The 54,509-nt window shown below is 63.1% G+C and carries 57 protein-coding genes and 2 pseudogenes (2 of these 59 cut by a window edge); 39 read left to right on the forward strand and 20 right to left on the reverse strand.

Annotated elements, in window-relative coordinates; translation table 11 throughout:
* A protein-coding gene (locus tag FJ979_RS11050; RefSeq protein WP_140559459.1) for a GNAT family N-acetyltransferase crosses the window boundary here: on the reverse strand, positions 1–83 show its start. Its footprint begins 439 nt before the window's first position; only the first 83 of its 522 coding nucleotides appear in the window; it begins with the start codon at positions 81–83; its stop codon lies off the left edge, out of view.
* Between the two features lie 216 nt (positions 84–299).
* On the opposite strand from FJ979_RS11050, the gene FJ979_RS11055 reads away from it, so the two are divergent.
* The 9 genes and pseudogenes from FJ979_RS11055 (at position 300) to FJ979_RS33435 (ending at position 7,828) form a co-directional block, all read left to right on the forward strand.
* Entirely contained in the window at positions 300–899 is a 600-nt protein-coding gene (locus FJ979_RS11055; protein WP_140494599.1) for a DUF2062 domain-containing protein, read from the forward strand.
* Positions 896–1,309, forward strand: coding sequence for a holo-ACP synthase (gene acpS, locus FJ979_RS11060; RefSeq protein WP_140494597.1), 414 nt, complete (start codon positions 896–898; stop codon positions 1,307–1,309). The genes FJ979_RS11055 and acpS overlap by 4 nt, the downstream gene beginning before the upstream one ends.
* A 77-nt stretch (positions 1,310–1,386) precedes the next feature.
* The gene (gene lepB / locus FJ979_RS11065; protein WP_140494595.1) at positions 1,387–2,136 is read left to right on the forward strand and encodes a signal peptidase I; all 750 of its coding nucleotides are present in this window, start codon (positions 1,387–1,389) and stop codon (positions 2,134–2,136) included.
* A gap of 4 nt (positions 2,137–2,140) precedes the next feature.
* A complete protein-coding gene (gene rnc, locus FJ979_RS11070; protein ID WP_140494593.1) occupies positions 2,141–2,866 on the forward strand; it encodes a ribonuclease III in 726 nt (241 codons plus the stop codon).
* The gene (era, locus tag FJ979_RS11075) at positions 2,863–3,795 is read left to right on the forward strand and encodes a GTPase Era (RefSeq protein ID WP_140494591.1); all 933 of its coding nucleotides are present in this window, start codon (positions 2,863–2,865) and stop codon (positions 3,793–3,795) included. Before rnc ends, era begins: the two co-directional genes overlap by 4 nt.
* 5 nt (positions 3,796–3,800) lie before the next feature.
* Positions 3,801–4,670 (forward strand): annotated as a pseudogene (locus FJ979_RS11080) (aminoglycoside phosphotransferase family protein); the annotation flags it as partial.
* A 603-nt stretch (positions 4,671–5,273) separates the two neighbouring features.
* Positions 5,274–6,410: a porin gene (locus FJ979_RS11085; RefSeq protein ID WP_140580884.1), complete on the forward strand. Its 1,137-nt coding sequence runs from the start codon at positions 5,274–5,276 to the stop codon at positions 6,408–6,410.
* Between the two features lie 132 nt (positions 6,411–6,542).
* Complete coding sequence (recO, locus tag FJ979_RS11090; protein ID WP_140494585.1) at positions 6,543–7,313, forward strand: DNA repair protein RecO; 771 nt, start codon at positions 6,543–6,545, stop codon at positions 7,311–7,313.
* Positions 7,310–7,828, forward strand: a pseudogene (locus tag FJ979_RS33435) (PaaI family thioesterase). Before recO ends, FJ979_RS33435 begins: the two are co-directional and overlap by 4 nt.
* Positions 7,829–7,873: 45 nt before the next feature.
* Here FJ979_RS33435 and FJ979_RS11100 read toward each other — a convergent pair.
* A complete protein-coding gene (locus tag FJ979_RS11100) occupies positions 7,874–8,338 on the reverse strand; it encodes an NUDIX domain-containing protein (protein ID WP_140580886.1) in 465 nt (154 codons plus the stop codon).
* A gap of 250 nt (positions 8,339–8,588) precedes the next feature.
* Between FJ979_RS11100 and FJ979_RS11105 the strand changes: the two genes are divergently transcribed.
* From FJ979_RS11105 to FJ979_RS11140, 8 genes are all read left to right on the forward strand, one after another.
* Positions 8,589–11,333, forward strand: coding sequence for a DUF2339 domain-containing protein (locus FJ979_RS11105; RefSeq protein WP_140580888.1), 2,745 nt, complete (start codon positions 8,589–8,591; stop codon positions 11,331–11,333).
* Between the two features lie 52 nt (positions 11,334–11,385).
* Complete coding sequence (locus FJ979_RS11110; RefSeq protein ID WP_140580985.1) at positions 11,386–11,628, forward strand: type II toxin-antitoxin system VapB family antitoxin; 243 nt, start codon at positions 11,386–11,388, stop codon at positions 11,626–11,628.
* On the forward strand, positions 11,628–12,044 hold the full coding sequence (locus tag FJ979_RS11115) for a type II toxin-antitoxin system VapC family toxin (protein WP_140520684.1): 417 nt from the start codon (positions 11,628–11,630) through the stop codon (positions 12,042–12,044). The genes FJ979_RS11110 and FJ979_RS11115 overlap by 1 nt, the downstream gene beginning before the upstream one ends.
* Before the next feature lie 158 nt (positions 12,045–12,202).
* Positions 12,203–12,715, forward strand: coding sequence for an RNA polymerase sigma factor (locus FJ979_RS11120; RefSeq protein ID WP_140494575.1), 513 nt, complete (start codon positions 12,203–12,205; stop codon positions 12,713–12,715).
* A 2-nt stretch (positions 12,716–12,717) separates the two neighbouring features.
* Complete coding sequence (locus tag FJ979_RS11125) at positions 12,718–13,509, forward strand: anti-sigma factor (RefSeq protein WP_140580890.1); 792 nt, start codon at positions 12,718–12,720, stop codon at positions 13,507–13,509.
* Between the two features lie 207 nt (positions 13,510–13,716).
* A complete protein-coding gene (locus tag FJ979_RS11130) occupies positions 13,717–14,814 on the forward strand; it encodes a GNAT family N-acetyltransferase/peptidase C39 family protein (protein WP_140580891.1) in 1,098 nt (365 codons plus the stop codon).
* Between the two features lie 5 nt (positions 14,815–14,819).
* Entirely contained in the window at positions 14,820–16,283 is a 1,464-nt protein-coding gene (locus FJ979_RS11135; RefSeq protein WP_140494569.1) for a RimK family protein, read from the forward strand.
* 20 nt (positions 16,284–16,303) lie between these two features.
* Positions 16,304–16,576, forward strand: a complete 273-nt coding sequence (locus tag FJ979_RS11140) for a DUF3303 family protein (RefSeq protein ID WP_140580893.1) — start codon at positions 16,304–16,306, stop codon at positions 16,574–16,576.
* Positions 16,577–16,594: 18 nt separating this feature from the next.
* On the opposite strand, the gene FJ979_RS11145 is transcribed toward FJ979_RS11140, so the two are convergent.
* Complete coding sequence (locus tag FJ979_RS11145) at positions 16,595–17,512, reverse strand: LysR substrate-binding domain-containing protein (protein ID WP_140580894.1); 918 nt, start codon at positions 17,510–17,512, stop codon at positions 16,595–16,597.
* 115 nt (positions 17,513–17,627) lie between these two features.
* Here FJ979_RS11145 and FJ979_RS11150 point away from each other — a divergent pair, with 115 nt between their 5' ends.
* On the forward strand, positions 17,628–18,518 hold the full coding sequence (locus tag FJ979_RS11150; RefSeq protein WP_140580896.1) for a fatty acid desaturase family protein: 891 nt from the start codon (positions 17,628–17,630) through the stop codon (positions 18,516–18,518).
* A gap of 9 nt (positions 18,519–18,527) precedes the next feature.
* Here FJ979_RS11150 and FJ979_RS11155 read toward each other — a convergent pair whose 3' ends face one another.
* The 3 genes from FJ979_RS11155 to FJ979_RS11165 all read right to left on the reverse strand — a co-directional run bounded on the left by FJ979_RS11155 (position 18,528) and on the right by FJ979_RS11165 (position 22,225).
* Entirely contained in the window at positions 18,528–20,669 is a 2,142-nt protein-coding gene (locus FJ979_RS11155) for an EAL domain-containing protein (protein ID WP_140580898.1), read from the reverse strand.
* Between the two features lie 63 nt (positions 20,670–20,732).
* Positions 20,733–21,365, reverse strand: coding sequence for an HD family hydrolase (locus FJ979_RS11160; RefSeq protein ID WP_140580901.1), 633 nt, complete (start codon positions 21,363–21,365; stop codon positions 20,733–20,735).
* Positions 21,365–22,225, reverse strand: a complete 861-nt coding sequence (locus FJ979_RS11165; RefSeq protein ID WP_140580904.1) for a folate-binding protein YgfZ — start codon at positions 22,223–22,225, stop codon at positions 21,365–21,367. The genes FJ979_RS11160 and FJ979_RS11165 overlap by 1 nt, the downstream gene beginning before the upstream one ends.
* Before the next feature lie 82 nt (positions 22,226–22,307).
* Between FJ979_RS11165 and FJ979_RS11170 the strand changes: the two genes are divergently transcribed.
* Both FJ979_RS11170 and FJ979_RS11175 read left to right on the forward strand, forming a co-directional pair.
* On the forward strand, positions 22,308–23,639 hold the full coding sequence (locus FJ979_RS11170) for a dihydroorotase (RefSeq protein WP_140580906.1): 1,332 nt from the start codon (positions 22,308–22,310) through the stop codon (positions 23,637–23,639).
* Between the two features lie 51 nt (positions 23,640–23,690).
* Positions 23,691–23,918, forward strand: coding sequence for a hypothetical protein (locus tag FJ979_RS11175; protein ID WP_140580909.1), 228 nt, complete (start codon positions 23,691–23,693; stop codon positions 23,916–23,918).
* A gap of 104 nt (positions 23,919–24,022) precedes the next feature.
* Here FJ979_RS11175 and FJ979_RS11180 read toward each other — a convergent pair whose 3' ends face one another.
* The 4 genes from FJ979_RS11180 to FJ979_RS11195 form a co-directional block, all read right to left on the reverse strand.
* Positions 24,023–24,817 (reverse strand): hypothetical protein, encoded by a 795-nt coding sequence (locus tag FJ979_RS11180; protein ID WP_181168498.1) that lies wholly within the window; start codon positions 24,815–24,817, stop codon positions 24,023–24,025.
* Between the two features lie 69 nt (positions 24,818–24,886).
* The gene (locus FJ979_RS11185) at positions 24,887–25,144 is read right to left on the reverse strand and encodes a hypothetical protein (RefSeq protein ID WP_008874920.1); all 258 of its coding nucleotides are present in this window, start codon (positions 25,142–25,144) and stop codon (positions 24,887–24,889) included.
* A gap of 387 nt (positions 25,145–25,531) precedes the next feature.
* Entirely contained in the window at positions 25,532–25,906 is a 375-nt protein-coding gene (locus tag FJ979_RS11190) for a TIGR02301 family protein (protein WP_140494550.1), read from the reverse strand.
* A gap of 62 nt (positions 25,907–25,968) precedes the next feature.
* Positions 25,969–26,403 carry an NUDIX domain-containing protein gene (locus FJ979_RS11195; RefSeq protein ID WP_140494548.1) on the reverse strand — a complete coding sequence of 145 codons (435 nt, stop codon included), beginning with the start codon at positions 26,401–26,403 and terminating at the stop codon, positions 25,969–25,971.
* 123 nt (positions 26,404–26,526) lie between these two features.
* Between FJ979_RS11195 and FJ979_RS11200 the strand changes: the two genes are divergently transcribed.
* Positions 26,527–27,303, forward strand: coding sequence for an SOS response-associated peptidase (locus tag FJ979_RS11200; protein ID WP_140494546.1), 777 nt, complete (start codon positions 26,527–26,529; stop codon positions 27,301–27,303).
* Positions 27,304–27,368: 65 nt separating this feature from the next.
* On the opposite strand, the gene FJ979_RS11205 is transcribed toward FJ979_RS11200, so the two are convergent.
* Positions 27,369–27,524 carry a hypothetical protein gene (locus tag FJ979_RS11205; protein ID WP_140494544.1) on the reverse strand — a complete coding sequence of 52 codons (156 nt, stop codon included), beginning with the start codon at positions 27,522–27,524 and terminating at the stop codon, positions 27,369–27,371.
* A gap of 416 nt (positions 27,525–27,940) precedes the next feature.
* Between FJ979_RS11205 and cysS the strand changes: the two genes are divergently transcribed.
* From cysS to rarD, 9 genes are all read left to right on the forward strand, one after another.
* A complete protein-coding gene (gene cysS / locus FJ979_RS11210; RefSeq protein WP_140580911.1) occupies positions 27,941–29,389 on the forward strand; it encodes a cysteine--tRNA ligase in 1,449 nt (482 codons plus the stop codon).
* A 256-nt stretch (positions 29,390–29,645) separates the two neighbouring features.
* On the forward strand, positions 29,646–29,966 hold the full coding sequence (locus tag FJ979_RS11220) for an endonuclease domain-containing protein (RefSeq protein WP_140580988.1): 321 nt from the start codon (positions 29,646–29,648) through the stop codon (positions 29,964–29,966).
* Between the two features lie 32 nt (positions 29,967–29,998).
* Entirely contained in the window at positions 29,999–30,385 is a 387-nt protein-coding gene (locus FJ979_RS11225) for a VOC family protein (protein ID WP_140580914.1), read from the forward strand.
* Positions 30,386–30,391: 6 nt separating this feature from the next.
* Positions 30,392–30,883: a GFA family protein gene (locus FJ979_RS11230; RefSeq protein ID WP_140520674.1), complete on the forward strand. Its 492-nt coding sequence runs from the start codon at positions 30,392–30,394 to the stop codon at positions 30,881–30,883.
* Entirely contained in the window at positions 30,880–31,356 is a 477-nt protein-coding gene (locus tag FJ979_RS11235) for a GFA family protein (protein WP_140520673.1), read from the forward strand. Before FJ979_RS11230 ends, FJ979_RS11235 begins: the two co-directional genes overlap by 4 nt.
* Entirely contained in the window at positions 31,353–32,312 is a 960-nt protein-coding gene (gene pip, locus FJ979_RS11240) for a prolyl aminopeptidase (RefSeq protein ID WP_140520672.1), read from the forward strand. Before FJ979_RS11235 ends, pip begins: the two co-directional genes overlap by 4 nt.
* A gap of 187 nt (positions 32,313–32,499) precedes the next feature.
* Complete coding sequence (gene cimA / locus FJ979_RS11245; RefSeq protein WP_140494530.1) at positions 32,500–34,116, forward strand: citramalate synthase; 1,617 nt, start codon at positions 32,500–32,502, stop codon at positions 34,114–34,116.
* Between the two features lie 3 nt (positions 34,117–34,119).
* Positions 34,120–34,632, forward strand: coding sequence for a hypothetical protein (locus tag FJ979_RS11250; RefSeq protein WP_140494528.1), 513 nt, complete (start codon positions 34,120–34,122; stop codon positions 34,630–34,632).
* Between the two features lie 265 nt (positions 34,633–34,897).
* Positions 34,898–35,824 (forward strand): EamA family transporter RarD, encoded by a 927-nt coding sequence (rarD, locus tag FJ979_RS11255; RefSeq protein WP_140494526.1) that lies wholly within the window; start codon positions 34,898–34,900, stop codon positions 35,822–35,824.
* Here the strand turns inward: rarD and FJ979_RS11260 are convergent.
* Both FJ979_RS11260 and FJ979_RS11265 read right to left on the reverse strand, forming a co-directional pair.
* Positions 35,802–36,800 carry a transporter gene (locus FJ979_RS11260; protein ID WP_140520671.1) on the reverse strand — a complete coding sequence of 333 codons (999 nt, stop codon included), beginning with the start codon at positions 36,798–36,800 and terminating at the stop codon, positions 35,802–35,804. The two genes, rarD and FJ979_RS11260, sit on opposite strands and share 23 nt — an antisense overlap.
* Before the next feature lie 177 nt (positions 36,801–36,977).
* Positions 36,978–37,268, reverse strand: a complete 291-nt coding sequence (locus FJ979_RS11265; RefSeq protein WP_140494522.1) for a muconolactone Delta-isomerase family protein — start codon at positions 37,266–37,268, stop codon at positions 36,978–36,980.
* Between the two features lie 121 nt (positions 37,269–37,389).
* Here FJ979_RS11265 and FJ979_RS11270 point away from each other — a divergent pair, with 121 nt between their 5' ends.
* Positions 37,390–38,286, forward strand: coding sequence for a LysR substrate-binding domain-containing protein (locus tag FJ979_RS11270; protein WP_140520670.1), 897 nt, complete (start codon positions 37,390–37,392; stop codon positions 38,284–38,286).
* Between the two features lie 21 nt (positions 38,287–38,307).
* Here FJ979_RS11270 and FJ979_RS11275 read toward each other — a convergent pair whose 3' ends face one another.
* A complete protein-coding gene (locus FJ979_RS11275; protein ID WP_140517827.1) occupies positions 38,308–38,919 on the reverse strand; it encodes a TIGR00730 family Rossman fold protein in 612 nt (203 codons plus the stop codon).
* Between the two features lie 128 nt (positions 38,920–39,047).
* Here FJ979_RS11275 and FJ979_RS11280 point away from each other — a divergent pair, with 128 nt between their 5' ends.
* The 3 genes from FJ979_RS11280 (at position 39,048) to FJ979_RS11290 (ending at position 42,793) form a co-directional block, all read left to right on the forward strand.
* Positions 39,048–40,415 (forward strand): LysM peptidoglycan-binding domain-containing protein, encoded by a 1,368-nt coding sequence (locus FJ979_RS11280; RefSeq protein ID WP_140517828.1) that lies wholly within the window; start codon positions 39,048–39,050, stop codon positions 40,413–40,415.
* A gap of 121 nt (positions 40,416–40,536) precedes the next feature.
* A complete protein-coding gene (locus FJ979_RS11285; protein WP_140520669.1) occupies positions 40,537–40,884 on the forward strand; it encodes a metalloregulator ArsR/SmtB family transcription factor in 348 nt (115 codons plus the stop codon).
* A 25-nt stretch (positions 40,885–40,909) separates the two neighbouring features.
* Positions 40,910–42,793: an ABC transporter ATP-binding protein/permease gene (locus FJ979_RS11290; RefSeq protein WP_140517829.1), complete on the forward strand. Its 1,884-nt coding sequence runs from the start codon at positions 40,910–40,912 to the stop codon at positions 42,791–42,793.
* Between the two features lie 31 nt (positions 42,794–42,824).
* Here FJ979_RS11290 and FJ979_RS11295 read toward each other — a convergent pair whose 3' ends face one another.
* The gene (locus FJ979_RS11295; protein WP_140520668.1) at positions 42,825–43,706 is read right to left on the reverse strand and encodes an SMP-30/gluconolactonase/LRE family protein; all 882 of its coding nucleotides are present in this window, start codon (positions 43,704–43,706) and stop codon (positions 42,825–42,827) included.
* Positions 43,707–43,918: 212 nt separating this feature from the next.
* Between FJ979_RS11295 and FJ979_RS11300 the strand changes: the two genes are divergently transcribed.
* Both FJ979_RS11300 and FJ979_RS11305 read left to right on the forward strand, forming a co-directional pair.
* A complete protein-coding gene (locus FJ979_RS11300) occupies positions 43,919–44,617 on the forward strand; it encodes a phosphatidylserine decarboxylase (protein ID WP_140520667.1) in 699 nt (232 codons plus the stop codon).
* A 3-nt stretch (positions 44,618–44,620) separates the two neighbouring features.
* A complete protein-coding gene (locus FJ979_RS11305) occupies positions 44,621–45,439 on the forward strand; it encodes a phosphatidylcholine/phosphatidylserine synthase (RefSeq protein WP_140494505.1) in 819 nt (272 codons plus the stop codon).
* Between the two features lie 118 nt (positions 45,440–45,557).
* Here FJ979_RS11305 and FJ979_RS11310 read toward each other — a convergent pair whose 3' ends face one another.
* Positions 45,558–47,780 (reverse strand): AMP-binding protein, encoded by a 2,223-nt coding sequence (locus FJ979_RS11310; protein WP_140580917.1) that lies wholly within the window; start codon positions 47,778–47,780, stop codon positions 45,558–45,560.
* Positions 47,781–47,916: 136 nt separating this feature from the next.
* Positions 47,917–48,324: a 4-oxalocrotonate tautomerase family protein gene (locus FJ979_RS11315; protein WP_140520665.1), complete on the reverse strand. Its 408-nt coding sequence runs from the start codon at positions 48,322–48,324 to the stop codon at positions 47,917–47,919.
* A gap of 113 nt (positions 48,325–48,437) precedes the next feature.
* On the opposite strand from FJ979_RS11315, the gene FJ979_RS11320 reads away from it, so the two are divergent.
* The gene (locus FJ979_RS11320) at positions 48,438–49,301 is read left to right on the forward strand and encodes a LysR substrate-binding domain-containing protein (protein ID WP_140520664.1); all 864 of its coding nucleotides are present in this window, start codon (positions 48,438–48,440) and stop codon (positions 49,299–49,301) included.
* A gap of 169 nt (positions 49,302–49,470) precedes the next feature.
* Here FJ979_RS11320 and FJ979_RS11325 read toward each other — a convergent pair whose 3' ends face one another.
* Complete coding sequence (locus FJ979_RS11325) at positions 49,471–50,373, reverse strand: DMT family transporter (protein WP_140517836.1); 903 nt, start codon at positions 50,371–50,373, stop codon at positions 49,471–49,473.
* A 55-nt stretch (positions 50,374–50,428) separates the two neighbouring features.
* Positions 50,429–51,316, reverse strand: coding sequence for a DMT family transporter (locus tag FJ979_RS11330; RefSeq protein ID WP_140580920.1), 888 nt, complete (start codon positions 51,314–51,316; stop codon positions 50,429–50,431).
* Positions 51,317–51,635: 319 nt separating this feature from the next.
* Between FJ979_RS11330 and FJ979_RS11335 the strand changes: the two genes are divergently transcribed.
* Entirely contained in the window at positions 51,636–52,217 is a 582-nt protein-coding gene (locus tag FJ979_RS11335) for a VOC family protein (RefSeq protein ID WP_140580922.1), read from the forward strand.
* 27 nt (positions 52,218–52,244) lie between these two features.
* Positions 52,245–53,132: a glutathione S-transferase family protein gene (locus FJ979_RS11340; RefSeq protein WP_140562450.1), complete on the forward strand. Its 888-nt coding sequence runs from the start codon at positions 52,245–52,247 to the stop codon at positions 53,130–53,132.
* A 153-nt stretch (positions 53,133–53,285) separates the two neighbouring features.
* Here the strand turns inward: FJ979_RS11340 and FJ979_RS11345 are convergent, their stop codons facing one another.
* Positions 53,286–54,509, reverse strand: partial view of a peptidase S10 gene (locus tag FJ979_RS11345; RefSeq protein ID WP_140580925.1) — the 3' portion only. 288 nt of this gene lie beyond the right edge of the window; 1,224 of the gene's 1,512 nt are visible here — the last part of the coding sequence; its start codon lies off the right edge, out of view; it ends in the stop codon at positions 53,286–53,288.

Consider the following 54,509-nt stretch of genomic DNA (forward strand, 5'->3'; position numbering starts at 1 on the left):
GAACGAAACGCCAGCCCGGCGGATTGCTCGATATCGGGCAACTCTTTCGCCTCGTCGTCGCGCGCTGGTCGAATGGTGGCCATGCCGGCCGTCCTTCTTTTCCTCAGTTTCGCCTCAATGGCGATCTTGTTACCCCCTGCGGCAGACCATCGCGGCAGCGTTTCGTTGTTCCGAAGGCAGCCTGTCGCTATATCAAAGTCGTTGTTGCCTTTCTGCGCCCCGGAAGCGCAAGATAAGTTGCTGTGACCTGGCTTGGGTGGCAGGACGGCGGGTATTGGTAGATCAGGAATTGGAATAGAGTGCTTTTTCGACGCCGCGAGCCTGATGGCCTCTTGGAGCGGGTGCGTACCTATCTATGGCCGCGCCGGTCGTTTTCGCGCTCGCTGCAGTACTTCTCCAAGCGCATCCTGCGGCTGAAGGCCACGCCGCATGCGGTGGCGGCCGGCGTCGCCGCTGGCGTCTTTGCTTCGTTCTTTCCGGTGGGTTTCCATTTCGCCATTGCCGCGGTGCTGTGCTGGCTCATAGCCGGCAATCTGGTGGCGGCCGCACTTGGCGCCGTATTCTTCGGCAATCCACTGACGTTCCCGCTGCTGTGGGGCGCCTCCTGGGAGACCGGCAAGCTGATCCTGCACAGCCGCCTGCCGGCGCACGGCCCGCCAGCACATCTGGGCGAGATGCTGCACAACCTTTCCTTCGCGCAATTGTGGGCCCCGGTGCTGAAGCCGATGCTGATCGGTGCGATACCGCTTGGACTGGCCTTTGGGGTTCTGTTCTACGCCATCACGCGCTGGGGCATGAACGCCTTTCGCGAGCAGCGGCGCAAACGGCTGGCAGAGCGCGCGGCCCGCCATGAGCAATCGTCTCACCCAAACGCAAGCATCGGTTCCACCGCGCGATGATCATCGGCATCGGCAGCGATCTGATCGATATCAGACGCATTGAAAAGTCCTTGGAGCGCCATGGCCAGCGCTTTATCCAGAGAATCTACACCGAAGTCGAGCAAGCCCGCTCCGAAAACCGTCGGGCGCGGGCGGCCTCCTACGCCAAGCGCTTCGCAGCCAAGGAGGCCTGCGCCAAGGCACTGGGCACCGGCCTGGCGCAGGGCGTGTTCTGGCGCGACATGGGTGTCGTCAATCTTCCGAGCGGCGCGCCCACCATGGCACTGACCGGTGGCGCCGAGGCGCGGCTGAACGCGATTCTGCCAAAGGGCCATCGGGCGATGATCCATCTCACCATCACGGATGATTTTCCGCTTGCTCAAGCCTTTGTGATCATCGAAGCGTTGCCCGTCGAACAAGCGCCACATTGATTGCATCTGACCACCGGCATGACGTTGCCCAGCGCGCGCCGAGACTCTATACCATCCAACGCACAATCGAGGACGACATGAGCGTGGCTGAAAAACCCCAGAAGAAATCCGGCGGGCTTGGCGAAACCGTCAGCGTCATCGTCCAGGCGCTCTTGCTTGCCTTGGTCATTCGCACGCTCTTGTTCCAACCCTTTTCCATCCCGTCGGGTTCGATGCGGCCGACGCTGCTCGAGGGCGACTATCTCTTCGTCACCAAATGGTCCTACGGCTATTCCCGTTATTCGCTGCCCTTCGGCCCGGACATCTTCTCGGGCCGCATCTGGGGCTCCGAGCCGAAGCGCGGCGATGTGGCTGTGTTCAAGTTCCCGCCAGACCCGTCCGTCGACTATATCAAACGTGTGGTGGGCCTGCCTGGCGACAAGATCCAGGTGAAGGACGGCCAGCTGTTCATCAACGGCGTCGGCGTGCCGCGCGTGAAGACCGGACAGATCGACAATCCCGACATCACCGAAAAGGATTATCCGATCGACGTCTATCGTGAGACGCTGCCCAACGGCGTCAGCTACGATACGCTGGATCTGTCGCCGAACTCGATCGGCGACAACACGCGCGAGTTCGATGTTCCGCCCGGTCACTATTTCATGATGGGCGACAACAGGGACAACTCCGCCGACAGCCGATTCTCCGTCGGCTACGTTCCGGCCGAAAACCTGGTTGGCCGGGCCAACCTTGTTTTCTTCTCGATCGCCGGCAAGGCGAGCCCGCTCGAAATCTGGAAGTGGCCGTCGCTTATGCGTGCTTCGCGCCTCTTCCACTTCGTTAATTAGGGTCATGGCGGCGACAAGACGGCTGACCGCCGACGCGCTCGCCGAAGCGCTGGTGGAGCGCACGGGCCATGCCTTTGCCGACCGCCGGCGCCTGCAGCGTGCCTTGACCCATGCCAGCGCCCGCGGCGCCAATGCCGGCACCGACTATGAGCGCTTTGAGTTCCTGGGCGACCGGGTTCTCGGCCTCGTGGTGGCCGATATGCTGCTGGCCGCGTTTCCCGATGCGGCGGAAGGCGAATTGTCGCTGCGGTTCAACGCGCTGGTCAATGCCGAGGCGCTGTCGGAGATCGCCGAACATATTGGTCTGCCGGAGCTGATCCGCGCCGGATCCGACGTTCAAGGGCTCGAGGGACGCAAGCGCGTCAATCTGCGCGCCGACGCGCTGGAATCACTGATCGCCGTGCTCTACCTCGACGGAGGGCTGGAAGCGGCGCGCGCTTTCATCCACAAATATTGGCAGCCGCGCTCGCAGGCGTCGGGTGCCGGCCGACGCGACGCCAAGACCGAGTTGCAGGAATGGGCGCATCAGGCGGCAAGCGCCGTGCCCGTCTACCGCATCGATAGCCGCGAGGGGCCGGATCACGATCCGCTGTTCACCGTCAGTGTCATGGTTGGTGGGTTTCAGCCGGCTGTCGGCAGCGGCCGCTCCAAACGCGAGGCCGAGCAGGCCGCCGCCGCCGCCCTTCTCATTCGTGAAGGTGTCTGGATCGATCAGGGAGACGCGGCATGACAGCCACGGAAGACACGGTTCCGGCCGCGCCTGCGGCCGTTACGCATTCCGGCTTCGTAGCGCTGATCGGTGCGCCCAATGCCGGCAAGTCGACGCTGGTCAACCAGCTTGTCGGCGCCAAGGTGTCAATCGTCACCCACAAGGTGCAGACGACGCGTGCCATCGTCAGAGGCATCGCCACGCACGACAACGCGCAGATCGTCTTCGTCGATACGCCGGGCATCTTCAAGCCGAAGCGGCGTCTCGACACGGCAATGGTGACGACAGCCTGGGGCGGCGCCAAGGATGCCGATATCGTGCTGCTCCTGATCGATGCCGAGCGTGGCATTAGAGGTGATGCCGATGCCATTCTCGAACGCCTGAAGGATGTGCGCCAGCCGATGGCGCTGATCCTCAACAAGGTCGACCGCGTCAAGCCGGAGGCGTTGTTGGCGCTGGCGGCAGCAGCGAACGAAAGAGTGCCGTTCAAGCGCACCTTCATGGTTTCGGCGCTGACCGGCTCCGGCTGCAAGGACCTTCTCGATTACCTTGCCGAGGCGCTCCCGGTGGGGCCCTGGTATTATCCGGAAGACCAGATCTCCGATCTGCCGATGCGCCAGCTCGCCGCCGAGATCACTCGCGAGAAGCTCTATCTCAGGCTGCATCAGGAACTGCCCTATTCCTCGCACATCGAAACCGAGAAATGGGAAGAGAAGAAGGACGGCTCGGTGCGCATCGAGCAGGTCATCTATGTCGAACGCGACAGCCAGAAGAAGATCGTGCTCGGCCACAAGGGCGAGACCATCCGCGCCATCGGCCAAGCGGCGCGTATGGAAATCGCCGGCATCCTCGAGCAAAAGGTGCATCTGTTCCTGTTCGTCAAAGTGCGCGAGAACTGGGGCGACGATCCCGAACGCTACCGTGAGATGGGGCTCGAGTTTCCGCACTAGGATGGATGGATAGCAAGTCGAATATCGACGCAGCTTTAGTCAGCCGGTTGATCGCGGCGCAGTTTCCTCGCTGGAGGGATCTTGCGGTTCGGCCGATTGAACCTGGCGGATGGGACAACAGAAGCTTTCGTCTCGGCGACGAGATGACCGTTCGGTTGCCCAGTGCCGCCGCCTATTCCCTGCAAGTGGAGAAGGAACATCGCTGGCTGCCGAGGCTGGCGCCGCTGTTGCCGCTGCCCATCCCTATACCGCTGGCGATGGGAGCCCCGGCCGAAGGCTATCCGTGGCATTGGTCCGTCTACAGGTGGATCGAAGGTGAGACTGCAAAGCGCGAGCGTATCGCCAACCTGTCGGAATTCGCGGCGGACCTGGCCGGCTTTCTGGTTGCGCTGAAGCGGATCGACCCGGCTGGCGGACCGGGGCCGGGCCAACACAATTTCTTTCGCGGCGGGCCGCTGAACGTCTATGACGGGGAGACGAGACAAGCGATCGCGGCGCTCGACACCCGTATCGACGCCGGCGCGGCAAGCGCTGTCTGGGAAACGGCTCTTGCCGCCCCTTGGCAAGGCCCGCCCGTCTGGTTCCACGGCGATGTCAGCTGGGGCAATCTTCTGGTTGAACACGGCAGGCTAAGCGCGGTGATCGACTTCGGCACCTCCGGCATCGGCGAGCCCTCATGCGATCTGGCGATTGCCTGGACATTGTTCGAGGGAAAGAGCAGGGGGGCCTTCCGCGCTGGCCTCGGCGTCGACGACGCGACCTGGGCGCGCGGCCGCGGCTGGGCACTGTGGAAGGCGCTGATCACCGCCGCCGGCGAGATAGACGTCAACTCGGCCGAGATCGAACAATCCTGGCGCGTGATCGACGCGGTGCTGGGCCGACCACAAGCGCCGGTAATAATGACCCAAACCGTTGGCTGGTGGCTATCGACCAGGGACGCCGAGGTTCCGTTGGGTCGACTTCTCAGTTGGCCAGCGCGGATTCTTGCAGACGAGTCCGCCGACGTCGGATTGATCTTCCCATCATGGCCTGTGGTCCGTTCCGGCGTGCCCGTGACCCGCTGAAAAGACTCCTTCGAGGGGATCGGCTTCGGTTTCACGTGGCTGGGGAATGGCTAGGTAGAAACGACCATGGAAGTGGGTTTATTTACGCGAAGTTTCTCAAACAATTGGTGTTCGTAGAATATCATCATAAAATTGGAACATACAGGGAATTATTACGGAAATATGACAATGTTCCACTTGTGCGGTGCCGTAGTCTGAAGTGAATTCTCCAGTGCTATTTCTGCAACACGGATTTAATCTATGTCATCAATCCCGAATGTTTGTGGAATTGTCATTGAAGGCGGAAGATTGATGGGTATGTTCGCCGCGAAAAGGGGACGCGGTGCGGGCCTTTTTCGTTGTGGTGAGGCGGGAAAATATATCCGCCAACCAAAATCCGAAGCCATTTTTAACTTTGACTGGAGAGGTCAGAAAATGAACATCAAGAGCCTTCTTCTCGGCTCAGCCGCGGCACTGATCGCGGTCTCCGGCGCTCGCGCCGCCGACGCTGTCGTCGTCGCCGAGCCGGAACCCGCTGAATACGTCAGGATCTGCGACGTCTACGGCGCCGGCTACTTCTATATCCCCGGCACCGAGACCTGCCTGCGCATCGGCGGCTATCTCCGCTATGACATAGGCGTCGGCGACAGCGGCACGCTGGATGGCGTCAACGACGTTGCCGATCACATGGACGGCGATAGCCACGACACCTACTACAAGAACATGCGCTTCGCGCTGAAGACCTGGACCGGCCAGGAAACCGAGCTCGGTACGTTGAAGACCTACACCGAGACTCGCTTTCAATTTGGCAACAGCAGCGGCGACTATGAGACTGGCGGCACTGGCTGGCAGGCCGGCAACAAGGCGACGACCCTCAACTTCGCCTGGATTCAGCTCGGCGGTCTGCGCGTCGGTAAGGATGAAACGGCATACGATTCGTTTATCGGCTATGCCGGCAACGTCATCCAGGACACGATCATCCCGTACGGTATCAAGGATACCAACGTCGTGCAGTACTATTTCGACGCTGGCAGCGGCTTCTCGGCCGTGGTCTCGCTCGAAGAAGGTACCGGCGTCAACACGATCGACAGCTATGTTCCGCATGTCGTCGGCGGCTTGAAGTACAAGGGCGACTGGGGTGCGGTCACCGGCGTCGTCGCCTATGACAGCAATTACGAGGAAGTGGCCGGCAAGGTTCGCTTGGACGTCAATGTCGGCAAGGAACTGACGCTGTTCGTCATGGGCGGCTACGGCACCAACGACAACATCAACGACTTCGGCACGGGCCGCACCCAATACAAGCCGTGGGGTGGAAACTGGGCGATCTGGGGTGGCGGCACCTACAAGTTCAACGACAAGACCTCGTTCAACGCCCAGATCTCCTATGACGACTGGAAGAACCTCGGCGTCGCTGCCAACGTCGCATACACGATTGTGCCCGGTTACACGATCACGGCTGAAGTCGATTACCTCAATGCAGGAAAATTCGACGACGCCGACTTCAACAACTGGACCAAGGCCGACAAGAAGAGCAGCGTCGGCGGCATCCTCCGCTTCCAGCGCTCGTTCTAACGGATCGACTGACCCCACCAGACCCGCCCGCAGCTATGCTGCGGGCGGCTTTTTATGCACCCTTGCGAGAGCCAGCCCAGGCACCAAGCCCGTACCTTGATTTCGCCACCCGATCGGTGAAATGCTCCAGGCATGGAATGGCGCGACGAGGGAATCATTCTCGGCACCCGCAAGCATGGCGAAACCAGCGCCATCCTCGAGGTGATGACGCGTGCGCATGGCCGCCATCTCGGCCTCGTGCGTGGCGGGCGCTCGCGCAAGCAGCAGCCTGTTCTCCAGCCCGGCAACCGTGTCGACCTGCTTTGGCGGGCGCGCCTTGATGAGCACCTCGGCACGTTCCAGGCCGAAGCGATCGAGATGAATGCGGCCAGGTTGATGGAGAGTGCGGTCGCCGTGTATGGCCTGCAGACCATGGCCGCGCATCTGCGCCTGTTGCCCGAGCGCGACGCCCATGGCGGCCTCTACGAGGCGCTGTCGGTGATGATCGTGCATCTCGATGACGTCGATGCGGCCGGCGAACTGGTGGCCCGTTTCGAGCTCCTGATCCTCGACGAACTGGGTTTCGGTCTCGATCTCAGCCAGTGCGCCGCGACCGGCACGCGGCAGGATCTTGCCTATGTCTCGCCGAAATCGGGCCGAGCGGTGTCGCGGGAAGCCGGCGCGCCCTGGCGCGACAAGATGCTGGCGCTGCCGGCCTTCCTGCGTGGCTCCGGCCTGCGCGCCGATCCGGCGGCGATCCAGGATGCCTTCCGGCTCACCGGCTTCTTCTTCACCCGTCACGTCTACGAGCCGCGCGGCATCGAGCAGCCGGACGCGCGCTCCGGCTTCCTCGCCGCGCTGCGCAAGCACCACACGACAAAAGGCCTGTCGGGAGAAACCGCCGCGAGAGAAATCATCACATGAGCGAAGTGGAACTTTATCCAGGCCGGGTCTCGCCGCTCGGCCTCGGCACCATTCCGCATGCCGACATGCTTGCCTACACCGGCCTGGAACTTTTGCAGCGCATCATCGATGGCAAATATCCGGCGCCGCCGATTTCCTCCAGCTCAGCTTCGCGCTGACCGAAGTCTCGGAAGGCCGTGCCGTGTTTCGGGGTGTGCCGAACGAGCGCCACCTGAACCCGTTGGGGGGGCGTGCATGGCGGCTGGGCGGCGACACTGCTCGATTCGGCGCTTGCCTGCGCCGTGCAGACGCTGCTCGCAAAAGGCGAGGCCTATACGACGGCGGAATTCAAGGTGAACCTGACGCGGCCGATCACGCCCAGGACCGGAGAGGTGGTCTGTGAGGGCAAGGTCATTCACAAGGGCCGCACGCTGGCCGTTTCGGAAGCGACGCTGAAGGACGCCGGCGGCAAGCTGCTGGCTTTCGGCACCGAGACATGCTCGATCTTCCCGGCCTCCAATCTGGCGGCACGATAGGAATCGTCCTAAGGCGCACTGGGCGAGCGGTGATAACAGCGGATGTTATCCGGCATTTTGCCGTTCCACGAAATCGTCCAGGATCGCGCGCTGGCCTTTGAGTATCTTGAGACCGGCCTCCAACTCTGAAAACCAACCGGCCCGGTCCACTTCGGGAAATGCCTTCATGGATCCCGACCGTGGTGGCCACTCCATGGTGAACATGTTGCTTTTGATGGCATCGGTGTCGACGTCGGCCTCGACGCTCCACGCACTCACGATCTTGCCGCCAGGCTGCCGATAACTGCCGACAGGCTGGAAGTCGCCGTTGATGGCGACGCCGAGTTCTTCTTCCGCCTCACGTTGGGCGGCTTTCAACTCGTCCTCGCCTTCGTCGACGAGCCCTTTGGGGATAGACCATGCCCCCTCGTCTTTTCTTGCCCAGAACGGTCCACCCGGATGGACGAGCAGGAACTGGAGGGCCCCGGCGTTTCGCCGGTAGATCAGCAGTCCTGCGCTTCGTTGCGGCATACGTATTCCCATGACATCGCTTGGAGAACCCTTTGCGGCCAAGGTATCATAGGCCATCGGCTGCGGGTTTGGCAGGCAATGTTCCGGAAACCGGCCATTCGCAAGCGATGCCGAGGGCCAATGGGCGCAAGCCGCTGGCTTTCGACGCCGAAACATGCTCGATTTTTCCAGCCGCCGATCCGACGCCGTTGGTCGTTTGCAGGCCACATTTGATTGTCAGTAGCAACTGGTCTGGTTTGGGGGAGCCGCCATGTTTGAAAGCCTGATCGGCCTTGTCGCCATCATCGCGCTGTTCGTCATCATTTCGCGCCAGCAGAGCCGCATCGGACTGATCGAGCGTGAGCTAGGCGCACTGCGGAGCCTCGTCCTTTCCGGCGCCGTGCCGCCTCTCGCCAAGCAGTCCGAACCGGCGGCGACCGAGGGCCAGCCGGCCGAAGCCGTTGTTGCTGCGGCCGTGGTCGTTTCGCCAACGGCCAGCGAGGCAGCCACCGGGCAGGCGCTGCCGGCTCTGGAAACCGACGCCGCGACGGACGAGGTCAAGCCGGGACCATGGACACCAGGCGAGGCGGCGCCCAAGGCAGCAGAATCCGAGCCTGTCGCAGCGGTGAAAGCGCCCGGCAAACCCGATATCGAAACGGCGCTCGGCACCCGCTGGGCGGTCTGGGTCGGCGGTTTGGCACTGGCGCTAGGCGGCCTGTTTCTCATCCGCTACACGATCGAAGCCGGAATTTTCGGCCCCGATGTGCGGCTCATCATGGCCGGGCTGCTCGGCCTTGTGCTGATTGCAGCCGGCGAATTCATTCGCCGCACCGGCTTCAGGGTGCCCGTGCAAGGCGCCGCAGGCGCCTACATCCCGGCGATCCTGACTGCGGCGGGCGCCTTCATCCTGTTTGGCGCCGTCTATGCCGCACATGGCATCTACGGATTTATCGGGCCGGCGCTCGCCTTCACGCTGCTCGGCGCCATCGGCATAGCGACGATTGCCGCCGCCCTTGTCCACGGCCAGGCGCTGGCTGGTATCGGCCTCGTCGGCGCCATGGTGACGCCGATGCTGATTGCCTCTCAGGCGCCCAATCCCTGGGCCCTGTTCGGCTATCTGGCGATCGTGCTTGCCGCCAGCGGCGTCATTGCCCGCATGCGCGATTGGAAGTTGCTGATGACGGCGGCCTTTGTCGGTACCGGCATCTGGACGATCCTCTACATGACCGATGCGCCGGGCGCGAATTTATCCGTGATCCTGTTCGTGAACACCGTCACGCTGGCCGTGCTCGCCTTCGTCTGGCTCGCCCGCCGCAGCGACGAAGGCGGATCAGCCACGGCTTTCGACTGGCCGTCCGTCGCGCCGGGCCTGTTTGTTGCCCTCTCGGCGCTGGGCCTTTCGGTCGATCCGGCCTTCGTCGCTGCCGGCGATGCCTTGCCGGGAGCCGTCGTGCTCGCCGCGATGGTGGCCGTCGCGCTCTACCGCCCCCCAGCGCTGCCACTGCTCTATGCGGCGGGACTGGTGACGGTGCTGATCTATCTCGGCATCATCCCGCCGACTTCGATCGCTTCCGATTTTTCCGGCGACGTCTTGGGCATCGATGCCGTGCCCCTGGCGACATCGAACGCACTGACCTTGCGCATCGGTGTTGCGCTTGGCCTTGTCTTCATCGGCGCCGGTTTCTGGGCCGCCCGCAAATTTGCCGCCGCGCCCCACTTCCGCGCTGCGTCATGGGCGGCGTGGGGCGTCATCGTGCCGTTGGTCGTCCTGCTGGCACTCTGGTTCACGTTCGGCAATCTCGACCGCGATCTTGCCTACGCCGCCGTGGCGGCGCTGCTGGTCGTGGTTTTCGCTGCCGTGGGCGAGTGGATCGCGCGCGGCGAGCAACCGCCGTTGCAGGGCAGGGCCGCCGTATCCTTCGCGCTCGGCGGAGCCGCGCTCGCAGGCCTGCTGATGCTGCATATGGCCTTCAGTTCCGGCTGGACAACCATCCTGCTTGGTGCGGCCGCAATCGTGCCGGCGCTGGCCACACGCTGGCGTTCCTATCCGGTGCTCGGCTGGATTTCGGTCGGCGCGGTCGCGGCGGTGCTTGGACGTGTCATCTTCGATCCGACCGTCGTCGGTGCCGGGTTCCTGTCGACGACCCCGGTTTTCAACTGGCTGCTGCCGGGCTATGGCGTGCCGGCGCTCGCCTTCGCTTTCGCCGCCTGGCAACTGGCCCGCACCACCGACGGCCGGCCGCGCCTGGCCATGGAAGCTTCGGCGGCGCTGTTTGCACTGCTGACGCTTGCCATGCTGGTGCGCCACGCCATGCATGGCGGTGTCCTCAACAGCGATGCGCCCACACTTGCCGAACAGGCCATCTACACGCTGATCGCGATCGGCGCCGGCGCCATACTCGTGGCCATCGACAGGCGCTCGCCAAGTTCCGTGCTACGCTACGGGTCCATGGCGGCGGGCGTGATTTCGGTCGCCTTCATCGTCGTGCAGCATTTCCTGGTGCTGAACCCGCTCTTCACCGACGAGTCGACCGGGCAGATCCCGGCCTTCAACCTGTTGTTCCTCGCTTATCTCCTGCCGGCGGTCGCAGCCGGCGGGCTTGCGCTCTATGCCCGCAACAAGCGGCCGAAATGGTATGCCGCCATGCTGGCGCTGGTGGCGGCCCTGCTTGCCTTCGCCTATGCCACGTTGTCGGTGCGGCGCCTGTTCAAGGGTGAGTTCATCGGCTTGTGGAGCGGCCTTGGCCAGTTGGAAACCTACACCTATTCGGCACTCTGGCTGATCATCGGCGTGGCGCTGCTGACCGCCGGCGTCTGGCTGAAATCGCAGGTGCTGCGCATCGCCTCGGCCGCATTGATCGCGGTCGCCGTACTGAAGGTGTTCCTCTTCGACATGTCGGAGCTGGAGGGTGTGCTTCGCGCGCTGTCCTTCATCGGCCTTGGCGCCGTGCTGATTGGCATCGGCCTGTTTTACCAGCGGCTTTTGACCAGGGTGGCGAAGGGGCGTGAGGGTTAGGATTGTTTGAATATTCAAAATGGAATATATGAATATTCACGGAGATATTCATATGCCGTTCTATATCCGCGACGATGAGGTAGATGCGCTGGCGACGAAATTGCAGCACGAGACGAATGCGCCGAGCAAAACGGAAGCCGTGCGAACCGCGCTTTTGCACGAACTTGAACGAAGCCGCGCCCGCAAACCGCTGCGGGAGAGGATTGCCGTTCTTCAAGCGCAAGCAGCGGCGTTGGGGCCGTCCGACACCACCTTCGATATGAAGGCATTCATGGACGAGATGTGGGAAGACTGATGTTTGTCGACGCATCGGTTGTCGTTGCAATTCTCGCCAAGGAATCGGGTTGGGAGGAATTGCTGAAGCGGATCGCCGACGTCGACGGTCAGCTGTACATTTCAGCGCTTGTTCGGCTCGAAGCTACGCTTGCCCTCGGGCGAGTGAATGCCGGTGCCAAAAAGCCGACTCCCGGAATGCTGTCTGCGGCGCGCAATCTGGTCGATGCGTTCATTGTTGAGATCGACGCTCGCAATGTAACCATCAACGAGGATATCGGTGGGCGCGCCATTGATGCCAGCATCCGGTACAGCAAAGCGGTCGGTCATCCGGCCGACCTTAATTTTGGTGATTGCTTTTCCTACGCCTGCGCCAAGGCTCTTGATGTTCCGTTGCTCTTTAAAGGCAATGACTTTCTCAAGACCGATTTGGCGTAGTTGGCCTCCTGTTGATTGCGGGAATAAACCCGCCGCTCCCATCGTTACATCATTGCTTGGGTGACCGGGGCGGTGGACCGCTTCGCACTGGCTGCTTGCGTCGCGCCGCGAAGGCGCGTTCAATCTGATGAATAGGGCAATTCCGAAAACCAGCGGTCATGGACGAAAAGAAGGCAGCAATCCTCGGCGAAATACCGCGCCTGCGCCGCTACGCACGCTCGTTGTTGCGCGACCGCGATGCCGCCGACGATCTCGTCCAGGACTGTCTCGAACGGGCCCTCATGCGGCTCGACAACTGGCAGACGGGAGAAAGCCCCAGGAGGTGGCTGTTTACGATCATGCATCATTTGTTCATTGACCAGATGCGCAAAGTGAACCGGCGCGGCGAAGCCGCGATGCTGTCGCTGGAAGCGGGCGAGGCGGTTGCACAGCCGGCCGAGCAGGTGGAAAGCATCGCCTCGCGCGAGATCGTTGACGCATTGCAGGCGATCAGCCCCGACCGCCGTGCAGCGCTCGTTATGGTCGCGATCGAAGGCTTTTCCTATGCCGAGGCCGCCAACATCCTGGGCGTGCCGGCCGGAACGCTGATGTCGCGCATCGCGCGCGGGCGCGAGGAGTTGCGCGGGCTGCTGGACGACACGGCACGCCGCCGTTCGATAAGGATCGTCTAGAAATGATCCGCCGCGATTTCTCCGAACGCGACATCCACATGGCACTCGACGGCGAGTTGCCGGCCGATGAGCGCGCCGCCTATGACGCATGGCTCGACGCCACTCCCGAGATGAAGGCGAAAAGCGCCCGTTTCATCGCCGACAGGACGGCATTGCGAGATGCCTTCGCTGGCGTGATCGACGAGCCGGTGCCGGTGCGGTTGCGCAAGGTGGTGCTTGGCGAGACGCCAGCCAGGACGCCAATGCCACGCTCGCGCTGGTGGCTTGCTGCCGCCGCTGCCGGTCTACTGACCGCGGGCGGGTTTGGCGGCTACTTTGCCGGCAGCGACGGTATTGGCCGGGAAGATCAGGCCGAGGATCAGTTGGCCGAGCAGGCGATCGCCGCGCATGTCATCTATGCCGCCGAGAAGCGGCATGCGGTGGAAGTGCCGGCAAGCGACAGGGACCATCTGCTGACCTGGCTGTCCAACCGGGTCGGATTGAAGCTGGTTGCGCCGGACTTGACCGGCAGCGGGTTCCAACTGGTCGGCGGCAGGTTGCTGCCGGCTGGCGAGAACAAGGCGGCAATGCTGCTCTATGAAGACGACAAGGGCGAGCGCATATCGCTCTTTGTAACGGCCGAATCGGTGGAGAACGCCAGGGGGACCTACGCTTCGGCGCAAGCCGGCCCACAGGCGGTCTACTGGCTGGACAAGGGCTATGGCTGCGCTGTCGTCGGCTCAGTGCCGCGCGAGCAATTGGCCATCGTGGCCAAGAGCGCCTACAGCCAGCTTCTGGCCGGCCTGGCGAGTTGAACAGCATCGTTTTTTTGGCGGCGCCGCCTACTCGAAAACGGTGACCTGGTTCAAAGCCTTTGTCCTCCCGGGCTGGCGCCGAATCTGTCACAATTCGGCCCTAATCGAGGTGCGATAGCGCTGGATGGGCGCTGCCGTTCTGGGCTGGTGTCTGGACGTTTCGAATAGGGCCTTCATCACAACCCAATCGAGGTTTTCCAAGCCCGCATGCCTGCCGAGATCCGCACGGCCCGCGCGACTGACGTCGATGATCTCGCCGCCATCGAGAAAGCTGTTTTCTCCAGCGACCGCATTTCCCGTCGCTCCTTCCGACAGTTCATCGAGCGCGAGACCGCCGAGACGCTGGTCGCCGAAAGAGATGGCCGCGTCGCCGGTTATGCGATTGTGCTGTTTCGCAAGGGCAGCGGCGTGGCGCGCCTTTATTCGATCGCCACCAGTCCCTTTTTTGGCGCCCTCGGCATCGGCCGCCGGTTGCTAACGGCGGCGGAGGAGGCGGCCTTCGAACACGACCGCATGATGCTGCGCCTAGAAGTGCGGGAGGATAATGCCCGCGCCATCGGCATCTACGAGGGGGCCGGCTACCGCAAGATCGGCCGCGAACCCGATTACTACGAGGACGGCGCCACGGCGCTGCGCTACGAGAAGACCTTGCGCGGCGAACTTCCGGCCGCCACCAGCGTGCCATTCTACCAGCAGACCTGCGAATTCACTTGCGGTCCCTGCTGCCTGATGATGGCCATGGGCAATTTCGATCACGACTTCGTACCGGACCCGGTCAGGGAAATTCGTCTTTGGCGCGAAGCGACGACCGTCTTCATGATGTCGGGCCCGGGTGGCTGCGAGCCGTTCGGCCTTGCGGTCGCCGGCTATGAGAGCGGCCTTGCGGCCGAGATTTACGTGTCTTTCTACGGCGCGTTGTTCCTCCAGTCGGTGCGTAGCGCGGACAAGCGCCGGGTGATGGAACTGGCCCAGGTCGACTTTCGCCGACGCGCGGAACTTTACGGCATCCCGGTGAATTACCGTTCATTCACCATCGACGACATTCGCGCCGCGATCGCGAAAGGAAAATTGGTGCTGGTGCTGATCAGCGGCTTCCTGATGTTCGGCAAGAAGGTGCCGCACTGGGTGTTGGCCATCGGCGACGACGGCGACCATATCCTGATCCACGATCCCTGGGTTGAGGACGAGAGGCAGGAGACCATCCTTGATGCCGCCAACATTCCCGTGCCTTACGGCATCTTTATGAACATGGCGCAGTTCGGCCGCGACGGACTGCGCGCCGCCATCACTCTGGGGAAGCGCTGATAACAATGACCTGGGTTATCTTAACTGGCCGGCAGAGCGATCTCGACCAGGTGGCGACACCGCACAAGATTATCACGAACCGCGACTATCTCGCGCATCCGGCGCTGTTTCGCGGCCAGCGTCCCAAAGTCATCAACCTGTCGAACAATTACGGCTACCAGAGCCGCGGCTATTATGCCTCGCTGCTGGCGGGTTCGCGCGGCCACAAGGTCATCCCGACCGTCGAAACCATGATCGACCTGTCGGAGCGCAAGCTTTACGAACATGCGCTGCCCGAACTGGAGCTGGCGCTCAACAAGTGCCGCAAGGATCTTGGCGGCGCTTTTCCGGCGAAGGTCTGCATCTTCTTCGGCATTGGCCCGTCCAAGGTGTGGGACCGATTCGCCAAGCTCCTGTTCGACTGGTTCCGCGCGCCGGCGCTCGAGGTCCACATCAAGGATAGTGCCGAATGGGCCTCGATCCGCAAGATCGGCTTTCATCCCCTGGCGCGCATGACCGAGGAGGAGGAGAGCTTCTTCCTGCAATGCCTGGACACCTATACCAATCGCGAATGGCGCGACACCAAGGGCCGCACGCCGGCGCGCTACACTTTCGCCACGCTGGTCGATCCGCATGAGGAATTGCCGCCCTCGGAAATCTCCTCGCTGCGCTACTGGGCCAGGATCGCCGAAAAGATGGGCGTCGAAATCGAGCCGATCACCAAGAGGGACCTCGCCAAGCTCGCCAATTACGACGCGCTGTTCATCCGCGAGACCACCTCGATCTCCAACCATACCTATCGTTTCGCGCGCCGCGCCCAGCAGGAAGGCATGCCGGTCATCGACGACCCGCTGTCGATGATCCGCTGCACCAACAAGGTCTATCTCAACGAGCTGATGGCCTACAACAAGGTGCCGGTTCCGCCGACCGTGATGATAGCCGGCACTTCCGACCTTGAACTCGCGGCGCAGACGCTGGGTTTTCCGCTGGTGCTGAAGATCCCGGATTCCTCCTTCTCGCGCGGCGTCAAGAAATGCGCCAATTTCGAGGAATTGAAGACACTCGCCACCGAATGGCTGGAGGATTCCGATCTTCTGATCGCGCAGAAATTCATCCCGACCGAATATGACTGGCGTGTCGGCGTGCTCGGCGGCCAACCGCTGTTTGCCGTACATTACCTAATGGCCAAGAAGCACTGGCAGATCGTCAACCACAAGGCCAGCGGCAAGCCCGACCAGGGCGGCATCAAGACCTTCACGCTGAAGGAGACGCCGCCCCATGTCGTCGAGACGGCAGTCAAGGCGGCGCGCTGCATCGGCGACGGCCTCTACGGCGTCGACCTCAAGGAGACCAAGGACGGCGTCTTCGTCATCGAGGTCAACGACAATCCCAACCTCGATCATGGCTGGGAGGACTCCGGCGAGAAGGACGAGGTCTGGGTACGGCTGACGCAATGGTTCCTGGAACGTTTGGAGCGGCCGGGCCGATAATCATCCAATCGGGGGCAGAGATGCTGTTTTTGGTGACCGAGGATTTTCGCGGCTGCGACCGCAAGGAGATCTACCGCCGCTTCCGCGATTACGGTCGCCTGAAGCCCAACGAGCTTCTGGTGCACCATAGCTGGATCGCGGCGGACATGAGCCGCTGTTTCCTGCTGGTGGAGACCGACGACGTCACGCTGCTGCAGCGCTGGGTGATCGAGTGGGCGGATCTGGTGGAGTCCGAGATCGTGCCGGTGGCGGCGAACAAGGACATGGTCGAGGCATTGAGCGGGCACCTCTGACCATCGCCGCTTGCTGGCTCAGCGGAGCGCCGGCGAGCCCACCGCGCGCTGGCATTCATCGACCAGCCAGGCGCGGAACGCCGCCACGACCTCTCTTCTTGCGCTCCGCTGCGGAATTGTCAGACAATAGGGCTGACGCAGCGCAATCGCCTTGGCGACAGGCCGGAACAGCCGGCCGTCCTCCACGGCTTCGGCGCAATAGATCCCTTGCGCCAGCGCCACACCCAGTCCCGAAATGGCGAGGTCGAGCGCCGCGCGCGAGGAGTTTGCCGACAGGCCGCGCTGAATGCCGCGCCCAGGCGCGATGCCGGCCGCCTCGAACCAGCTGCGCCATGAGGGAAAGGATGCGCCGGTCGGTCCCCAGTCGGTGTGGATCAGGGGCAGCCCGGCGAGCGGACCGCCATCCGCCTCCAGCACACTGGCGAGCTTTGGCGCGCAGACGGGATAGACCGCGTCCTGGACAATGTCCTCGATCGGGTGCTCACGATAGTGCGGACCGTAGGAGAGCCTGAGGTCGATCAGGTCGCGGTCGAACGACACCGGGTCGTCATCGCCCCTGAGAGATATGTCGACGGCACCGTGGATGGCGATGAAGCCGGCAAGGCGCTCGGAAAGCCAGCCCATGGCCATGGACGGAGGGACCGAGACAACGAGCCGCGGGCGGAACGCATCGCCTGCAAGCTGGCGCGAGACGCTGCCGATTTCCTGGAAGGCCATGGTCAATCGAGGCAGCATCTCGACGCCAGCCTCGCTCAGGACGACACGCCGGTTGGCGCGGTGGAAGAGCTTGCGGCCAACTTGCTCCTCGACGATGCGGATGAGCTGGCTGACTGCGGCGGCCGAGACCGATAGCTCTTCCGCCGCCGCGGCGAAGCTGCCGGTGCGCGCAGCCGCCTCGAAGGCCTGAAGACCTCGCAACGATGGCAGTGCAACCATGGCGGTGACCAAAAAGATAAGCTCAGCTTATCTATATTGCAGAAATCCTCGTTGTTAGAAAGGTTTCTTGCTGGGGTATGCTGACCGAATGAATTCAATCAGCCGGAATGCCCCTATGGATCATCGTGACGTGATCGCCTCGCTGACGAACGAGGAGCGCAGCCGGCTGACCGGCAAGTCGGATGGGCCTGGCCTTGTTCAGCTCGCGTTCCACCTCGGCGCGATCCTGCTCCTCGGATGGTTGATCGCCGCCAAGGTGCCGTTCTGGCCGCTGCTGATGCTGCCGCAAGGCATACTGATCGTGTTCCTGTTCACGCTGCTGCATGAGACGGTGCATCGCACGGCTTTCGAAAGTCAATGGCTGAACGACGCAGTCGCGCGCGTCTGCAGCCTCGCGATCGCGCTGCCGGCCGACTGGTTCCGCTATTTCCATTTCGCCCATCACCGTTTCACCCAGGATCCCGAACGCGATCCGGAGCTGGCTTTCCCGAAGCCGGAAACCTGGCGGCAGTACCTGGTCCACGTTTCCGGACTTCCAGTGTGGTTGGGGCATCTGAAGACGCTCCAGGCCAATGCCATGGGACGTTGCCAGGACAGCTACGTGCCCCCAAAGGGGCGTCCGAAGGTACGCGCCGAGGCACGCGCGATGATTGCCTTCTATGCCGTCGTGCTGGTGCTCGCGCTGTGGTTCAAGGCGACGGTGCTGCTCCATGTCTGGATCTTTCCCGCGCTGCTCGGCCAGCCGTTCCTGCGGCTCTACCTGTTGGCCGAGCATGGCCGCTGCCCCTTCGTCGCCAACATGCTGGAGAACACCAGGACGACGCTGACCAACTGGGCTGTGCGCAAGCTTGCCTGGAACATGCCCTTCCATGCCGAGCATCACGCCTATCCGGGCGTGCCCTTCCACCGGTTGCCGGAGTTTCACGCGCTGATCGAGCGGCATCTGAAGGTTGTCGAGCCGGGTTATATCGGCTTCCATGAAAAATACATCGAGACGCTGCGCTGATTTATGGCGTCAGCCGGTCTGGCTGCGCACCGCGCTCGATTTCAACAGGTGCTGAATCTCCGCCGCCTTTGACGGCACGCCGATCAGATAGCCTTGCGCCTCCACGCAGCCGTTTCGGCGCAGCATGTCGAGCTGTGCTTCGGTTTCCACGCCTTCGGCGGTGACGGTGATGCCCAGTTCGGCGCCCAGCCCGATGATGGTGCGCACGATCGCTGCGGTATCGAGATTGCCGATGTCGGAGATGAAGGAACGATCGATCTTGATCTTGTCGACGGGAAAGCGCCTGAGATAGCCGAGTGAGGAATAGCCGGTGCCAAAGTCGTCGAGCGCGATGCGGATGCCGAGTTCACGCAACTGTCGCAGCGTCTTCAGGACGGCTTTGCTCTCGTCCATCAGCACGGTTTCGGTGATCTCCAGTTCCAGTCGTCTGGCCGGCACGCCCGAAAAGGCCAGGGCGGAGATGACGCTGCGAGCAAAGCCGCCGCTTTTGAGCTGCACGGCGGAGACATTGACCGCAATGCGCAGGCCAGGTGGCCAGGCTGCCGCCGTCGCACAGGCCTTTCGCAGCGCCCATTCGCCAAGCGGCACGATCAGCCCGGTTTCCTCGGCGACCGGAATGAATTCGTCCGGCGCCACAGTGCCGCGCGACGGCGAATGCCAGCGCATCAGGGCCTCGGCGCCGACAATCTCGCCCGAAGCTATGGCCATGATCGGTTGGAAATCGAGATCGAATTCCCGGCTCGGCAGCGCCGTATCGAGATCGGCTTCGAGCGCCCGGCGCGCGCGCACCGTGGCATCCATGCCGGGCTCGAAGAAACGGTACAGGTTGCGCCCTTCGCTTTTTGCCCGGTAGAGCGCCATGTCGGCGTTTGTCAGCAATGTATCGGCGTCCCTGCCATCGCCGGGAGAAAGCGCGATGCCAACGCTGACGCCAACATGCATGTCCCGGCTCTTGTCATGAAATGGTTTGGCGATGGCCTCGACAATGCGTTTCGCCAGTTTTTCCGCGCTCGCCAGGCCCTCGACGTTGAATTGGACGATCACGAACTCGTCGCCGCCAAAACGGGCGACGATATCTGCGTCGTTGTCCACGCAGCGCAGCAGTCTTGCGGCCACGCCTTTCAGCAGCCGGTCGCCAGCCGGATGTCCCAGCGTATCGTTGACGACCTTGAAGCGGTCGAGGTCGAGCGAGAAGATTGCCAGCGGTCCCGCGGCCGCATCCTCCAGTGCCCGGTCGAGCCGGTCGCGAAACACCGAGCGATTGGGCAACCCGGTCAGCACGTCGTGATGCGCAAGATGGGTCATGCGCTCCTCGGCAAGCCTGCTCTCGGTCACGTCATCGAAAGTGGCGACCCAGCCGCCGCCGCTCATCGGCCGGCGGGCAACCATCAGCGTTCGTCCGTCGGCGAGCCGGCGGGGGGTCGACCGCGTCTGGCCGGCCAGCACGCGAGCCTCGGTCCTCGAAACCTCGTCCTCGACATCTATGGGCGCATAGACGCCAAGGCGCACCAGCCGTTCAAGGAGTTCGCGGTGAGTCGTGCCGAGCGGCAGATCCGCCTCGGTCACACCATAAAGCTCCAGGATGCGCTGATTGCGCACGATCAGCCTGCCGCCGGCGTCATACATCAGCAGGCCCTGCGACATGTTCGCGAGCGCCGCGTCGAAGCGGCGATGCTGTTCCTTGAGATCCTGTTCGGCGCGCCGTTGTTCGGTGATGTCTTCGTAGATCGAAACCCAGCCGCCCGATGCCAATGGCCGGTGCGAGATGCTGATGATGCGTCCATCAGAGAGCGCCTCCTCATAGGTCGAGGGTTTCGCTCCATCGATATAGGGCTTGCGGATGGCGTAAAGTTCTTCGGCGCTTTGCGAGGCGATGCCGACATCGACGCTGTGCCGCAGGATGTCGATGAAACGGATCCCCGGCTGCGCCACGTTGGCGTCGAGGCAGAAGATGTTGATATAGTTGCCGTTGCAGATGATCATGCGCTCGTCGGCGTCGAACATGCAAAGACCATGCGACATGTTCTCGACGGCAGCTGAAAAGCGTTCGTTCTGCGCACGCAGCTCGTCTTCCATGCGGCGCGAGCGGTCCATGCCTCCGGCCTCCCGTTTCGGGACGGCCGGACCATCCTTGATGTCACCGACGGGCATGGGCGCGCCTGCGGACGTGATCGAACACCGCAGTGTCAGCCGTTCCGGTTAATTTAGCGTTTTCTATCCTACCGCCGTAGCTACCTTGCGCCGCGACTTCTCGATCGCGGAAAAACGCTTCAGGAAGGCGTTCTGTGCCCAGGTTACCGAGCGCGGCGTGAAATCGAAGCGCTCGGCACTGAAGCCGCGTGGACGACCGAAGAACTCGGTCGCCTCCGCGGTCGAAAAGCCGGCGAGCAGCGTGGCCTCGAAATAGGCGGCGATCTGGTCCGCGCGCTTGATCTCCTTGCGCAGGCCGGCGCCTGGTTCCGGCGGTAGCGAGAAGCGCAGATGGATGGCGCGCTGCAAGCGCAGTTCACAGTCCTTATAACTGCCGCCCATCACCGATTTGAACGGCGAGATCATGTCGCCGATGACATATTCGGGCGCATCGTGCAGCAATGCCATAAGCCGGGCGTCCGCCGGCGCATCGGGCATCAGGTCGCAAAACAGCGCTTCCACCAGCAACGAATGCTGGGCGACCGAGAAGGCGTGCTCGCCGCGGGTTTGGCCGTTCCAGCGCGCGACGCGGGCGAGCCCGTGGGCGATGTCCGAAATCTGGATATCGAGGGGTGAGGGGTCGAGCAAGTCGAGCCGGCGGCCGGACAGCATGCGCTGCCAGGCGCGTGGCGGCGCACCGATGCGGTCGGCCGCCATCAGGCCTCCTCCGTGCCGGCGGCTTCCTGGGGAAAGCTGAATTTGGCGAAAGGTGGAATGGCAACCGTAACCGGCACGTCTCCGGCCAGGATCGGCTGGCCGGCGTCGAGCGCTGTCTTGACCCTGTCGATACGGGCGATGCCGAGGCCGATCGTGCCGGCATTCGAGCCGAGAGTGCCCACCGATCGCCCGTCGACGGTCAATTCGGCGCCGGCCTCAGGCAAGGCCCGTTCGGCCCTGACGATCAGCACCCGCCGCCTTGCCGTGCCACGATGCTGCATGCGCGAGACGACCTCCTGGCCGACATAGCAGCCTTTCCTGAAGCCGACGCCACCGGTCTCGTCGAGCAGCACGTCATGCGGGAAGGCGTCGCCGAGCTGGTAGTCGGTGCCGCTCTCGGCAATGCCATGCGCGATGCGCAAGGCCTGCCATGCGGCACCGTCGTCAGTCTCTTGAGCGCTGCCATAGGAGCGGGTGACGCTTTCATCGCGAAAGCGCCGGTCGGCCAGCACGGTTGAATCCTTTTGTGAGGGAGCTGACTCATTTCCCCAGGCAATGGAGACAAGCGTCTGTTCGGATTTGGCAATCTCGACCTTGGCGCGCAACTTGTACAGCATCAGCCGGCGTACGAAATCGTCAGCGATGTCGGCGCGGCATTCGAGGCGGAACGCGTTTTCGCCGGCCCGTGAGATCAGGAAGTCAAACAGGATCTTGCCTTGCGGTGTCAAAAGCGCGCCCGGTTTTGCCTCGCCGGCGCCGAGCGCGTCGAGGTCGGTGGTCAGGATGTTCTGCAGGAAGTGTTCGGCATCAGGGCCGGAGACGGAGATGAGCGCGCGGTCTTTCAGCAGGGCAAAGGGCATGGGGCGAATAAAAGCCTGATCTTGCAAAACGGTTGGCCATTACGTAAGCCGCTGACACTCCCCCCGCAAGAGATCGATCAGCATGGCCAACACCTACGACCTCATCCTGACAGGCGGCATGATGGTCAACCATGACGGCGAGGGGCAACGCGATGTCGGCGTGAAGAATGGGCGCATCGCCGCCATCGGCGATCTGCGCCAGGCCTCGGCCGGCGAGACGATCGACTGCCGGGGCCTGCATATCCTTCCGGGCGTCGTCGACAGCCAGGTGCATTTCCGCGAGCCGGGACTGGAGCACAAGGAGGATCTGGAGACTGGATCTCGGGCGGCGGTGCTCGGTGGCGTCACCGCCGTGTTCGAAATGCCCAACACCAGTCCATTGACCACCAGCGAAGAAACGCTTGCCGACAAGGTCCGACGCGGCACCGGCCGTATGCACTGCGACTTCGCCTTCTGGGTCGGCGGCACCCGCGACAACGCCAACGATGTCGCCGAGCTCGAGCGCCTGCCGGGCGCGGCCGGGATAAAGGTTTTCATGGGCTCGTCCACCGGCGACCTGCTGGTCGAGGACGATGAAGGCGTCGCCTCGATCCTCAGGAACACCCGCCGCCGCGCCGCTTTCCATTCGGAAGACGAGTTCCGGCTGCGCGAACGCCTTGGCGAGCGCATCGGGGGCGATCCTTCATCGCATCCGGTCTGGCGCGACGAGATCGCCGCCTTGCGCTGCACCGAGCGGCTGGTGCGCGTCGCGCGGGCCGCCCGTGCCCGCATCCACGTCCTGCACATCTCCACGGCCGAGGAGATATTGTTCCTCGAACAGCACAAGGATGTCGCCACCTGCGAGGCGACACCGCACCATTTGACACTGTCGGCGGACGACTACAAACGGCTCGGCACGCTGATCCAGATGAACCCGCCCGTCCGTGCCCCGCGCCATCGCGACGGCGTCTGGCACGGAATCGCGCAAGGCATTGTCGACGTACTCGGTTCCGACCATGCCCCGCACACATTGGCCGAAAAAGCAAAACCATATCCGGCATCGCCCTCGGGCATGACCGGGGTGCAGACGCTGGTGCCGATCATGCTTGACCACGTCAACGCCGGCAGGCTGACCTTGCAGCGCTTCGTCGATCTTTCAAGCCACGGCCCGCAGCGCATCTTCGGCATGGCCAGGAAAGGCCGTATCGCCGCCGGCTATGACGCCGATTTTACAATTGTCGACATGAAGCGGCGCGAGACCATCACCAATGCACAAGCCGGCTCGAAGGCCGGCTGGACGCCTTATGACGGCAAGGAAGTCACCGGCTGGCCGGTCGGCACTGTCATTCGAGGCCAGCGCATCATGTGGGAGGGCGAGATCGTGACGCCGGGCCAGGGCAGGGCAGTGGAGTTCTCCGAAGCGCCCTCCGCGTAGCTATTTCACATCATTGGATTTCTTAGGCACGATCTACTAAATTGAGTGGTTATGCGCACAGATATCACGCCAATGATTGTCCCCGCTGAGTTTCCGGAGCTACACGCACTCGTCTGGAGCCGCGATGCAACGCGCCCGATTCCTGCCGAGGAAGCTTTCGCCATCTACGAGCGCAACTGGCGGTTTGTCGATCAAGAGCGCCTTACAACATCTGAAAGGCTGCTTATCCAGAACCTGGCGGAAAAATTCGGCCAGGGCATTCTTTTGACCACTGGCTGAAGTTTCGTTTCCTTCCTGATTTCTCCGCAACTGGAATATTAACGGGCCCGATGCAGCCATTCGACGAGGCGATCCGCACGAATAGGCACTCGCGTGTCCGAGTTTCAGTCGCCGGCGACGAAAAACGTCCATTGCCCAGCGGGCGTGATGCCGACGCGGTAGAAGATGTAGGCGCCGAACTGCTTCATGTCGTCGAAGTCACTCGCGGTGACGATCTTGAACAGCTCGACCCGTTGCCTGGCGTCGAGCTTGTCCAGGGGTAGAGCGAAGAAATACGGCCAGACATAGAGCTCTTGTGGCGTGCCGGCATCGACATGGACATAGCCGGCATTGAGCACCTCCTCCAGTATGGCAAGAATCTCCTGGCCATCCTGGTCGCCGGAGAGCCCCTTGAGGAAGGTAATGGCGTCGCCATCTATGTCGGTCAGTGACAATTGGGTCATGCCGTCGCCCTTGCCGATCAAAGGCCTCAGTCTTTCGACGTCGCCGCTCTCGCAGGCTTCGATGATCAGGTCATGCATGCGCCGCACCGGTTCAGGCAGCTTGCCGAGGTCGTAGACGACCTCCGGCGTGGGCGCGTCGGGATCGACGCGCGGCCTGTTGGTGGCACCGTCGCCGTTCGGCGGGGTGACCGGCTCGGCCTTGTCCGGGGCGGTTGGCTGGCTGGTCGAAGATGGCGTTCCGACCGGATCGGGTATCGGCACGGTGCTTCCCGGCGACGACACGTCGTCGTCTACCATCGGTTGGACCGGCGAAGGGAGTTCTTCGCGCTTGATCTCGCTCAGCGCATAAGCGGGACTGCTTGTCAGACACGCAACCAAGGGAATCGCGGCACTGCACGCGGCGAAACAGATGCAAAGGACCAAGCCGCGCGGCTCGCCTGACATCGAAAAATTCACTGCCCGTTTCTCCCTGCTTCCGGGCATGATGCCCGAGCGGCATTTGCCGTCAAAGAACCGGACGTCGGTTCAGTGCCGCAGCCGTTCGGGTTCGAAGGCGCCAGCAATCACCTTTTCACGCATGCGGTCGAGCAGGGCAAGGGCCGATGTCTCGCCGTTGGCGCGCAGCATTTCGCCGAACGCGGTTTCAAGCGCCGCTTCGGCGATGATCTCGGGTTCTATGCCTGCCGAAAGACCTTCGGCCCAGGCCTCGCTGTGGCTCTCCACTGCGGTCAGGCGCTTTTCTTCCCTGACCAGCGCGTCGATGTCGTTGACACCATGTTCCATAAGCGATGTCCACCCTTGCAAGCAGCGATCCTTCGATGGATCAGGCTTGATCTGTTCCGTTTACACGCAGCCGCAAATAAGTCTTTGTAAATACGACATTTTTTTGATCGTTCTTTACAGGAGGCCGGTTGCGCTTGCGAAGCTGCATTCAATCCTGGTCAAACTTAGCCGATTAGGCGTGCCTGCGGGGTGAAAACCTTCAGTTTGAGTTAATTCCACATCCGCGCGCTAACGTTTCATTAACGCTGTTGCATAAGCGCAACAAAAGGATTGCACCATGACAGTTCTCGACACAAGCTGGATATGCCCGCAGTCGCCGCCAATGGACCGGATATCTGTTGATGAAGGCCGGATGCGCTCTTGCGAGGGCACTTTGGGCGATATGGGCTAGTTTCCGTAGCGCGAGGCGATGTCGCGCGACAGGGTCTCGCCTTCCTTCATGTAGCGGCCGATGGCTTCGGTCGCCGACGCGGTGCATTGCGTGTAGGTGCCGCCGAATGAGCGGTAGCCGCGATTGAAGCTGGCGATGAAGCGGGCGCGCCGTTGCGGATCCGGGTTCTCCGATTCGAGCAGCTTCTGCATCTCGCCGCGCCACTGGTCGCCCTTTTCGCCGCACAGATTGCGCAGGAAATGCAGCGACCCCAGAACCTCCGCCAGCCGCATCAGCCCCGGTTCGAAGGGTGCCTCGGCGCTGAACGCCGGTCGTGCCGCCACAGGGCTGACGGCAAGGCATGTCGCGAGAAGGAGAGGAAGGCAACGCATAAGTCAATCTGGCCAAACAATTTGCCGCCTGCAAGGCGATTGTGCCGGGCGAATTCCGGATTTCAGGGTCGCTCAGGGGTTTGCGACGGCCGTCCGAGCAGTTCCTCGGCGACCGCGAGCACCGAACCGGCAAGCGGCAGATCAGCCATTTCGGCCAGCGTGTAGAAGGCGGCGGTCTCGGCGTCGTCGCTGGCCACGGCCTCGCCCCCGGCATGGGCCGCACCGAATACCGTCAGCAGGTAATCGACCGGATGCCCGTCGAGCGTGCCGTCGATGAGGATTTCGCGCAGCCGTCGGTAGTTTTCGGCCTGCAATTGCGTCTCCTCCAGCAATTCGCGCCGTGCCGCCTGTTCCAGCGTCTCACCGGCTTCGACCTTGCCGCCCGGGAATGCATAGAACCCTTGCGAGGGTTGTCGCGCCCGCTTGACCAGAAGCACGGCGTCGCCGCGCACAACGGCGACCGAGACCGCGGGAATGACTTTTCGCACTTCGTCCATGGATATCCGATCGCCCTGATTTACGGCAGCCTGTTGTGGACCGGCCGACGCCGGACAGCTTTAACGGTTGCAGTGCAGCTGTTCCATCGCCACTTTCGAAACCGGACATCAGGACCAATAGACATGTGCGGACGTTTTGCCTTGACCGCGACACCGGACCAGACAGCCGCTTTCCTCGGGCTGGCGGAGGTGGAGCAGTTTCCTACGCGCTACAATATAGCGCCGACGCAGCCGGTGCTGATGGCGATCTCAGGCCCGCCGCGGGCGCCGGGTTCCAACCTGCCGGACCGCCGGCCGATGCTGGTGCGCTGGGGCCTGATCCCCGCCTGGGTAAAGGATGTCGGCGAATTTCCGCTGCTGTTCAACGCACGCTCCGAAGGCGTGATCGAAAAGGCCTCGTTCAAAGCCGCCATGCGCCATCGCCGGGCGCTGGTGCCGGCATCAGGTTTTTACGAATGGCGCCAGGCGCGGCCCGGAGAGGCGGGCGGCAGGAAGGGGCAGCCTTACTGGATCAGGCCGCGGCATGGCGGGTTGGTCGCCTTTGCCGGGCTGGTTGAAACCTATGCGGAACCGGGCGGCTCGGAGTTGGACACCGGCGCCATTCTAACGGTCGAGGCCAATGCCGACATCGCGCATATCCATGACCGCATGCCCGTGGTGATCGCACCTGAAGACTTCACCCGCTGGCTCGATTGCCGCGGACTTGAGCCGCGCGACGTCGCCGACCTGTTGCGGCCGGCGCAACGCGACTTCTTCGAAGCGATTCCGGTCTCCGACCTCGTCAACAAGGTCGCCAACACCGGGCCGGAGATTCAGGAGAAGGGGGAGATCGGGCCCGAGCCCGAGAAGGTCAAGCGCCGGAAACCCGGCGCGGACGACAGTCAGATGACGCTGTTTTAGCAGGAACTCTGTTCGAGGTGCGGTTTGGCGCCTCGTTCCGACCCTTGGGCCGATCGCGCACTGCTTCAGGCAGCGCGGGGCGATACGATTTTCTGCACCGGCTTTTTCTTCTTCGCAGTGTGGAGCAGGGCGGCGACGATCGCGGCCGGGCCGATTGCGCGATAATGGTTTGCCAGCGCTGGTTGCTTGGCGCGGTTGGCTTCCTGCTTGCTTCGAGGCATGTGTCTCTTCCCAGATAACGTTTCCGTGTCTGCGTTTGGCGGCCGAATCCGACCAAATCGTGACGCAGGTTGATCTAGCCGGCGTATGTTTCATGACTGTGCTGACATGTTTAATAAAATGTTTCAGTGGCTGATTCCGTGTGATCGGGCGACGCATTTGCCAGTTCTGGCGTCGTTTTTCTCGGGATAAGCGACTTGACGGCAACACTGGCCAAGGCGATAAAGCCGCCTATGAAAACGTCTTTCGCCATTTGTGGCATTTGCATTATTGGCTAGCTTCGCGCTGGTCCGGACGTTTTCGCCTCATCTTCCCCTAGATTGGACAAACGCCCCGGCCAGCAGGCTGGAGTCCGTTTTGCGCCTCGGCGCGGAGCTGGCTTCATCCAGGCAAAAGTTCTGAACCGGAAAGGCATGGAATGTCTGACGCACCGAAGGGCCTGCGCCTCTACAACACGCTGACGCGCGCGAAGCAGGATTTCGTCCCGATCGACGCGCTGAACGTGCGCATGTATGTCTGCGGTCCGACCGTCTACGACTTCGCCCATATCGGCAATGCCAGGCCCGTAATCGTCTTCGACGTGCTGTTCCGGCTGCTGCGCCATCTCTATGGCGAGACGCACGTCACCTATGTGCGCAACATCACGGATGTCGACGACAAGATCAATGCACGCGCACTGCGCGATTTCGGCAGCGAGATATCAGCCGGCAGACTGTCGCTTAACGAGGCGATAAGGCGGGTGACGGAGAAGACCGCGGGCCAATTCCACAAGGACGTCGCGACGCTCGGCTGCCTGGAGCCAACAGTCGAGCCGCGCGCCACCGAGTTCGTCGAGCCCCGTGCCGACGGCAAGGCAGACATGATCACCTTGATTCAAAGCCTGATCAAACGCGGCCATGCCTATGTTGCCGCAGGCGAAGTGCTGTTCGACACCGCTTCGATGCCCGACTACGGCCAGTTGTCGAAGCGAAATCTCGACGAGCAGCAGGCCGGTGCTCGCGTTGCAGTCGACGCGCACAAGAAGAATCCTGGCGACTTCGTGCTGTGGAAGTTGTCGTCCCCGGAGGAGCCGGGCTGGCAGAGCCCATGGGGCAGGGGCCGGCCGGGCTGGCACATCGAATGCTCGGCCATGTCCGCCGCCTATCTGGGCGAGGTCTTCGATATTCATGGCGGCGGTCTCGACCTGATCTTCCCGCACCACGAGAACGAGATCGCCCAGTCACGCTGCGCGCACGGCACCGATGTGATGGCCAACATCTGGATGCACAACGGCTTCCTGCAGGTCGAAGGGCAGAAGATGTCGAAGAGCCTCGGCAATTTTTACTCGATCAACGAGCTGCTGGAGACCGAAACATTCGGCGGCCGCAAATGGCCCGGCGAGGTGCTGCGGCTGGCGATGCTGATGACGCATTATCGCGAACCGATCGACTTTTCCGTGCGCAAGCTCGAGGAAGCGGAGAACACGCTGCGCAAGTGGAAACGCGCGGCCGATCTGGCGCCGGCGGTCGGGCAATTGCCGGCCGAGGTCGTGCAGGCGTTGTCGGATGATCTCGCCACCTACGCCGCCTTCCAGGTTTTGACCCAGTTGGCCGGCGAGGCGGTCGACTTCAGCGGCGATGGCGACAACGCCGCAGCGGCCTCGCTGAAGGGGGCGCTTGCCTTCCTGGGTTTCGATGTCGGGGCGGCCAAGGTCGACGAAGCCGCGGTCGCCAAGGCGATCGCCAGGCGCCTGGAATTGATCGCCGCCAAGAACTGGGCCGAAGCCGACCGCATCCGCGACGAGTTGTTGGCGCAAGGCGTGCAACTGAAGGACGGCAAGGACCCGGTCACCGGCGAACGTGTGACGACGTGGGAGGTGAAGCGGTGAGGGCGACTGTTCTTGTGGCGGGAATGGAGAGGTTGGCGCGAAGCACCCCCCTCTGTCCTGCCGGACATCTCCCCCTCAAGGGGGGAGATTGGATATCACCGAGGCTTTCGCCAATCGCTGACGTTGGAGGTTGGGTACCGTCAGCGAAACTGCCGATCTCCCCCCTTGAGGGGGAGATGTCCGGCAGGACAGAGGGGGGCGCCTCGCCGTGATCCATTATCGTGTGTCTCCTGTCAATCGAGGCAATGCGCGCAAGATGCGCAAGGCTATGACCGACGCCGAACTGAAGCTTTGGAATGAGATACGCGCACACCGACTCATGGGGCTGGCGTTTCGACGTCAAATGCCAATAGCGGGCTACATCGTCGATTTTGCTTGCCCTAACAGGAAGCTGATCGTTGAGCTGGATGGTTCTCAGCACGCCTCTCATGAGGTCTCGGCGTCTGACGCCGCGCGAACAGCCAAGCTCACAGCGCCCGGCTGGACCGCCCTGCGCTTCTGGAATGATGACGTGATCCGCGATATCGACAATGTCTGTCAGCACATCGTGATTGCGGCCGGCCTGGCTGGCGCGTAAGTGCCGGAACCAGCAACGGAGGAGTTCGTTCCATGATCGACCATCTCGGCATCGACGTTGCCGACTTTGACGCTTCGAAGGCTTTCTATGACAAGGCGATGGCGCCGCTTGGCGCCTCGCTGCTCCATATGGTGCCGCTGGAATACACCGGCGGCGCCAAGGTCGGTGGCTACGGCCGCGATCGGCCGGTGTTCTGGCTCCAGGAAGGCAAGGAGGGGCAAAAGGCCCGCCAGCACGTCGCCTTCACCGCGCGCAGCCGCGCCGAGGTTGATGCTTTCCATGCTGCCGCTCTTGCCGCGGGCGGCAAGGACAATGGCGGGCCGGGCCTGCGCCCGCACTATCATGCGGACTACTATGGCGCCTTCGTCTTCGATCCCGACGGCAACAATGTCGAGGCCGTCTGCCATGATGCGGAGTGACCTGCCATGAGCCTCGACAACCGGCCGATCTACACCGGCGGCTGCCAGTGCGGCGCCGTGCGCTTTCGCGTCGAGGGCGCACTCGGCGATGCCTCGGTTTGCCATTGCCGCATGTGCCAGAAGGCGAGCGGCAATTTCTACCTTCCGCTGGTCTCGGTGCGCGGCGCCAAGGTGGACTGGACGCGCGGCGAGCCCAAGCGCTTCCGCTCGTCGAACGCTGCCTGGCGTGGGTTCTGCGCCGAATGCGGAACGCCGCTGACTTTCGAGGCGCCGGAGGGCATGGCGTTGGCGATTGCCGCCTTCGACGCTCCGGCTGATATCGCGCCGACCATCCAGTGGGGCACCGAGGCAAAGCTGCCTTACGTGGATTCCATTCCAGAATTGCCGGGCGAGGATACGATGGCGGATATGGGTTCGGCCCCCTATCTGGCAGAGCTTGTCTCCTACCAGCATCCCGACCACGACACCGAGCAATGGCCGCCGGAGAAAACATCATGAGCGAGACCATTCGAACCGGCGGCTGCCAGTGCGGCGCCGTGCGCTTCCGCATCAAGGGCAAGCTTGGACGCCCGTCCATCTGCCACTGTCGCATGTGCCAGAAACAGTTCGGTTCCTTTTTCGGCGCCCTGGTGACAGCGCCGAAGGACGGCGTCGAATGGACACGTGAGGAGCCGAGCTATTTCCAGTCCTCGGTCAACATCGATCGCGGTTTCTGCGCCCGCTGCGGCACGCCGCTGACCTACCGCCAGCCCGGCGGCTTGGAGATCGCCATCGGCGCCTTCGACGATCGCTCCGACCTGGCGCCGCAGATCCAGGTCAATTACGCCGGGCGGCTGCCTTGGGTGGAGACGATCTTCGACCAGCCCGTCCACCAGGATCCAGACTATTATGCTAGGCAGGAGGAGATCATCTCCTTCCAGCATCCCGACCATGAAACGACGGACTGGCCGTCCAAAGGTTTGCAACTATGAGCTCTGAACTGCGCACGCTTTATCCCGAGATCGAAGCTTTCGAGAGCGGTATGCTCGACGTCGGCGACGGCCACCAGGTCTATTGGGAACGCTCCGGCACCAAAGGCGCCAAGCCGGCGGTATTCCTGCATGGCGGGCCGGGCGGCACCATCTCGCCAAAGCATCGGCGGCTGTTCGATCCCGATCTCTACGACGTCATCCTGTTCGACCAGCGCGGTTGCGGCAAGTCGACGCCGAATGCCTCGCTGGAGGCCAACAGCACGTGGCACCTGGTCGCCGATATCGAGCGCCTGCGCGAAATGGCCGGCTTCGACAAATGGCTGGTCTTCGGCGGTTCCTGGGGTTCGACGCTGGCGCTCGCCTACGCCGAGACGCACCCGCAACGCGTCAGTGAGCTCGTCGTGCGGGGCATCTATACGCTGACCCGCCCCGAGCTCGAATGGTACTATCAGTTCGGCGTCTCCGAGATGTTTCCCGACAAGTGGGAGCGCTTCCTGGCGCCGATCCCCGAGGCCGAGCGCGGCGACATGATGGCCGCCTATCGCAAGCGGCTGGTGGGGTCCGACAGAAACGCGCAGATCGAGGCGGCCCGCGCCTGGAGCCTGTGGGAAGGCGAGACGATCACGCTTTTGCCCGAGCCGGAGACCAGCGGACCGTTTGGTGAGGACGACTACGCCGTCGCCTTCGCCCGCATAGAGAACCACTACTTCGTCCATGCCGGTTGGCTGGAGGAGGGACAGTTGCTGCGCGATGCCTGGAAGTTGAAGGACATTCCCGGCACCATCGTCCACGGCCGCTACGACATGCCGTGCCCGGCACGCTACGCCTGGGCGCTGCACAAGGCCTGGCCGAAGGCGGATTTTCACCTGATCGAGGGTGCCGGCCATGCCTATTCCGAGCCAGGTATATTGGACCGGCTGATCCGGGCGACGGATGGGTTTGTGGGGAAAAACTGATGTCGGCGCTCACCCCCCTCTGGCCTGCCGGCCATCTCCCCCTCAAGGGGGGAGATTGCCCATCACCTGGGGTTTCGCAAATTTTCAGCGCCGCAGGTGATGGCGGGACATTCGAACTGCCGATCTCCCCCCTTGAGGGGGAGATGTCCGGTAGGACAGAGGGGGGCGTTCAAGCGCCCACAGGACGATGAAAAAGCAACGCCTCTACCTCTTCGACACAACACTTCGCGATGGCCAGCAGACGCCCGGTATCGACTTCTCGGTCGAGGACAAGATCGCCATCGCCAAGCTGCTCGACGAATTCGGCCTCGACTATGTCGAGGGCGGTTACCCCGGCGCCAACCCGACCGACACGGCCTTCTTTAGGGAGAAGCGAACCGCGCAGGCAAAGTTCGTCGCCTTCGGCATGACCAAGCGGGCGGGGGTGTCGGCTTCCAACGATCCTGGGCTTGCCGCACTCGTCCAGTCGCGGTCGGACGCCATCTGCTTTGTCGCCAAGAGCTGGGACTATCATGTCCGTGTGGCGCTCGGCTGCACCAATGAGGAGAATCTGGAGTCCATCAAGGCCTCGGTGGAAGCCGCCATTGCCGCGGGGAAGGAGGCGATGGTCGATTGCGAGCATTTCTTCGACGGGTTCAAGGCCAATTCGGATTATGCGCTGGCGTGCGCCAAGACCGCTTATGATGCCGGCGCGCGCTGGGTGGTGCTGTGCGACACCAATGGCGGCACGCAGCCCTCGGAACTACGCGCAACCGTCGAAAGGGTCGTCGCCGCGGGCATTCCCGGCGACCATCTCGGCATCCATGCCCATGATGACACCGGCCAGGCGGTGGCGAATTCGCTGGCCGCGGTCGAAGCGGGCGTGCGCCAGATCCAGGGCACGCTGAACGGCATTGGCGAACGCTGCGGCAACGCCAATCTGATCTCCATCGTGCCGACGCTGGCGTTGAAGCCGGCCTTCGCCGACCGTTTCGAGACGGGGATTTCCGCCGAGGCGCTTACCGGCATTTCGCGCTTGTCGCGCGCCTTCGACGAACTCTTGAACCGCGCTCCGGAGGCGCAGGCGCCCTATGTCGGCGCTTCAGCCTTCGCCACCAAGGCCGGCATCCACGCTTCGGCGCTCGCCAAGGAACCTGCGACCTACGAGCATGTGCCGCCGGAAGCGGTTGGCAACCGCCGCCGCGTCATGGTTTCCGACCAGGGCGGCAAGGCCAATTTCCTGGCCGAGCTGAAGCGGCGCGGCATCGATGTGCCGAAGGACGATCACCGGCTCGACGCATTGATATCGGTGGTCAAGGAGCGTGAGGCCTCCGGCTATGCCTATGAGGGCGCCGACGCCTCCTTCGAGCTTCTGGCACGCAAGATGCTGCACGGTTTGCCCGAGTTCTTCCATGTCACCTCGTTCCGCTGCATGATCGAACGCCGCTTCGATGCCAATGGCCAGTTGAAGACGGTGTCGGAAGCGGTGGTCAAGGTGCTGGTCGAGGGCGAGGAGAAGATGTCGGTGGCCGAGGGGCACGGCCCCGTCAATGCGCTCGACATCGCGCTGCGCAAGGATCTCGGCAAATACCAGGGCGAAATCGCCGATCTGGAACTCGCCGACTTCAAGGTGCGTATCCTCAATGGCGGCACCGAGGCGATCACTCGCGTTCTGATCGAATCGCATGATGCGACCGGTGCCCGCTGGTGGACGGTCGGCGTTTCCGAAAACATCATCGACGCCTCGTTCCAGGCGCTGATGGATTCCATCATCTACAAGCTGATGAAGAACCGGGACATGGCGGGTCTGGTGGCGGCGGAGTGAGATATGGACGTCAACCTCTTCTTCAAAGAGATGTACTCCTTTGAAATTGAAAGGAAGGATAAGTTAGACGGCTCTGTCGGGGTTATGCTGACGGCCGTCACCGGAATTATTGTCTCGATGGTCTTTGTCGTAAGTGATATTGGTGAGAAGAACCCCTATCCGGACAAGAGGATGATACTTTCTCTATTTGCGGTATGTGCATTTGTTTTAGGGGGTTCTATATTATTTCTGCTCATAGGATTTTACGGCAGAACCTACAAATATGTTGATTATCCGAGCGAAATGATGAAATATTATACCGAGTTGGAGTCGTATTATCGAGAGAATAATCAGGCAGCTGAGAGGGAATTTGCTGACGCAGTGACACGTCAATTTGTGTTATTTGGGACGCACAATGCGCGGGCAAATGACGAAAAAACAGAAAATTATTTTCAGGCGAAACGCTGGTTTGCCTGGAGCTTGTTGCCCTTCGCTTGCGGAATCATAACTTACGGTCACTATCTTATTTTTGGCTGAGGAGTGATTGAAATGGGCGATGACAAAGACAAAGAAGACGAACGGCCGCGTGACGAACAGAAACCGCAGCCGCCGCCTGGGCGGGAAATCCGGGAGGGCTATGAGCCACCTCTAGAGAGGTAGCCTACTCACGGTAGAACAAAGCGTTGCGTTGGCAGGCGTGTAGCGGAGCAAGGCACACCGCTTGAACCATCAGCGAAAGTCCATTGATCCATCAGAACTTTGCGATGGTCTTGCCAAGGTTACTGGGCCATAGCGTTGGGCCATGGCCGCTGAAGCAATTACCCAGGACGCAGTTTCAAAAGCCCGCCGCGGCTTCCTGCTGGCGCTGGGTGCCTATTTCTTGTGGGGTTTGCTGCCTTTCTACATGAAAGCGGTTGCGCACCTGCCGCTTGCCGAGGTGATTGCCCACCGCATCGTCTGGTCGGTGCCGATCGCCGCCGCGGTTCTGGTCTGGGCCGGCCGCACGGCGGATTTCAAGGCGGCAATCCGTTCGCCCCGCACGATCGCCATGGCGGCGCTGACGGCGGCGCTGATCTCGGTCAATTGGGGCGTCTACGTCTGGGCGATCGCCGTCGACCGCACCGTAGAAACCGCCCTTGGCTATTACATCAATCCCCTGGTCAGCGTCGTGGTCGGCGCCCTGCTGCTCGGCGAGCGGCTCGATCGGCTGCAGATCGCGGCCGTGGTGCTTGCGGCGATCGCGGTCGCCGTGCTGACGATCGAGGCTGGCAAGTTGCCATGGGTATCGCTGGCGCTGGCCTTTTCCTTCGCCGCCTACGGTTTTTTCCGCAAGACGCTGCCGATCGGCCCCAGCCAGGGTTTTCTGCTCGAAGTGCTTCTGTTGTCGGTGCCGGCCTTGGGTTATATCGCCTGGCTGATCGCCACCGGACAGGACCATTTCGTTTCCGGCAACGGCGTCGATGCGGCGTTGCTGGCCGGTTGCGGGCCGGTGACCGCGGTGCCGCTGCTGCTGTTCGCATTCGGCGCCAGGCTTTTGCGTCTCTCCACCATTGGCATCATGCAATATATTGCGCCGACCATTGTGTTCCTGATCGCCGTGCTGATCTTCAAAGAGCCGTTCGACACCACCCAGGCTGTCGCCTTTGCCCTGATCTGGGCGGCGCTGGCCATGTATTCCTGGTCGATGCTGGCGACGGCGCGCCGGGCTACATCTGCCCGAGCCGCCTGACGAAGAGATAGGTCGCTCCGGCGATCAGCATCGAAACCGCAGTCACCACCCAGAAGCCTATCGGCGTGTTGACCAGCGGCAAGCCGCCGACATTCATGCCGAACAGGCCCGAGATGATCGTCATTGGCAACAGCACTGCGGTCATCACCGACAGCACGTAGAGCAGCCGGTTCGACTGCGTCGTCAGCTTGGCCATCAGCTCGTCCTGCAACAGCCTGGCGCGCGCCTGCAACTGCTCGCCATCATAGTGCAGCGTCTGCGCGCGGTGCGAAAGCCGTGCTGCCATGTCGTTGATCGAATCGGGCAGGTCGTTGCGGTGCGAATGGTCGAGATGGCGAAACAGATTGGTCAGGGTCGCCATCTGCCGGTGGATCACCACCAGGTGCCGGCGCGCATCGACGAGCGCCTGCCGCTCATTGTGCCATGCGTCGCAGACGATGCGGTCCTCGATGCCGTCGAGACTGTCGCCAAGTGCAGCGAGTTCCACCGCCATGCCGTCGAACGACTGGCCCACGACCGCCTCGATCAGCTCGGCCGGCGAGCGAAACTTGCGCGAGCCGTTCTCGATCGCCTTGCGGATATTGTCGACCGACTGCAAGGGCTGCTTGCGGGCGCCGACCAGCATGGTGTCGTTGAGGGCGAAACGGAAATGGCCGAGCCCGCCGGCTTCCGCCGAATAGTCGTGACGCAGGTCCGGCAGGTCGCCGTAGAGCCAGTCATCCTCGAGGTCGATGTGGCAGCCATGGCTGGCGGACAGGAAGGCCTCGCGCACTGGCGCCGGCAGGGCCTGTTCGGCGGCGATCTCGTGGCGTGCGCGCATGTCGGAAAGCTGGTAGCTGCGCCACGTCCAATGCGCGCCGCCGGCATCCTTGGTGCGCAGGCCGTCGGCGGTGAAATGATAGATGAAGAACAGCCCATGCTCGTCTGGCAGGTAGGGCGACAGGTCGGCGCCTTCCGGGGCGAGAGCAGTATCCATGGTGTAGTGCCGGATGCATATTTCGAGCATCGCACCGCTTGGCGGCGCGTGATTGCAACATCTAGCATGGGCGGCGGGGTTTCGTGTGACGGTTCCTTGACAGCCGATCACACTCTCTTGAGCGGCCGCGGCAGTGCGGCGGCGCCTTTCGCCGCCACCGCATTGCGACTGCCACACTTAGCGCTTCGGACCGAAACCGGGATAAGGGTTCAGCGGCACGATTGCGGCAATGTCCATCATGCCGGCCTTGACCAGCGGCAAGCTGCCGAGATGATTGCGCACGTCAGCATCGCTGGCCGCCTCGAACATCATGCCGCTCCCGGGAATGTCGCCACGGTTCCAGACCTGGCGAACCGCGCCCTGGGCGTAGAGCGTGCGCCGCTGCTCGGCCTCGCCGGGCAGCAGCGGCGCGAAATCGGCATCGGCGAATTTTTCGGTGTTGCGGGTGAGGAGGGCAAAGAACTGCATGTCGGTCTCCTGTTTGTCAGCGGTAGGTGACGGCAGGTATCGCGCTGGATGGTCAGACTGTCCAAGACTGATTAGGCTAAAGTTGAGACTTTTGAAGACTTGATGCCGCGCGGAGCAAAAAATGTTCGACTTGCGCCAGATCCGATATTTCGTCGCCGTCGCGGAAACCGGCAATGTCGGTCGCGCCGCCGAGCTGCTGCATATTTCGCAGTCGCCGCTGAGCCGGCAGATCATGCAGCTTGAACAGCAGCTTGGCGTAACCCTGTTCGAACGGGTAAAACAGCGCGTCCATCTCAATGCCGAGGGCCGCGCCTTTCTCGCCGAGGCCCGCGCGCTGCTGTCGAACGCGCGCCGGCTGGAGGAACTTGGTCGAAACCTTGCCAGCGGGTCTGTCGGGCGTCTTGCCATCGGCTATGTCGAAGGCGCCGTGCACGCCGGGCTTGTCGCCGCGATGCTGCGCCAATTCCGCCGCGACCGGCCGGATTTTCATCTCCAGTTGAGAAGCCTGCGCTCGGCGGCGCAGATCGAGGAGCTGCGGCAGCGGTCGCTGGATCTGGGCCTGGTCTATTCGCCGCCCGCCGCAGACGATCCCGATATCGCCAGCACGCCGCTGCGCCACGAGCCGCTGGCGCTGGCGATGCCCGAAGGCGATCCGCTCGCCGAAGTGGCCGATATCCAGCCGCACCATCTCGACGGCCGCGTCTGGATCACCGTCGTGCGCCAGCCCGACGACACCAATCGCGGCCAGTTCCTGGCCGCCTGCGCCAAGGCGGGTTTCCTGCCCGATATCGCCTATGAGACGGCGGACCCGTTGACCTCGCTCGGCCTTGTCAGCGCCGGCCTCGGCCTTGCCACCGTCCAGTCGAGCCTGCGCATCGCCGCGCCGCCCGGAATCCTGTTTCGGGACCTGCCATGGTTTGAGCGCAAGGTCTCGATCCATCTCGCCTGGCGGCGCCAGGATCGGCGGGCGGTAATCGATGATCTGCGGCTGGCCGGCAGTAGGGCAGTAGGGCAGTAGGTTCTGTCTTCAGCTACTGCCTTACATCTTGTCTATCACCGACTGCACGCCCTCCGTCGGCGCATCGACCGAGGAGCCTGCCACCATGATGGCGGCGACGATTGCCTCGGGGTCATTGACGACCAGCGGCTTGACCCGCTGTGCGGTGTGAATGAAGCCTTCGGTTGCCATATGGTCGATAAGCGCCAGCATCGGATCCCAGAATCCGCCGACATTGCCGAAGACGATCGGCTTGCGGTGATGGCCAAGTTGCGCCCAGGTCATGACCTCGACGATCTCCTCGACTGTGCCGATGCCGCCCGGCAGCGCCACAAAGGCGTCGGATTTCTCGAACATCTTATGTTTGCGCTCGTGCATGTTTTCGGTGATCACGAGCTCGTCGAGCCGGTCTAGCGCGGTTTCGGTTGCTTCCCTGTTGATCAGGAAGCGGGGAATAATGCCGGTGACCTTGCCGCCGGCCTTGAGCGCGCCTTCAGCGACGGCGCCCATGATGCCTTTGGTGCCGCCGCCATAGATCAGCCTGAGGCCGGAGCGCGCAAGCGATCGCCCGAGCAGGTGACCAGCCTTGACATAGGTTTCATCACGGCCCGGAGACGAGCCGCAATACACGCAGACGGATCGAATCGTATTCATGCCGATGATTGGTGATTGGGTCTGAAAGCGCGGTCAAGCCCTAAGGGCCGAGAAGTCCGGGCTTTTTCTTGTCGGTGATGGTAAAACAGGCTAGACCGGCGTTAGGTGGCTAAGGGGCAGGGAAGTAGATGGCGATCAATCCGTTGAAGGCGTTTCTGTTCGCGGCGGGTGGGACCGTTGCGGTCGCGGGAACCGCCTATGTGTCGGGCGCGCTCGACCCATATTTCAATCGCACGCCGCCGGCGGACGTCGCGGCGCAGGCTCCGCCTGTGGCGCCGAAGCCGGCCAATCCGGGCACGGAAGCGCGGCTGCCGCAGGCTGCGGCACCGTCCGCTCCCACCTCTGAGGCAACCGCGCCTGCCGTCGCGGGTCCGATCGCCCCGACCTTCGACGTGGTGCGCGTTGAAGGCGATGGTTCGATCGTCGTCGCCGGCAATGCCGCGCCCAATTCAAAGGTCGAGATCCTCAACGGTTCGACCGTGATCGGCTCGACGGTCGCTGGTCCGGATGGCGCCTTCGTCATCGTGCTCGATGATCCGCTGAAGCCCGGTGACTATACGATTGCCTTGCGCTCCACCGCCGGCGATGTGGTGACCGCTTCGGCCCAGACGGCCGTCGTCTCCATTCCCGCCAATGCGAGCGGTCAGGTGCTGGCCATGGTCGAGGAACCGGGCAAGCCGGCCGAACTGCTGACCGTGCCCCAGCCGCAGACAACACCGGAAGCGCCTGCAGCCGCGGCTCCGGCGCCAGGCGCGTCCGCCGCCATCGAAGCAACGCCTGCTCCTGCGGCGCCGACAACGCCGCCCGCGCCATCCGTGGCCGAACCCAAGATCGTCGTCGAAGCGGTCGAGATTGACGGCAGCAAGATTTTTGTCGCCGGCCTCGCCGACCCGGGCCGCAAGGTGCGCGCCTATGCCAACGACATCCTGCTTGGCGAAGCGCAGACATCGCCGAATGGCCATTTCCTGGTTGAGGCGAGGCGCGACGTACCGGTCGGCAGTTACACCATCCGTGTCGATGGCCTCGATGCCGACGGGGTGAAGGTGGTGGCCCGCGCCGCCGTACCGTTCGAGCGCGAACCGGGCGAGGCGGTCGCCGCCGTGGCGCCTGCTGGATCCAAGGCGGCCGATGCAAAGTCTGCCGAACCGTCGGCTGCCGCTGAAGCGCCCGCCAACCCGGCGGAACCGGCTCCGGCCGATGCAGTGGCCACGCCGCCTTCCGATGTGGCCGAGACTGTTTCACCCAAGCTCGAACATGCCAACGGCGCCGTGATCATCCGCCGTCACGACACGCTGTGGCGGATTTCGCGGCGCGTTTACGGCTATGGCATGCGCTACTCGACCATCTATCTCGCCAACCAGGACCAGATCCGCAATCCCGACCGCATCTGGCCGGGACAGGTGTTCAAGGTCCCGCCACGGTCTAAGGAAGGCGAGGCCGCCGACCTCAAGGCGATGGGTGACCAGATGACGACGCATTCGGCGAAGACGGAGTAGGCAAGCGTCAGCGGGGCGGCTGCAAGCCGTTCCGAAGCCGATCCTTCGCAGCCCTCCGCCTGCAATCTCCCCATCCGGCCAGCTTGCCTCGTCACTGTTCATCGTCTATCGCCGATGAACGATGACCGAATCCCTGCCTGAACAAGACCGCGCGACGAGCGCGCCAACCTCTTGCACCACCGACAGCCACTCCATCGCTGCCCGCTTCGCCGCGCTCTCGCACCCTGCGCGCATCGAGATCCTGAAACGCCTGTCTGCCAGCGGTTTCTGCTGCTGTCGGGACGTTGTCGACCACCTCGATCTCGCCCAGTCGACCGTCTCGCAGCATCTGAAGATCCTGGTCGAGGCGGGGCTGGTGCGCTTCGCGCCTGACCGCCAGCGCTCGCGCTACGAGGTGGACCAAGCCGCGCTTGCCGGCGTGTCGGCTTCGCTGAGCGCGCTCGTCGTTTCCTGCTCGACCAGCCGCTGACCCTCTCACCCAAAAGGCAAGAAAAGTGGCCGAAAAAACCGTCTCCGCCGATTCCCCGACCTTCAAGACGCTGCTTAACCTCTGGCCCTATATGTGGCCGGCGGATCGTGCCGATCTGCGGGCGCGCGTCACCTGGGCGACAATTCTGCTGGTGGTTGCCAAGCTGACATTGGTCGCGGGACCCTATTTCTTCAAATGGGCGACCGACGCCTTGGCCGGTGACGGCAGATCGACGCCGCCGCTGCCCGCCTTCCTGCTCGCCCCGGTCATGTTGGTTGTCGCCTACAATGTGGTGCGGCTCGTGCAACTCGGCTTCAACCAGTTGCGCGACGCGCTGTTTGCCCGCGTCGGCCAGTACGCTGTGCGCCAGCTTGCCTTCCGCACCTTCGTCCATATGCACCAGTTGTCCCTGCGCTTCCATCTCGAACGACGCACCGGCGGCCTGTCGCGCATCATCGAGCGCGGCACCAAGGGCATCGAGACGATCGTGCGCTTCATCATGCTCAACACGGCGCCGACCATCCTCGAATTCGCGCTGACCACGGGCATCTTCGCCTACACCTATGGCTGGAAATACGTAGCCGTGGTGGCGGTCACCGTCTGGCTCTATGTCTGGTTCACGGTTCGCGCCAGCGACTGGCGCATTTCGATCCGCCGCGACATGAACGACAGCGACACCGACGCCAACACCAAGGCGATCGACTCTCTGCTCAATTTCGAGACGGTCAAATATTTCAACAACGAGGCCATGGAGGCCGAGCGCTTCGACCGCTCCATGGCGCGTTACGAGATGTCGGCGACCAGGATCTGGACGTCGCTCGGCTGGCTGAATTTCGGCCAGGGCGTCATCTACGGTCTGGGCACGGTCATTGTCATGTGCATGTCCGCGCTCGAAGTGCAGCGCGGTACGCAGTCTGTCGGTGATTTCGTCTTCATCAACGCCATGCTGATGCAGCTCTCGGTGCCGCTCAATTTCATCGGCTTCATCTACCGCGAGATTCGCCAGGGCCTCACCGATATCGAGCAGATGTTCGACCTGCTCGACGTGCCGCAGGAGATCGTCGACAAGCCCAGTGCCAGGCCGCTCGCGATCGAAGCCGGCAAGGTCGAATTCCGCGACGTGCATTTCTCCTATGATCCGAACCGCAAGATCCTGAAAGGCATCAGCTTCGAGGTGCCGGCCGGCAAGACGGTCGCCATCGTCGGTCCTTCGGGCGCGGGCAAGTCGACCATCTCGCGGCTGCTGTTCCGCTTCTACGACATCCAGTCGGGCCAGGTGCTGATCGACGGCCAGGATGTCAGGGAAGTGACGCAGGAGAGCCTGCGCGCGGCGATCGGCATGGTGCCTCAGGACACCGTGCTGTTCAACGACACCATCGCCTACAACATCCGCTACGGCCGCATCGGCGCCAGCGAGGAGGAGGTGCGCAAGGCGGCCGAACTCGCCCAGATCGGCCCTTTCATCGAGCGGCTGCCCGAGGGTTACCGCTCGATGGTCGGCGAGCGCGGGCTGAAGCTTTCCGGCGGCGAGAAGCAGCGCGTGGCGATTGCCCGCACCATTCTCAAGGCGCCGCCGATCCTGATGCTCGACGAGGCGACCTCGGCGCTGGACAGCCATACCGAACAGGAGATCCAGGCCGCGCTCGACCTGGTCAGCCGGGGCCGCACTACCATCGTCATCGCCCACCGGCTGTCGACGGTGATCACGGCCGACGAAATCATCGTGCTCAAGGACGGCCAGATCGCCGAACGCGGCACACATGCCGATCTGATGCGCAAGCACGGGCTTTACGCCTCGATGTGGGACCGCCAGCGCGAGGCGACCGAAGCTGAGGAGCGTCTGCGCATCGCCCGCGAAAGCGACGAACTGGGTGTGGTAGTGCGCAGGCGCACGTCGGAGCTGTCGTAGCGGCGTTGGCTATCTCCATCGCTTTCGCCAATCAGCGTGTGCCCGAAATGTAAGACGGCCATCCCGCGCCAGGCGAGGAAACAGCGACGCCCAGCACCTGACCAGTGCGGGCGTCGCTCGACATGTGGTCGAAGCCGCGCCACTCGGCTGCGGTGATGAACAGCGTCCTGCCGTCGACACCGCCCAGCATGCAGGCGAAGCAGCCGCGATCGGCGGTCACGGTCTGCATCACTTCACCGCCTTCGCGTACCTGCGCACAGCGCTTGTTGGGAACATCCGCGTACCAGACCGTCCCTTCGGCATCTAGGCAGATGCCATCGGGATAGCCGTCGACATCGGCCCACACCCGCCGATTAGCCAGAGTGCCGTCGGCGGCTATGTCGAAGGCGGTCAGCCGGTTGGAGTGGGATTCGGCAATGATCAGCGTCCTGTTGTCCGGGGTCACAGCCATGCCATTGGCAAACGCGATATTCCCAGCCACTTGCCTGGCCGTCCCGTCCGGCGTGATCAGCACGATCGTGCCCGGGCCGAAATGCTGGCCGGGTGCCGGCGCCGGGCCGCCGCCATTGACATAGATATTGCCGCGCCCATCGACGACGATCTCGTTCCAGGGGCTTTTCGAAAGGTCGCGCAGATCGGCATGGGTGACGAGCCTGCCATCCACCTCCTGCCTTAGCAGCAGGCCTTCGCGGCCTGAAATCACGAGCAACCTGCCATCCGGCAGCCAGTCGATGGAGTAGGGCAGGACCGCTGGCACGGTGAGCATCACCCTGCTCTTGCCCTCGTCGCTCACGGCGACGATCTCTCCGGTACCCCAGTTGCAGAGCCACAGGCGTCCCTCATGCCAACGCGGCGATTCCCCGAAAGCGAGGCCCTTGGCGATAATCTTGGCGTTCTCGGCAACGGATGACATTGGCTGGCTCCTTGGCTGCGTGACCCACGTCACCGTTCCGAAGGCGTCGCGGGGCACTGTCCTGCCAAGGACGGGCGAGCGTATGGCTTGCCGACATGGCGGCCGACAATTCTAAAAGGCTACTGCGCGCCCCTCCTTCCCCATTGTCGCGTTGCGGGCAGAGGGTGTTTCGGTTATTGAGGCCGAACCTGAAACAGGGACTGCCCCATCCCATGAGCCTTGTCGATACGGTCAAGAACGCGTTCGTACCGATCCATCGCGAGGGCTATCCGTTCATCGCCGCCTTCGGCGCGGGCACGCTTTTCCTCGGCTATTTCTCCTCGATCCTGTTTTGGATCGGGCTCATCCTCACCGCCTGGTGCGCCTATTTCTTCCGCGATCCCGAGCGGGTGACGCCGGTCGATGACAGTCTGGTGGTGAGCCCCGCCGATGGCGTCATCTCGGCGGTCGGCCCGGCCGTGCCGCCGCGCGAGCTTGGCCTCGGCAATGCCGAAATGACCCGCATATCGGTGTTCATGAACGTCTTTTCCTGCCACGTGAACCGCGCCCCGGTGCGCGGCAAGATTTCCCGTATCGAGCATCGGCCGGGGAAATTCCTCAATGCCGAACTCGACAAGGCAAGCACCGAGAACGAGCGCAACGGGCTGGTCATCGACAGCCCCAACGGCACCGTCGCGGCAGTGCAGATCGCTGGCCTCGTGGCGCGGCGCATCGTCTGCTGGGCCGAGACCGGCGGCTCGATCGCCATCGGCGAGCGTTTCGGCCTGATCCGCTTCGGTTCGCGCGTCGATGTCTTCCTGCCGGAGGCGGCGACCCCACGGGTGGCCGTCGGCCAGACGGCCGTCGCCGGCGAAACGGTGCTGGCGGAATTCGGCGGTATCGCCGCCACGCCTCTCGTGCGGATCTCCTGACCGGTGGGCGCGCCGTTCAAGAAATTCGAGGCGCATGCCAGCGGCGGCCCGCGCATCCGCGAAATCCCGATGCGCATGGTGCTGCCCAATCTGGTTACGGTGCTCGCCATCTGTGCCGGCTTGTCCGGCATCCGCTTCGCTTTCGAGAACCGCTTCGAGCCCGCGGTGGTCATGGTGCTGCTCGCCGCGTTCCTCGACGGCATAGACGGCCGGTTGGCGCGAATGCTGAAGGCAACGTCGAAATTCGGCGCGCAGATGGATTCGCTGGCCGACATCGTCAATTTCGGCGTCGCGCCCGCGCTGGTGCTTTACGCTTTCCTGCTCGACCGCGCGGGATCGCCGGGCTGGATTGCCGCCCTTTTGTTCACCATCGCCTGCGGCATGCGGCTCGCCCGCTTCAATGTTCTTGACGAGGAAAAGGCCGAGCGGCCGGCATGGCAGACCGAATATTTCGTTGGGGTACCGGCGCCGGCGGGCGCCGTGCTGGTGATGCTGCCGCTTTATCTGTATTTCCTGCGGCTTGGGCTGGAGCCCGGCCGCCCGGCCGCCTTCATCGCCACCGGCTTCACCGTACTGGTCGCCTTCCTGCTGGTCAGCCGTTTGCCGGTCTATTCGGGTAAGAGCGTCAAGGTGCCGGGTGACAAGGTATTGCCGGTCATCCTGGGGGTCGTGCTCTACATCCTGCTCTTGATGACCTATCCCTGGTACACGCTGACGGCCTCCGTCGCCGGTTATCTCCTCTTCCTGCCCTTCAGCGTGCGTGCCTATTCGAAGCGCGCCAGGCTGGAAGGCGAGCAGGTGCCGCCTTCGGATATAGGATAACGCTGTTATCCCTCTTTGAAGGCGGGGATGTCGCCGAAGGCGACAGAGGGTGCATTGAAGGCCAGCGCTTTGCGCCCGGGCCTGCGATTTAGGCGAGACGACCCTTCAGGCCGTTCGCCTACGCCGCCGCACTCAGCCCCAGACGATCGATGGCCAGTCTGCGGGCCGACACATAGTCGGTCTTGCCCGAGCCCAGCGCCGGGATCTCTTCCACCTTGACGATGTCGTTGGGCACCATCAGTTCGGCCGCCCCGGCCTTCTTGCCGAATTGGCGCAGTTCCTCGGCACTCGCATCGTCGGCGGTGGTCACCAGCACGATGCGCTCGCCGCGCCGTTTGTCGGGCACCGCCACGGCGGCATGGCGCTCTTCCGGCCACAGCGACTGCACCAGCATCTCGACCGCACCCAGCGACACCATCTCGCCGGCGATCTTGGCGAAACGCTTGGCCCGGCCGCGAATGGTGATGAAGCCCTCGCGGTCGACCGAGACGATGTCGCCGGTGTCGTGCCAGCCCTCGAGCCGCTGCAATTCGCCCGGTCGGTCGGCGGTCATGTAGCCCATCATCATATTCGGGCCGTCGAGCCACAGACGGCCGGCGCCATCGATGCCGTCGACGGGTTCGAGCTTCATGCGGATGGCCGGCAGCAGCCGCCCGACGGTGCCGTCGCGGCTATGGATGGCGGTGTTGACGGCAACCACGGGCGCGGCCTCGGTCAGCCCAAAGCCTTCGATGATCTCGGCCTGGAAACGCTCGCGATAGGTGCGGCGGGTTTCCGGCTTCACCGCTTCGGCGCCGGCGACGACGAAGCGCAGGCTGGAAAAATCGCCCTCCTTGGCGGTGCGCGCGTAATTGGCGAGGAAAGTGTCGGTGCCGAACATGACCGTCGGCTTCACCTTACGGGCGATCTCGGGGATGATCTTGTAGTGGAGAGGCGAGGGGTAGAGGAACAACTTTACGCCTGTGACCAGCGGCAGGATGGTGCCGCCCGTCAGCCCGAAGGAGTGGAACACAGGCAATATGTTGAGCAGGATATCGGCCGGCGAGATGGTGATACGGGCTTCCGCCTGCATGGCGTTGGCGTAAAGGTTCTTGTGCGACAGCACCACCGCCTTCGGCGTGCCTTCCGAACCGGAGGTGAACAGGATGACCGCGGGTTTGGCTGCGTCCTGGCGCTGCAGCGGCCAGCGCCACAGCAAGGCGGCGGTAAGCTTTTCCAGCGCCGTCACGCTTGCGCGTGTATCTTCCAGCCAGAGAAATTTCGCGCCGCCCTTTTCGACCGCCGTCACGATATCGCCGAGGTCGGCCTTCTCGATGAAGGCGCGGGAGGAGACGACCGTGCGGATCACCGCCGTGCGGATGGCGGCGGTGACGCTGGCCGGACCCGCGGTGTAGTTGATCATCGCGGCCACCCGACCGGCCGAGAGCAGCCCGACCAGGGACAGCACCACGCCATTGGCGTTGGGCAGGAGCAGGCCGACCGCTTCGCCGGGCGCCGTCACCGCCTCGAAACGCCTGCCCAGCACGCGCGCGCCGATGAACAGTTTTCGATAGCTGAGCGCGCCCGAGACGACGTCCTCGATGATCGGATGGGATGCGCCGACCCTGGTTGCGGCATCACGCATGGCCAGGAACAGGCCGCGATCGAGATCGGCGGCTGCGAAGCGCGCCTCGGCGAAGCGGTCGAACAGCGCGTTGGTGTTCGAGGCCTGGTCGGGAATGCGCGCCACCAGCTCGGCGATGGTCATTGGTTCCAATGCGCTGATCGACAGGCGAGGGAACCAGCGCCTTGGCGCGATGCTGGCCGGCGTCAGCGAGACAGGAAGGTCGCGGGCGCCGCCGACGAAGATCGGCACGATGCGGGCGTCGGCCTGCATGGCGATGCGGGTGACAGCGCGAAACAGCCGGAACGACTTGACGTCGGGCTCGACCGCGTCCGGCAGGTAGACGGCAAGCCGGCCCTTGCCCTTCAGCACGCGCACCAGCCTACGGCTGACGAAGACGTGTTCGGCGTTGAAGGCGATGGTGCGGCCAAGCTCGCGCCAAGGCTCTAGCCATGGTGCCCTGGCCGAGGCTCCGTCGAGGATGTGCAGCGTGTCGTCAGGCAGCAGCGACAGCATCAGCGCCGGTTCGAAGTGCGACTGATGTGAGATGACATAGATGACTGGCGCCACCGCATCGCGCGCGATTGCTATGCGGCTGTCGCTGATCCGATAGGCGAGCTTGAACGGCACGTAGAGCAGCGCCTGGGCAAAGCGCAGGCCGAGGCGGAACTTTTCCACTACCCCGATCAGCAGCCAGGCCACGACCAGACCCGCAAGCAGCGCCAGTGTCAGGATCATGCCGCGTCTCTCCCAACGTTCCTTGCACCTCGGCTCTGCGGCCGCTTCGGCAAGAACCTAGACGATGTGCGGGCAAGGTCAATGCGCAAGGGCCTCTTGCCGCCTCTCACGAAGGGAAGGGCAAAAGCGGCATCCTTTACGCCGCCTTCAGTCTCCCGCTGATGAAGCGGAATTCCTGCGTTTTGCCGCCATAACCGTAGGCGGCGGCCGGCACTTCGTGGACGAAGGCGTAGCTTTCTTCGTGCACGGACCCGAGCAGGCGCCCGAAGGCGGCGAAGGTCGCCTTGAGATAGGCTTCCAGCTCGAGCTTGGTGTTGGTGCCGTCGACCACCTTGATGTCGAGCCAGAACGTATTGGTCCCATGCTCGGCCAGCGACGTGCCGCCGGCGAACCAGTGCTGCGGATCGAGATAAGAGACGGCAACCGCCGTTATGGTCGGATCCTTGCGAAGGTGCGTGGCGGTGAGTTCGGTCGCCTCCTTGGCGATCCTGGCGGACAGCGTGGCGTCGGGCTTCCCGGTGACGCTGACGTTGATGATGGGCATTGTCCTTCTCCTTGGTTCTGGCGGCCTCTGTCAGCCGATGACGCAACCCTGTCATCAACCAGGAAACATGAAAATCGAATTGTTTTCAGAGAATACTTCGATAATATCGAATTATGAAAACGCTCGATCCCGACCTCTTGAGGACATTCCTCGCCTTCGCCGACGGCGGCTCGCTGGCGCAGGCGGCCTCTATCGTCGGCCGTTCACCGTCGGCTGTGACGGCGCAGATGCAGCGGCTGGAAGAGGCTGTCGGCGAACCGTTGCTGGCGCCGCAGGGCAGGGGCCGCAGCCTGACGCCGACCGGTGAGGAGCTTGTCGGCCATGCCCGGCGTATCCTTGCAGCGCATCGTGAAGCCTGGCTCGGCCTGAAGGGCGCAAGGGCCGACGGACGCATCGCGATCGGTACGACGCAGGATTTCGCCGACAGCGGCTTGCCCGATCTATTGCGTGCTTTCGCCGAAAGCCATCCGCGTGTCAGGATCGAGCTGCGCGTCGGCCGCTCCGCCGAGCTGGCGCAAGCCCTTCAGGGCGGTAGCCTGGATCTGGCGATCGTTATGCGGCAAGCTGCGACGCCGGACGAAATCGGCATGCTGCGCGAGCCGATGATGTGGCTCTGTTCGCAAAAAGGACTGGCAGCGCGACAGGACGAGTTGCCGCTTGCACTGCTCGATCCGCATTGCGGCTTCCGCGAAGCGGCTATCTCGGCGCTCGATGCGGCCGGCCGGCGCTATCGCATCGCGGCCAGCAGCGCGAGCTTGGCCGGCCTGCGCACGGCGGTCAAGGCCGGCATCGCGCTGACGCTGCGCACCGCGCGCTTTGCCCATTCCGGCATCGTCGAAGCACCGCGCGCGTTCGACCTGCCGCCCGTGCCCGTTGCCGAATTCGCCATCCGGCTGCGCGCCGATGCCGAGAACCCGGCGCGGGATCTGGCCGCACTGCTCGGCACCGGCCTGGCTGTGCCAGGACTTTTTGGCTGACAGCCGTCTGTCTTCAGGCGTGGGGCCAAAGAAAAAGCCGACCTTGCGGTCGGCTTGGAGTAGGACGGACCGAGGGGTTTGGGGGGACTCGGGGGGTGGTCCGTCGGCTCAACAATGCCTGAACGGGATGATGGTTCCGTGACTGCGCAAATTTTTTTGGGCTCGGCTTTCACAACGGACCTGGCGCTTGTTGCTGCTTTGCCGACAGCCAGTCGCGGCCGGCATGGGCAAAGACCGCGCAAAGCACGATTGCGCCGCCGATCATGCTGGCCATGGGCGGTATCTCGGCCAGGAAAAGGAAGGCAAACAGGATCGCGAACGGCACTTCGGCAGAGCCGAGCAGGCCGGATTCAGCCGCCGGGATGAGCCTCGCGCCTTCCGTCCACAGGATCGAGGAGAGTGCGAAGCTCGAGCCGAAGGCGACGAGCAGCACGGCATCCCTTGCCGAGACGGCAAGCGGGTCGGTGACGAACCAGCCGAGTATGAACAACAGCAGGGCCGAGACCGCGCCTGCCCAGACCGCCGGCGTGTCGCGGAAGGCGCGCACCATGATCATGTAGAGCGCGCTGCCGATCGTCATCAGCAGCGCCAGCCCGTCTCCGAACAGATTGCCTGTGCCGAAGCTCGACCAGACCATGACCGCAACGCCGCAAAGCGAGACGGCGGCGGCTAACATCGTCTGAAGACGGAAGGGCTCGCGCACCAGCAGGAAGGCGAGCAGCGCGGCAATGAAAGGCGACGTCGCGTAGATGACCGTGACATTGGCGACGAAGGTGAATTTGAAGGCGCAGATGAAGGCGATGCTGGCCAGCGCGCCTTCCACCGCCAGCAGCCAGCCGCGCCAGCCGAGCCGCAGCGTCTCGCGGTTGCCGGAGCGGTGGCGGCGCCACAGCACATAGAGGCTGATCAGGATCGAGCCGACGAAACCGCGCCAGCAGGTGATGGTCAGCGGATCGGCATGGATCGATTTGGTCAGCACGCCGGTCAATCCGAACACCGCCGCCGACGACGACACCAGGATGATGCCAAGTGTCCGTTCTGCGGTGTCGGTGGCGGCTGCTACATCGGTCATGAAAGCCAATTTACGTGGTTCTGTTCTGACATCGTAGTGTCAGCAATCTGGACCGTCACAGCCGTTTGCGAAAATGCTCGCCGCCGACGATCAGCAGCCCTGCGGTGATGATGAGAGCAGCGCCGAAAAACACTTCGCGACGCGGCACGTCGCCCCAGATGGCGAAGCCGAGCGCGAAGGCCCACAACAGCGAAGTGTATTCCAGCGGCGCGATGATCGAGCCCGGCGTCCGTTTCATGCCTTCGAAGAGAAGATACTGCGCCAAGCCGCCGAGCGCGCCGACGCTGGCAAGCAGAAGCAGTTCGCTCCAGCCGGGCGTCTGCCACCAAAGCAGCGCGGGCACCGCCGAGAATATCAGGAAATAGAAATTGTTGAGCATGAGCTGGATCATCGAGCGCTCGGCAAGTGCTGTCTTGCGCAACAGCACGATGGCGATGCCCCACAGGAAAGCGGCGGCCAGCACCAGCAGCACCGGCACGGACAGGCCGAGATGGGCAGGGTCGCAGGCGACGAAGACGCCGGCGAAGCCGATCGCCACCGCCAGCCAGCGTAGCATGGGCACTTTTTCGCCAAGCATCACCACCGAAAGCACGATGACGATGATCGGGGCCGCGTAATAGACGGTGGTCAGTTCGGCGAGCTGCAGGCTGCGCGCGGCATTGTAATAACAAAGCCACGCCGCCAGGGTGAAGACGCTGCGCAACAGCATCGGCCACACGATCGGCGACCGCGCCGTCTCCGCATAGAGATGCCGTCCGCCGATCGCCGCGCAGGCGGTCAGTATGGTGATGCTGCGGAAGAACATGATCTGCCAGACGCTCATGCCGGCGACGAGCAGCTTGATCGAAGCGTCCTGCGTCGAAAAAAGCAAATAGGCGGCGCCGGTCAGAAGGATACCGGCGAGAACCCTTTCGCGTGTTTCGAGAATGGCGACGTCGGCCATGCGGCAACCGGCCTTGTGTGAAAACGGCTCCGGCCCCTGTCGGCTCCGCTCCCGCCAGCTATAGGGGCGAAACCTTGTATGGCGCTGCTCCAGCGCCATTCTTGCGTTGGGGCAGGTCCGATCCCGGATGCGGCTTCTGGCGCGGCGCAGCTGATTGGTTTAGCATCGTCTCACAAAGCCGGCGCGTAAGGTCGGCGGGCCAAGGGAACGGTGCGGATCAGGAAGCCCTCGCATAAGAGACGCCATTCGCATCATGCGCGGCGGGCCTGACAGCCGGCACTTACGGACATCGAGACGCCGACATCAGGGGGAGAACGCAATGCAGAAACTGCAATCGCAAGGCGTACATCACATCACGCTGGTCGGCGCCGGTCGCCAGACATCGATCGATTTCTGGGAAGGCGTGCTGGGCATGCCCTTCATTTTCGAGCAGCCCAACCTAGACAAGGCAACCGAAAGCCATCTCTATTTCGATCCGGGCGACGGGCGGCTGATCACCATCTTTACCGACGAGACCCGCACGCCGGCAAAGCGCCGCACCCCGACCGATACCGGCTGCGTCCACCACATCGCCTTTGCCGTGTCGCGCGTGACCTTCCTGCAGGCGGTCGCCCGGCTTGACGAGCGCGCCATCAAGCACAGTGGCGTCAAGGACCGCGGTTTCATGGATTCGATCTATTTCGAGGATCCGCTTGGCCTGCTGATCGAACTTGCTTCCTACCGTTTCGAGCCGCCGGCCGGCTTTAGCCATGCCGACGTGCTGATGGAAGCGCACAAGCTCCGCGTCGCGCGTGGCGACTACAACATCGCCGAGGCGCATCTGGCCGACGCCATCCAGGCGCTGGTCGAGCGCTCGCGCGCGACATTGTCGGCCGACAGGACGCCGCGCAATCCATATTGATTTTTGAACAAGCAAAGGGAGGAACAGATGGCAAAGACAGCGACGAAGGGTGCGAGGAGGCCGGCAGCTAAGGCGACACCAAAGGCTATGGCAAAACCAGCAGCAAAAGCTTCAACCAAGCCGGTGCCAAAAATATCGGCAAAGCCTTCGGCCAAGGCGGCGTCAAAAGCAGCAACCGCCGGCAAAACCGCGTCCAGGACCAAGGGGAAATCGGCGAAGAACCCCGCCCTGATGATCAGCATGCTGAAGCCCAGCGTCAACAACATGACGGTTCGGGTGTTTGCCCGCGCCGCCGGGCTGGACCATGCCGAGGCCGACGCCTGGGGCAGCACGCGTTCGCCCGAATTCATGGCGCGCAACCCGGCCCATCTGACTCCGATGATCGAGGACAAGGGCCTGCCGCGAGGGGTGCTTTGGGAAAGCTGCGCCATCATGCAGTATCTCGCCAACAAGCACGGGCTGGAGAAATTCTACCCCAAGGCGCCTGCCAAGCGGGCGATGATCGACAGCGCCATGTTCTACCTGATCGGCACGCTCTATCCCTATGTGGCGCGCGCCACCTATCCGGCGCTCGGTTTCCCGCAATATGCCGGAGAGGTCGGCCACAGCGACGCTCATCCCGACAGGAAGGCCGAGGCGCAGAAGGCGGCGATCGCCGCCATTTCCGAACCGCTGGAGGTGTTCCACTCCTTCTTCAGGGACGGGAAGCCCTTCATTGGAGGCAAGAACCCGTCTATCGCCGACATCCGCCTGGCGGCGACACTCGAATTTCTCGCCGTCATCGACTATGCCCTGCCCGAATGGGCCAGCGACTACATGGCCGCGATGGAGAAGAAGCTCGGCAAGGCCTATGCAGACCCGGCCAGCGACGTGCGCGGCTACATTGCCCATGTGAAGTCACAGCCACGGGTGTGAGATCGCTTCGGCGCCGCAGGCCGGTTGAAGGCAGCCGGCGGCCAAGATGAACTGCGATGTCCTTCGCGGCTCCTTTGCCTGGAGGACAGAGGAGCGAACTGTCCCGCCAGCGTATCGCGGACTGCCCGTCACTCCGGTGTTTCCAAGCGACGCTTACTGCGTCGCTTGGTAAAGCTCCGCCGCCGCTGCCTTGAGCGCCCGCCTTCCGTCCGGCCTGAAATACATCATGTGTCCTCCGTCCAGCACATCGACGCGGATGGGCTTTGCACCGGCGAGCGTCGGTACCTGGTTCACCAGATAGCGAGATGCCAGATAGGGCGTGACGAGGTCGGTGTAGCCGTTGACGATGACGACGCCGAGCGCGGGATTGAGCGAGCGCGCCCGCTGCAGATCGTTCATCACGCCGGCATAGCCCTGCCGCGATGTGCCGTAGTCCCAGTTGCGGCTGATCTCGCCATTGAGCAGCCGGTAGCTGACATCGGTGTGGTAGTTCAATTCGTCGCGGGCATAGCCGACAAAAGCCGAGGTCAATGCTGGAACGCTGCGGTCGAGCACAGGATCGGGTCCGGCGGTGCGAGCGCTTTCAGGAGCGATGTCGGCCGTGCCGATCATGGCGTCATAGGGGCTGAGCACCTTGCTTTTCGAGCGGGCAAACTCCCTCGCGAAAAGGCTGGTCGGTATACGCGCGAAATTCCGCTGCACGAGGTCGAGGGGCAGGCCGGTGATCTCGGCCACCCGCTGGCTCGCCAGCCGCCCGCCTTGCTCCAGCCCGCTGGCCAGCGCCGTGAGGTAGTCGCCAAGCGCATAGCGCTCGACCGCGGCCAACTGCGCCCGCAGCGCCTCGCCGGTAACGCCGTCGGCACTGAGCCGCACCGACGCCAGCGAGGGGAGTTCGAGAGCCCAGTGCAGCGGCTCGAATTCGTCGGGTTGCACCAGCATGAATTCCAGCGCCGGCGAGATCAGCACGATGCCGCTCGGGCTAAGGCCGACATCTTCCTGCAAAGTCCTGGCGAGCAGCGCCGCGCGAAACCCGCCATAGCTTTCTCCGGCCAGGAAAAGCGGCGAGCTGCTGCGGCCGTTCTGGGCCAGATAGAGCCGGATGAAGGCGCCGATTGAGCTGGCGTCCTGGTTGACGCCCCAGAAGTCGTGGGTGTTCTGCCCGGGAGCCTCGCGGCTGTAGCCGGTGCCGACCGGATCGACAAAGACGAGGTCGGTCATGTCGAGCCAGCTGTCCGGATTGTCGATGATCTTTTGCGGCGGCGGCAGGAATTCGCCATCGGCTCCGGTCGTGATGATGCGCGGACCGAGCGCACCGAGATGCAGATAGGCGGAAGCCGCCCCGGGGCCGCCATTGAAGACGAAGGTAATGGGGCGTGG

This window comes from Mesorhizobium sp. B1-1-6 (assembly GCF_006443035.1).
Taxonomy (GTDB): domain Bacteria; phylum Pseudomonadota; class Alphaproteobacteria; order Rhizobiales; family Rhizobiaceae; genus Mesorhizobium.

What these genes read in the sequence shown, in the direction of transcription:
- acpS (WP_140494597.1), top strand. Translation starts at nt 896, where the DNA reads ATGATCATCGGCATCGGCAGCGATCTGATCGATATCAGACGCATTGAA.
- lepB (WP_140494595.1), top strand. Translation starts at nt 1,387, where the DNA reads ATGAGCGTGGCTGAAAAACCCCAGAAGAAATCCGGCGGGCTTGGCGAA.
- rnc (WP_140494593.1), top strand. Translation starts at nt 2,141, where the DNA reads ATGGCGGCGACAAGACGGCTGACCGCCGACGCGCTCGCCGAAGCGCTG.
- era (WP_140494591.1), top strand. Translation starts at nt 2,863, where the DNA reads ATGACAGCCACGGAAGACACGGTTCCGGCCGCGCCTGCGGCCGTTACG.
- FJ979_RS11085 (WP_140580884.1), top strand. Translation starts at nt 5,274, where the DNA reads ATGAACATCAAGAGCCTTCTTCTCGGCTCAGCCGCGGCACTGATCGCG.
- recO (WP_140494585.1), top strand. Translation starts at nt 6,543, where the DNA reads ATGGAATGGCGCGACGAGGGAATCATTCTCGGCACCCGCAAGCATGGC.
- FJ979_RS11100 (WP_140580886.1), bottom strand. Translation starts at nt 8,338, where the DNA reads ATGCCGCAACGAAGCGCAGGACTGCTGATCTACCGGCGAAACGCCGGG.
- FJ979_RS11105 (WP_140580888.1), top strand. Translation starts at nt 8,589, where the DNA reads ATGTTTGAAAGCCTGATCGGCCTTGTCGCCATCATCGCGCTGTTCGTC.
- FJ979_RS11110 (WP_140580985.1), top strand. Translation starts at nt 11,386, where the DNA reads ATGCCGTTCTATATCCGCGACGATGAGGTAGATGCGCTGGCGACGAAA.
- FJ979_RS11115 (WP_140520684.1), top strand. Translation starts at nt 11,628, where the DNA reads ATGTTTGTCGACGCATCGGTTGTCGTTGCAATTCTCGCCAAGGAATCG.
- FJ979_RS11120 (WP_140494575.1), top strand. Translation starts at nt 12,203, where the DNA reads ATGGACGAAAAGAAGGCAGCAATCCTCGGCGAAATACCGCGCCTGCGC.
- FJ979_RS11125 (WP_140580890.1), top strand. Translation starts at nt 12,718, where the DNA reads ATGATCCGCCGCGATTTCTCCGAACGCGACATCCACATGGCACTCGAC.
- FJ979_RS11130 (WP_140580891.1), top strand. Translation starts at nt 13,717, where the DNA reads ATGCCTGCCGAGATCCGCACGGCCCGCGCGACTGACGTCGATGATCTC.
- FJ979_RS11135 (WP_140494569.1), top strand. Translation starts at nt 14,820, where the DNA reads ATGACCTGGGTTATCTTAACTGGCCGGCAGAGCGATCTCGACCAGGTG.
- FJ979_RS11140 (WP_140580893.1), top strand. Translation starts at nt 16,304, where the DNA reads ATGCTGTTTTTGGTGACCGAGGATTTTCGCGGCTGCGACCGCAAGGAG.
- FJ979_RS11145 (WP_140580894.1), bottom strand. Translation starts at nt 17,512, where the DNA reads ATGGTTGCACTGCCATCGTTGCGAGGTCTTCAGGCCTTCGAGGCGGCT.
- FJ979_RS11150 (WP_140580896.1), top strand. Translation starts at nt 17,628, where the DNA reads ATGGATCATCGTGACGTGATCGCCTCGCTGACGAACGAGGAGCGCAGC.
- FJ979_RS11155 (WP_140580898.1), bottom strand. Translation starts at nt 20,669, where the DNA reads ATGCCCGTCGGTGACATCAAGGATGGTCCGGCCGTCCCGAAACGGGAG.
- FJ979_RS11160 (WP_140580901.1), bottom strand. Translation starts at nt 21,365, where the DNA reads ATGGCGGCCGACCGCATCGGTGCGCCGCCACGCGCCTGGCAGCGCATG.
- FJ979_RS11165 (WP_140580904.1), bottom strand. Translation starts at nt 22,225, where the DNA reads ATGCCCTTTGCCCTGCTGAAAGACCGCGCGCTCATCTCCGTCTCCGGC.
- FJ979_RS11170 (WP_140580906.1), top strand. Translation starts at nt 22,308, where the DNA reads ATGGCCAACACCTACGACCTCATCCTGACAGGCGGCATGATGGTCAAC.
- FJ979_RS11175 (WP_140580909.1), top strand. Translation starts at nt 23,691, where the DNA reads ATGCGCACAGATATCACGCCAATGATTGTCCCCGCTGAGTTTCCGGAG.
- FJ979_RS11185 (WP_008874920.1), bottom strand. Translation starts at nt 25,144, where the DNA reads ATGGAACATGGTGTCAACGACATCGACGCGCTGGTCAGGGAAGAAAAG.
- FJ979_RS11190 (WP_140494550.1), bottom strand. Translation starts at nt 25,906, where the DNA reads ATGCGTTGCCTTCCTCTCCTTCTCGCGACATGCCTTGCCGTCAGCCCT.
- FJ979_RS11195 (WP_140494548.1), bottom strand. Translation starts at nt 26,403, where the DNA reads ATGGACGAAGTGCGAAAAGTCATTCCCGCGGTCTCGGTCGCCGTTGTG.
- FJ979_RS11200 (WP_140494546.1), top strand. Translation starts at nt 26,527, where the DNA reads ATGTGCGGACGTTTTGCCTTGACCGCGACACCGGACCAGACAGCCGCT.
- FJ979_RS11205 (WP_140494544.1), bottom strand. Translation starts at nt 27,524, where the DNA reads ATGCCTCGAAGCAAGCAGGAAGCCAACCGCGCCAAGCAACCAGCGCTG.
- cysS (WP_140580911.1), top strand. Translation starts at nt 27,941, where the DNA reads ATGTCTGACGCACCGAAGGGCCTGCGCCTCTACAACACGCTGACGCGC.
- FJ979_RS11220 (WP_140580988.1), top strand. Translation starts at nt 29,646, where the DNA reads ATGCGCAAGGCTATGACCGACGCCGAACTGAAGCTTTGGAATGAGATA.
- FJ979_RS11225 (WP_140580914.1), top strand. Translation starts at nt 29,999, where the DNA reads ATGATCGACCATCTCGGCATCGACGTTGCCGACTTTGACGCTTCGAAG.
- FJ979_RS11230 (WP_140520674.1), top strand. Translation starts at nt 30,392, where the DNA reads ATGAGCCTCGACAACCGGCCGATCTACACCGGCGGCTGCCAGTGCGGC.
- FJ979_RS11235 (WP_140520673.1), top strand. Translation starts at nt 30,880, where the DNA reads ATGAGCGAGACCATTCGAACCGGCGGCTGCCAGTGCGGCGCCGTGCGC.
- pip (WP_140520672.1), top strand. Translation starts at nt 31,353, where the DNA reads ATGAGCTCTGAACTGCGCACGCTTTATCCCGAGATCGAAGCTTTCGAG.
- cimA (WP_140494530.1), top strand. Translation starts at nt 32,500, where the DNA reads ATGAAAAAGCAACGCCTCTACCTCTTCGACACAACACTTCGCGATGGC.
- FJ979_RS11250 (WP_140494528.1), top strand. Translation starts at nt 34,120, where the DNA reads ATGGACGTCAACCTCTTCTTCAAAGAGATGTACTCCTTTGAAATTGAA.
- rarD (WP_140494526.1), top strand. Translation starts at nt 34,898, where the DNA reads ATGGCCGCTGAAGCAATTACCCAGGACGCAGTTTCAAAAGCCCGCCGC.
- FJ979_RS11260 (WP_140520671.1), bottom strand. Translation starts at nt 36,800, where the DNA reads ATGGATACTGCTCTCGCCCCGGAAGGCGCCGACCTGTCGCCCTACCTG.
- FJ979_RS11265 (WP_140494522.1), bottom strand. Translation starts at nt 37,268, where the DNA reads ATGCAGTTCTTTGCCCTCCTCACCCGCAACACCGAAAAATTCGCCGAT.
- FJ979_RS11270 (WP_140520670.1), top strand. Translation starts at nt 37,390, where the DNA reads ATGTTCGACTTGCGCCAGATCCGATATTTCGTCGCCGTCGCGGAAACC.
- FJ979_RS11275 (WP_140517827.1), bottom strand. Translation starts at nt 38,919, where the DNA reads ATGAATACGATTCGATCCGTCTGCGTGTATTGCGGCTCGTCTCCGGGC.
- FJ979_RS11280 (WP_140517828.1), top strand. Translation starts at nt 39,048, where the DNA reads ATGGCGATCAATCCGTTGAAGGCGTTTCTGTTCGCGGCGGGTGGGACC.
- FJ979_RS11285 (WP_140520669.1), top strand. Translation starts at nt 40,537, where the DNA reads ATGACCGAATCCCTGCCTGAACAAGACCGCGCGACGAGCGCGCCAACC.
- FJ979_RS11295 (WP_140520668.1), bottom strand. Translation starts at nt 43,706, where the DNA reads ATGTCATCCGTTGCCGAGAACGCCAAGATTATCGCCAAGGGCCTCGCT.
- FJ979_RS11300 (WP_140520667.1), top strand. Translation starts at nt 43,919, where the DNA reads ATGAGCCTTGTCGATACGGTCAAGAACGCGTTCGTACCGATCCATCGC.
- FJ979_RS11310 (WP_140580917.1), bottom strand. Translation starts at nt 47,780, where the DNA reads ATGATCCTGACACTGGCGCTGCTTGCGGGTCTGGTCGTGGCCTGGCTG.
- FJ979_RS11315 (WP_140520665.1), bottom strand. Translation starts at nt 48,324, where the DNA reads ATGCCCATCATCAACGTCAGCGTCACCGGGAAGCCCGACGCCACGCTG.
- FJ979_RS11320 (WP_140520664.1), top strand. Translation starts at nt 48,438, where the DNA reads ATGAAAACGCTCGATCCCGACCTCTTGAGGACATTCCTCGCCTTCGCC.
- FJ979_RS11325 (WP_140517836.1), bottom strand. Translation starts at nt 50,373, where the DNA reads ATGACCGATGTAGCAGCCGCCACCGACACCGCAGAACGGACACTTGGC.
- FJ979_RS11330 (WP_140580920.1), bottom strand. Translation starts at nt 51,316, where the DNA reads ATGGCCGACGTCGCCATTCTCGAAACACGCGAAAGGGTTCTCGCCGGT.
- FJ979_RS11335 (WP_140580922.1), top strand. Translation starts at nt 51,636, where the DNA reads ATGCAGAAACTGCAATCGCAAGGCGTACATCACATCACGCTGGTCGGC.
- FJ979_RS11340 (WP_140562450.1), top strand. Translation starts at nt 52,245, where the DNA reads ATGGCAAAGACAGCGACGAAGGGTGCGAGGAGGCCGGCAGCTAAGGCG.